We start from the raw sequence: 57671 nt of genomic DNA, 5'->3' as shown, positions 1-57671 counted from the left end.
CCAGAGGTAAAGATTATTTTTCGTGGTGATAGTGGATTTTGTCGTCATCAGATGTTTGATTGGTGTGATATTCATAATATAAAATATATTGTAGGAATGCCCCAAAATAACAGACTAAATGAGTTACTGAAACCTACAATGGAGAAGTCAAAAGCAGCATTTATTATAACCCAAGAAAAGCAACGTCTTTTTAGTGAGTTTCCATATAAGGCTGGTAGTTGGAGTCATGAACGTAGAATAATTGGTAAGGCAGAAATGACAATGCTTGGAGAAAATCCAAGGTATATAGTAACTAATTTATCAGATAAACCTGAAGATTTATACGACAAAGTTTACTGTGGTCGTGGTGATATGGAAAACCGTATAAAAGAGCAACAACTAGAATTATTTGCAGATCGTACTTCTTGTCATAGATGGTGGGCTAATCAGCTCAGAATGATTTTATCGGGTCTTGCATACACTTTAGTAGAATATATCAGAGGTAATTTATTACAAGGTAGTGCATTAGCAAAAGCACAAATAGGTACAATACGTTTAAAATTATTAAAAATTGGGGTAGTAATTATCCGTAATACTAGGCGTATTAAGTTTTTGTTATCTTCATCATATCCTTACCGACAGCTATGGAATCATGTGATGAAGAAATTAGCATTAGAATAACCTAGCCCGGATATTGCATGAGATATAGGAGACAAAATCCTCGTAAAGCTGTATAATACTGGTATTTCATTAGAATAATACAAAGGATTTTGTCATGACAAATTGTATAGCATATAGTTACCAGTTTTCCAAAGTAAAAAATCGGACAATAGAGATAAATTTCACTGGAGGTGATATTAGTAGCGATGGAGGTGTGTTGTTATTAAGAGAAGCAGATAAAAGGCTTGGTATAACAGAGGAGCTTGCTAAAATATTTCCTGATAGACGAGATGGTAGTAAAATTACCCATAATATGGCAACAATGCTGAGGCAACGAATTTATGGTATTGCATTAGGTTATGAAGATTTAAATGACCACAATTATCTACGAAAATGTCCTGCTATGCAAACAGCTATGGAAACAATTGATGATATGGCAAGTAGTTCTACCTTATGTCGTATAGAAAACAATGCTGATAGACACTTTGCAATTAAAGTGCATGAACTAATGCTTGATAAATTTATTAAGTCTCATAAAATAGTACCAAAGCAGCTAATACTTGATTTTGATGCTACGGATGATGAAATTCATGGGCAACAGGAAGGTAAGTTTTATCATGGTTATTACGGTCATAATTGCTTTTTACCTTTGTATGTTTTTTGTGGAAAGCATCTGTTAGTTAGTTATCTTAGGACGTCAAAGCAGGATCAAGCAAAACATTCTTGGGCAATATTATCATTGTTAGTAAAACGTTTTCGCCAAGCTTGGCCAGAGGTAAAGATTATTTTTCGTGGTGATAGTGGATTTTGTCGTCATCAGATGTTTGATTGGTGTGATATTCATAATATAAAATATATTGTAGGAATGCCCCAAAATAACAGACTAAATGAGTTACTGAAACCTACAATGGAGAAGTCAAAAGCAGCATTTATTATAACCCAAGAAAAGCAACGTCTTTTTAGTGAGTTTCCATATAAGGCTGGTAGTTGGAGTCATGAACGTAGAATAATTGGTAAGGCAGAAATGACAATGCTTGGAGAAAATCCAAGGTATATAGTAACTAATTTATCAGATAAACCTGAAGATTTATACGACAAAGTTTACTGTGGTCGTGGTGATATGGAAAACCGTATAAAAGAGCAACAACTAGAATTATTTGCAGATCGTACTTCTTGTCATAGATGGTGGGCTAATCAGCTCAGAATGATTTTATCGGGTCTTGCATACACTTTAGTAGAATATATCAGAGGTAATTTATTACAAGGTAGTGCATTAGCAAAAGCACAAATAGGTACAATACGTTTAAAATTATTAAAAATTGGGGTAGTAATTATCCGTAATACTAGGCGTATTAAGTTTTTGTTATCTTCATCATATCCTTACCGACAGCTATGGAATCATGTGATGAAGAAATTAGCATTAGAATAACCTAGCCCGGATATTGCATGAGATATAGGAGACAAAATCCTCGTAAAGCTGTATAATACTGGTATTTCATTAGAATAATACAAAGGATTTTGTCATGACAAATTGTATAGCATATAGTTACCAGTTTTCCAAAGTAAAAAATCGGACAATAGAGATAAATTTCACTGGAGGTGATATTAGTAGCGATGGAGGTGTGTTGTTATTAAGAGAAGCAGATAAAAGGCTTGGTATAACAGAGGAGCTTGCTAAAATATTTCCTGATAGACGAGATGGTAGTAAAATTACCCATAATATGGCAACAATGCTGAGGCAACGAATTTATGGTATTGCATTAGGTTATGAAGATTTAAATGACCACAATTATCTACGAAAATGTCCTGCTATGCAAACAGCTATGGAAACAATTGATGATATGGCAAGTAGTTCTACCTTATGTCGTATAGAAAACAATGCTGATAGACACTTTGCAATTAAAGTGCATGAACTAATGCTTGATAAATTTATTAAGTCTCATAAAATAGTACCAAAGCAGCTAATACTTGATTTTGATGCTACGGATGATGAAATTCATGGGCAACAGGAAGGTAAGTTTTATCATGGTTATTACGGTCATAATTGCTTTTTACCTTTGTATGTTTTTTGTGGAAAGCATCTGTTAGTTAGTTATCTTAGGACGTCAAAGCAGGATCAAGCAAAACATTCTTGGGCAATATTATCATTGTTAGTAAAACGTTTTCGCCAAGCTTGGCCAGAGGTAAAGATTATTTTTCGTGGTGATAGTGGATTTTGTCGTCATCAGATGTTTGATTGGTGTGATATTCATAATATAAAATATATTGTAGGAATGCCCCAAAATAACAGACTAAATGAGTTACTGAAACCTACAATGGAGAAGTCAAAAGCAGCATTTATTATAACCCAAGAAAAGCAACGTCTTTTTAGTGAGTTTCCATATAAGGCTGGTAGTTGGAGTCATGAACGTAGAATAATTGGTAAGGCAGAAATGACAATGCTTGGAGAAAATCCAAGGTATATAGTAACTAATTTATCAGATAAACCTGAAGATTTATACGACAAAGTTTACTGTGGTCGTGGTGATATGGAAAACCGTATAAAAGAGCAACAACTAGAATTATTTGCAGATCGTACTTCTTGTCATAGATGGTGGGCTAATCAGCTCAGAATGATTTTATCGGGTCTTGCATACACTTTAGTAGAATATATCAGAGGTAATTTATTACAAGGTAGTGCATTAGCAAAAGCACAAATAGGTACAATACGTTTAAAATTATTAAAAATTGGGGTAGTAATTATCCGTAATACTAGGCGTATTAAGTTTTTGTTATCTTCATCATATCCTTACCGACAGCTATGGAATCATGTGATGAAGAAATTAGCATTAGAATAACCTAGATTAGCACTGTTCCCGGTGCTTAGAAAAAATGGGGTAAGGGGCATTACATCTAAAATTTGAAAATAACGGCTTCAAAGCACTTTTTGGCAAAATTTTTACAAAAGTATCATTGCTAATATTATAAATTACTCAATTTCTTACTTTAAATCTCACTTCATGCAATATCCGGGCTAAAGGTTAATGATTATGATCAGTAACAATAAGTTTAGAAGAGTGATCTACATAAAGCATGTGATGTATATTCTCATTATAGTTTTATTGTTACAAGCAACAACTTATGCTTGGGATTTACAGGATGTATTTGAAGGGATGAGCGTTAATGTAACTAAACCTGGTGCATATCAATCTCAAGCTGCCGGCTATTATGCGGCAGGAGGACTATCAATGCGGACAAGTAAAACATCTTTTAATCCCATTTCTATAACTCCTCCCTCATTAAACATGAGCTGTAGTGGTATTGATTCTTATCTTGGTAGCTTTTCTATTATTTCAGGAGATGAGTTAGTACAGCTAATGAAAAATATTGGTACGCAAGCAAAAGCTTATGCATTTTCATTGGGCCTTAAGACCTTTGCTCCACAAATTGAAAATGCCTTAAAAGATTTAAGAAATCTTGCTATGGAAATGAATCAATTTGCTAAGGGAGATTGTGAAATGACTAAGGCTCTTTTTGCTTCCATTTTGCCTAAAGATTCAGCTATGAGAGAATCAGTATGTAGGGATTTACAATCCAGCTCTGGCTTTGATTATTTTGCTGCTGGTAAAAGGTGCCGTAATGATTTAGAGCAGAAACAAGCTTTAGCGAATATCCAAAATAAAGATCCAGAGCTAATGCTAGATAATTATAATATTTTTATCAAGGCAGCAGAAAAAGCAGGGATTCCTGAAAATATGAGAAATGCCATTATGTCAATGACAGGAACTATTATAGTTCGAGATAATAATGTTTATTTCTTTGCATCACTTGCTCAAGATGAAAAGAGCTGGATTGCTCATTTAAAAGGCGGAGAGTCTGCTTCAATTTATACTTGTAACAACAGTAATTGTTTAAACCCAGCCCTAAGACGCAATATTAGTATTGCTCCAGATCAATCATATCAAGGCAAGGCTAAAACAAAACTAGATGAATTAAAGAGTAAACTGGCAAGCAACAATGAGTTTAGTAATGCCGATATTACTTTCCTATCCTCAATAGGGGAAGCATTGCCAATTTATGACTATATTACTTTAGAAGCAATATCAGGAGTAACTATTTTAGATAGCTCTTCAGAGTTAGTTGCCAGCTACAGTTTATTGCAGCATTTAAAGGAGGTAGTCTCTGAGGTCAGAAAAGCAGTAACTATGCTAAAATCCAAGCAAGTAGCAGATCATCATTTAACTGCTTACTTAAAAGCTTTAGATTGAGTGCAACTTTTTGCTCAAGAGAAATGGAGTAATATGCTAACAAGTAGTGATCAGATTGATAGAAGAGCAAGATTAATAGAACAACATTTAATTGCTAAAGAGAGGGCTTAAAAATTAATTATAAATTAAAATTAAATGAGCAAGCAGATAAGCAGTACAAAAATAAGCAAAGCAGATAAAAATTAAAAAGAATATGGCAGATTACGTAATACATACATTTGGTGGAGGAGATATATTATGGCAAATTTTTAATGGTATAGGAAGAGTCTTTGCCTCAAATAGTGAGTATTTTACACCAATAGGTAAATTTGCTTTGACAATTGGTGGAATTTGGGCAGCAACAAGAGCTATTTTTAGAGGCAATATCGGTATTTTTGCCATGGAGTGGTTTTTTCCATCTTTTTTTATTTTTGTCTTTTTATTTGCTCCAAAAGCAAATGTGTGGCTTAAAGATGAAATATCAATGCATGCTCCTGTGAAAATTGATAATATTCCAATAGGTGTTGCTTTTTTTGCCTCTATATCATCAAAAATAAGTTATTCCTTATCAGAAATGCTAGAAAAACATTTACTACCACCTGATGAAGGGTTATCAAGCAGGAAGAATGGGATTATGTTTGGGGCAAAAGCTATTGGTAAAATCAAGGATATTCAAATAGAGGATCCAGTAACTTTAACCAACACAAAAGAATTCTTAAGACAATGTTTTATGAAACCTTACATCATCGGCAATATTTTAGGTAAAAAAGCCGAAGCACAAAGAGCTAGTGACATCATTGCTTTTATTCAGCAAAATATACCCAATAATTTTGGTATATATTATAAAGATCCAAGTAATTCTGCTATTTCTTTTAAAACCTGCAGGCAGGTAACTCCTTTAATTAAGGCAGCTATTAATAAAGAATTAAATGATGGCTTGTTGACTCAATTTGCAAATATCATAGGGATTAGCTCGGGTAAGCAGGAGATGTTAGCAACAAGGCTAAAAGTGATGACTTCTGATACTTTAAAATATCTTAAAAAAGAACAAACAGATATTCATCAGTGGATGAGGCAAGCAATGTTACTTAATGCTAATCGTGAAGCTTATGATGACTTGCGAGAAAAATTCTCACTTGCTAGAATATATCCTCAGTTAGTTAGTATGAATGTGACCCGCGGGTTATTTCAGCAATCATTTTCTTACCTGGCTGCAGGAGAAATGGCAGCAAATATCATGCCCATCTTACAGTCAGTATTTTTTGCCTTGGTGATTTGTCTCATTTTCGTAGTATTTCCAATGTCGATGCTGCCTGGCGGTTATACTATCTTTAAGACCTGGATCACATTAATTATCTGGGTAACTAGCTGGCCAGTATTTTTTACCGTGATTCATTGTTTAGGAATGATTAGCCTAGCCGGTAAAGGCGTGAGTCACCTTACTGGTTTAAATATCTTATCGCAGGGGAGTTTTTCAGAAATTCTGTTGCATGAATTTGCAACGTTTCAGATGCTAGCAGCTTCAGTTCCGATGCTATCCTGGGCAGTATTAAAGGCTTGTGCTCATGCAACTACTACTTTGGCTAATCAATTCTCTCCAGTACCGGTTGCGAGTAGCATTGGGGCTAATATTGCTGATAATAATCTTTCTATAGATAATTACAACATCGGTAATAAAACAATTGCCCAGCAAAATCTTACCCCAACTTTGCAATTAGCAGGAGGAATTATTGATGATGGGGGAATGAGAGTGACCAGTACTGATAGTGGTAGACAAATACTGACTCAAGCAGTAGACTCCTTAGTAAATAACTACCGCTCTTCTAAATTATTGCAGGATAGTTATCAAAGTCAGTTTATGAGTTCACAAAGTTATCTTGACTCATTAAATAACAAATATAGTGATTTAACTACTACAGGCAATTCTATAGCAACTGAAATAGGCAAGAGATTAAGCTATGAAGAGGCAAAGTCCATAGGTATTACTGATAGCCAGTATCTGGCCTTGCAGCAGATGAATTCAGACAGCACATCTGCTACTGATCATACAGGTAGTAGTAATAGAAAAGGCACAGGTACTAGTGCCGATATAGGTTTAAATATTCCTAGTCTGGGAGGAACAAAAGTTATATCAACTAATGATCAAGGAAAAGAACGAGGAAAATCAGTAAATCAACAGCAATCATATAATGAAGCATTATCTAAGATTAAGAGTGCTACTAAGGATGGCAGATTAAGTAATGCAAATAGTAACGTGTAATCGCTTAGTAATAATCTAAATAGTAATTTTTCTGAACAACAATCTGTAGGGCAAGAAATAGCTAGAACTAAACAAAATATCGAGCAATTAAGCTATAATATGAATTACGTGTCTCAAAACTCTGCTGCTATTGATCGTAATTTAAATGAACCAGTATTAAAGGCAATAGTTGAACAAGATATCCCTGGAGTGAACAGTAAAGAGCAAGCAGCGGCGTGGGCCAGTATTCATCAAAAAGAGGCTGAACAAATAGCTTTAAACATAGCTAAAATTAATAATACTATACCTCAAAACTTAAGCTCTGTAAGTAGAGTCAATATTCCACCTAAAGAAAGCTTGCGATCAAGTTTTGATGAAAATAAACAACGATTAAATGATCAAGCTGCTATTAGTAGTATTGATGATAGAAAAAATGATATTTATGATAAAAATGTAGAACAAATGCTGATCCAGAGTGCAGATAATAATGAAATAGAAAAAGTAAAGATTCTTGAGCAGTTATCTGATAAAGTAAAAAATAAGAGGGAACAAATTGAAGATGAATTTAATAAAACTCCTGAATCAACGATTGTCAGAACTGGCCAGCAAATAGCAGATAATATTGGCATTAGCGATAAGGCGATAAAGAAAAGAAATAGAAAATTACTAGATTACAAAAATAAAAATAATTAAGGATAAGTTTATGCAAAATATAAAAAAATTAGCACTCATATCTATCTTATCATTAATGTTTTTTAATAATGCTTTAGCCACTAGTATTGTTAATGAAAAACCACAACCAATAGATCCACAAAGCAAGATTCAAGATCTAAACATTTTAGCAGAAGAATATTTTAATATTGGTAGATCTCTTTATAAATTAGGTAAATATGAAGAAGCAATAAAAAATTTAAATCTAGCAATTAAATATAAACCTAATTATACCGATGCTTATAACTATAAAGGAATGGTTTTAGCTAATTTAGGTAAATATGAAGAAGCAATAAAAAATTATAATTTAGCTATTAAATATGAGTATGATTTTGCAGAAGCCTATAATAATAAAGGCAATTCTTTAAATAAGTTAGGTAGATACCAAGAAGCAATAGAAAATTTTGACCTGGCTCTGAAGTATAATCCATATTTTGCAGTAGCTTATAATAATAAGGGTAGCGTATTAAATAACTTAAGAAAATATCCAGAAGCAATAGAACAGTATAACCTTGCTCTAAAATATTATCCAAAATACCCAGAAGCTTATTATAATAAGGGAATATCTTTAATGTCTTTATGGCAACATCAAGAAGCGATAGAAAACTATGATTTAGCTATTAAGTATAAATCAGATTATGCAGATGCTTATAACAACAAAGGTGCAGCTTTAATAAACTTAGGAAAATATCAAGAAGCAATTGAAACCTGTAATATAGCCATTAAATATCAGCCCAATTGTGTAGAAGCATACTATAATAAGGCAATCTGTTTAACATATCAAAAAAACATCATGAAGCAATAGCAAATTGTGATTTAGCAATCAAATATGATCCTAATTATATTGCAACGTATTTAGAAAAAGGTATAGCTCTTAGAAAATTAGGTAAATATGAAGAAGCAATTAAGAGCTACGACTTAGCTATTAAGTATAAATCTGATTATGCTGAAAGTTACTTAGAAAAAGGCATTACATTGATTAGCATGGGAAAACAAAAAGCAGCTAAAGAAAACTTTAGTTTAGCTCTTAAATACAAACCTAATCTGATAGAAGAATATGAAGCAATAATTAAAGCTTTAAGACAACTAGGTAATGATCTTATGGCTGATGAGTTTGAAGAAAAATTAAAGATAATGCAAGATAATTTATAATTGGATGCAACAAAATCAAAATAATTTTACTCGTGGTTCACAAATTTTTGCTCATCAGATGAGAATGCTTGGGCAAGGCAGTATTAATGCTTTAACAGCTGGATTGGTATTTACTGTATCTTGGCTGATATGGCAAGTATTTCAGAAATTATCTTTAATAAGCCTATATTATTTTATCATAGAGCGATACGTACAATTAAAACTTGTCATAGGACAGTATTTTTATCCTATAGATCAAATAGGTATTCAATTCTATTATTTAGAGCAAAAAGCTTGGGTTTACCGTAATGCTGAAGAATTTGTTCATAAATTTTGGCATATTACACCACATTCGCATAATATCAATCAATTTGGGCAATTCTTATTGCATTCAGCTTGGCAAGAAGGTATTATTACTTTTACTGTCTTCATGTTTACTGCTATCATCTTTTTTATGTATCGAGGTAAAAAAGCTGTTATTCAAGATAAGATTAGGGGAGCAGATTTTGTAGAAGCTAAAACTTTAGCTACAATGCTTTATAAAAACAAGCAAGCTGCTAATATTTGTTTTTCTGGATTGCCATTGGTTAAAGATAGTGAGAGAAGACATATTCTTATTACCGGTACTACAGGTAGCGGTAAAACCAATATGATAAATGAGCTGTTACCTCAGATTAGAAAAGAGTGTGGTAGAGCAATTATTGTTGATTTAACAGGTAGCTTTACTGATCGATTTTTTGATCCAAAATGTGATAAGATACTTAATCCTTTGCAAGAGAATACTTCAGCATGGCTACCGTGGAATGATTGTCATGAAATTTGGGATTATAATGATATAGCCAGTAGTTTTAGTAATTATAATCCAAAATTAGATGATTTTTTTGCTAAAAGTGCTGAGCTAGTATTAGCTGAAGGATTAAGATTATATCAGGATAGCAAAGACATCAAAAAGCTAATAAATACTATTCTTTATGCAAATAATAAAGAATTTGTTAGGATCTTTAAAAACAGTGCAGTGTCCGGTATCATTGGCAGTGGTGCACCTGAGACTTCGTCCGGTATTCAAGCAACTGTTAGTAAAAATATTGAAGCTCTGCAACATTTAAAGCCTGATGGTAGTTTTAGTATTAGAAAGTGGTTTACTGCGGACAAAGGTTGGTTATTTATACTAGTACTCCTAACCAAAGAGTAATGCTACGACCACTTATTGCTGCATGGATTAGCATAGCAATAAAAGCATTAATGAATAGGAACATCAATAATACTCATAGTAATATGTGGTTTGTGATTGATGAGCTGCCAGCTTTACAAAAGATATCTTCACTCCCTATAGCTTTAGCTGAAAGCAGGAAATATGGTGGCTGCGTTGTTGCAGGTATGCAAAATATTCATCAATTAGAGGAAATATATGGTCATGCAGGAGCAGCTTCAATGCTTGATCTATTTGGTAGCAAATTTATTTTTCGGGTAAGTGATCAACAAACAGCACATAAATCAGCTTTAATGCTTGGTGAGCAAGAAATTATTGAAACTCAAGAGAATCTCTCTTATGGTGCTAACTCCATGCGTGATGGAGTAAATATGCATAGCTTAGAGAAAAGAAAATTATTAGTAATGCCATCTGAAATTATGAATCTACCAGATCTTACCTGTTATGTAAAACTTGCGGGTAATTTCCCGATTACTAAATTACAAATGAACTTACAACTTGATTTCAATGCAAAAATATAGAAACCATTTTAATGGCATTTTTAAAAGATTTCAATTGTTTGATAGAAAGGGATACCTTATAAAGAAAAATCCTATTATAATGCCCCTTTAAATCGCTAATTTAGTATTACGAGTTTTAGAGGTAAGCTGTGTATAAAAAACTTTTTTGTTATTTCAGAATTTTTTATAAATGATTTTTCAAACAGCAGAGTAAATTTTACAAGAAATATGTTTACTCTAAAGAACTAATAAAAGCTTCATCAAGACCGGTTACACTAGAAATTAAAGCAATATTGCAACCTTGAGCTAACATTTTCTTTGCTACCTCTACTGCTTTATTATATTCCCCTTCAGCTTTTCCTTCAGCTTTTCCTTCAGCTTTTCCTTCAGCTTTTCCAATTTGGATACCTTTAGCTTCACCAATTTGGATACCTTTAGCTTCACCAACTTGTAAGCCTTCAAGAATACCTATTTCTTTTCCTTCTTGTTGCCAATGCTCTGCTAAACTTCTCATAAGCCTTGTTCCTATTTCTGGATTCAACTTTGTTGATAATAAATTCTTTAGCTTTATTTTATCAGCTTGCTCTATCTTTGTCAAAGTATAATATAATATCATTTCTAGATAATCATAGCCTATCGTTATTTTGGTTAATTCCGGTAATATATCTGATATTTCTTGCCATCTTTTTAATAATTCCCTCTCATGTATATGTTTGAGAAAAAATTCTAATATCCCCGACCATATCCTTTGTTTAAACTCTTCATCTGGTATTTCATGGACATTCACTAACTGGTAATCACTAATCCATAATTCTCTTGCTAATTTGTTATTGGCAAATAAATCCCACAAATTCCTTGCAACATTATATTTCTCCTGACCATTGTAAAATATCATCGGGTATATTAATGGTAAAGTCTTAGCTTTAGGATTTTGTATTAAATATCGCTCACAAATATTAATCATATATTTAAAAAGCCTAAAAGCCATAAAATGATCTGCTTTTGATTGATGTTCTACAAGCAAAAATAAGTATCCGTCTTGTTTATCAAATTTGCATGAGAATAAAACATCAGAGATAGAATCTTTTAAAGAGCTTTCTACAAAAGTGGTATTTTCCATTGCTAAACTAGGAAAATCTATTAAACTTTTAATATTTGGGGGCAAATGTGCATTAAAGAACTCATGGGCGACTAGAGGATTCTCCAGTGCCTTACGAAATATCTTATCATGCTTAGCTTTCTTCGTGCCTTTATCTGGATCACCCAGCAGGTTTCCTTGTTCACTCATATATTTATATTTTTTAACTTGATAAAATATTATTACACTACACTCTAAACTCTTATTCCTTGATTTAGCTTGATCTCAGATACTTGCTTTACTGCACTTCTTATTTCTTTAGCTATTTCTGAGCTTGGACTTATATATTGCATTACTTGTTTATCTCTTCCTATGGCATTTTAAGTAATCTTCAGGGACGAGATGGCTTTTGCCTTGAAAATCATGTACTACTATATCAGAAAATTTTTTATCACCAAGATTATAATTAGGATCAAATTTATTCTGCATAATTTGTAAATCTTTCTGTATCTTCTGCTCTATTGCTGCTATGCAAATCTTGTTACTATAAGCAGTACAAGAATCTATACCTTTTTCTCTGTAGATTTGTAAAGCAGTATCGATATTTTCTGCTGTGCCAAACTTGGCTAGAGCTGTTATTTGCTGTTGTTGCAAATTATTTAGTCCGTTATTATCGTTATTTGCAAATTTTGAAAATAGTAATTCTATAGACTTAATTTGTGATTTGCTATTATCATTTGCTTTTAAGGATGATTTAAGTTCTGTTGCCTTACTAGCTGCTGTTAATTTTATTATTTCAGGCTCTATAAGCTTGTCTATAGATTCTGCTCCTTGGGATTTTAACATATCATTAAAATCGCCTTTTTCTGGTGGTCGTATTATTGCTACCGTCGCTCCTTGCCTAATTAATTCTTCCTGAGCCTTAATTACAGTATTAACTGATACTGCATCTTTGCCATCATTATCAGCAGCAATTATTATTCTCTCACCTTTGATAGGCTCATAGTTCCTGATGTTACTTACACCTAAACTACAAAGCATTTTGCCCTTAATACCAGCTTCTGCAATGCTTAAAGTTGTCTCGAGCCCCTCTGCTATAATCGTTACATTACTTGCTGAATTGTTGCCATCTTTACTGTTTGGTATGTTCTGCTGTTCATTATTTTTACTAATCTCAACAAAAGAACCTCTGATTCTGCCAAAAGAACGTTTATTAACCTCAATATCAGCTTTATTATTTGTTTCTTTGTTTAAATAAATTGATTGTCCACCGGTAATATTACCATCTTTATTTCTAGCAAAAGCAATTAATGCAGGATAATATTGTTTGCTATTACTGTCCCACATCATATTGGTTCTAAGATCATTATTGATATCCTGTTAATATTTTTTTAATTCCACGATGTTCTAATAAATATTTTTTTGCTATATTATTTGGCGTCATATAGATTATAGAATCTGATTTTTCATATAATTCTTCAGCTCTCTTTATCTTAGATATTTCAGCATATTTCGCTTGTTGATCTTGATTCTTAACTTTTTGGTCAAATTGCTCTTTTATCTTATCTTCTAATAACTTGCTATTGTTTGATATACCAACCATATCTTGTAAATATTTCTTAGCTTCTACAAAATCACAATTTTTTTCTCTTTGTACTAAGGTAAATAAATCTCCTCCCTCTCCTTTACTAAAATCATACCATCTGCCAGCTTTACTGCCACCTATCCTCATCACTATTTTGCCATCTTTCTCCCAGCGTAACACTTGACTATTTGATAAATGCTTATTTGGACTACCTAGCAAATTTCTACCTATTTCTTCCGCTTTAAATGATAATCTTTGCTTCAATTCCAATGCTTCTTGTTTATTAATAGCATTATAATCTATTTTATTCTTTGCCATAATATCCTCTTGTAATTTAACACTTATTGTTGTATCTTGTTTATTACAAATTCTTGAGGTTATAAGAAGAGCTTTTTCGCTCTTCTTGGGCTTTATGGCTTGTGGCAAGATTTGTGCTAGTGCTTCTTAGGATTTCTGCTACTTTAGCAGGTGGCTCTAACTTCACTCTTAAGTGGTAATAGTTATCATTACTGTGTAATCTATCCTTAATATCTTCTACTACCCCTTTAAACCAATTACCTACTTTATCTATAATATTAGGACTCTTGCTTTCCTGAACTGCTAGCAACTCTTCTAAAGTTTTAAAATTAATGCTAGATAGCCTATTATCTATTTTGCTAAGTTGCGATATTAAACTGGCCATATTCCTGGTAGCCTTCCTATTATAGTAAAGTTTTACCTCTTCTATATGTCTAGTCATGGCTACATAAGAATTTCTGCTATTTCCTGCTAGATTATGTAATACATAGACATCTTTAATTGATGCTCCTTGTGCTTTATACACTGTAGAAGCATAGCCATGTTTAAAGCTTACATCTTGAGGATTAAATTCTATTTCTTTTCCGCTATCTGTTTTAGCTATCAATCTATCGTTACTTACTGAAGTTATCGTTGCAAATTCACCATTTTCTATTTGTAAATCTTTATTAGTACTTTTAAACAAAATACGATCTCCTGCCATATAATCTTCGTGCTTTTCAGATGATAGATAGTGTCTATATTCTTTACCGGTAAGCAAGCCTTTAGCTTTTAATAACTCCCTGATCCCTTGATTAATACTATCTACTTCAACATTACGCATGGTAATTATTAAACGCTCATTTAGAGCAAATTTGCTGTTACTCCAATCATTAATTAATCTTGCCATTGATTCTTCTAGCGTATGATCAATCTTTAAACATTTATGCTGTTCTAGTAACCGCAGACCACCGGCAATATCTGATTTTGCAAAGCATGAAGCCATTTCTCTTGCCCATACTTTATTTTGTCTTCTAATGCTACTTAACTCATATGAGCCAAATTTACTAGCCAATACTGCAAACATTCCTCCTCGCTCAACGGAAGTGAGTTGTCTCTCATCTCCAGCCAGTATCAAATTACAATTATTACTCCTTGCTACTTTTAATAATTCTAAATAATCACTATTACCTACCATTCCTGCTTCATCTACTACTAGCGTAGTATTTCTTGGTAGATTAGCTTTACCATTATATAATTTAAATAAAAACCCTTTTACTGTATGACATTGCCGGTAGCCTTTACTTTTAAGCTCTGATGCTGCTTTATGAGTAGGAGCGAGTCCTATAATATTTTGCCCATGATTGGTGGCAATTTTATAAGCCTTCGCAAGTACTTGTGACTTACCGGTGCCGGCTCTACCTTGCAAGATCCTAATCCCTTGATTATTAATTAAAATATACTGCAGACTTTCTCTTTGTGCTTCATTAACACTTGTAAGATTATCGATATCACTCTTAAGCTTAATAACGTTATTAAAATGAATCTGACTATTGATCTTATCTGCTATTCTTAGTATCCTTAATTCTTCATCCCTTATGTCTTGAGTAGTATAGTATTTAGTATCAGTGCCATCTTCATTATATAGTTTTACCAGCCTATCTGAATTTAATACCTCCCTTATTAGTTTTTGCTTTTCTGCTTCTTCTTTAATCTCTTTTACTGCTTTTTCTATATCCAATTTAGTAAAAATAGCTTGATGACGAATAATACGATCAAGTACCCCATCCGCTCCTTTGATAATTTCAAGATGGGCTAGCCTGCATATTTTATTTTGCTCTGCTATTTCATTGATAATACTTCGCATTCTAGTAGGACCGACATGCTGCTGTGGCATAAAACTTATTGGGTCTACTCTGATTTCTAAACCTAACTTGGCAAAATATTTATTGATTACTTCTTTAGCTCTTTCATGAATAATTTTATCTTCAGGGATAATGAATGCTTTGCCCTTAACTTTGGCAAATTTAGGATTTAAATCTACTGCCTTAGCTCCTAAAGCTTTACCGTTTTCTGTAAATCTTCTGGTAGTCACAAGCACATGGGCATGCCAATTCTTTTCTCCATCATGTGGTTTATGAATATCAACCTGAACTCCAAGCCCATTCTTTACCCATCCCATCTCTTTGATGATTTCATGAGTAATGGCTATTCTATCATCTAAATCTAATTCCTTATCATCAGGCAGTGCTATAACTATATCTTTTAATAATTGACTGTTTTTTCTTTTCTCTATACGCTCTACCTCATTCATCAAGATCCTTGAGTCTTTGAATCTTTTATCTACATGATCTGGCAATAAAACAGCATGATAAACATTATCGCCTTTTTTGCTAAAATTATAAGTGATGTTAGTTCTCTCATCTTTAATAATCAGCCTGGCATTATAGGCAGCTTTCAAACAAGCATTTTTACCTTCACTCCTACTTACTATTTCTATTCTTGCAAACTGTATCGCCATGGTTTGTTAATTCTAACAATGTTCAATCTATCATTGACATTACCATGCAATCTTAAAATCATCCACTGAAACCAGAACCACTTGAACCAGCAAGCAAAAATAAACCGTAAGGTTTATATATTGCGTGGTGCGACACGATGGCACTAACCCGGATATTGCATGAGATATAGGAGACAAAATCCTCGTAAAGCTGTATAATACTGGTATTTCATTAGAATAATACAAAGGATTTTGTCATGACAAATTGTATAGCATATAGTTACCAGTTTTCCAAAGTAAAAAATCGGACAATAGAGATAAATTTCACTGGAGGTGATATTAGTAGCGATGGAGGTGTGTTGTTATTAAGAGAAGCAGATAAAAGGCTTGGTATAACAGAGGAGCTTGCTAAAATATTTCCTGATAGACGAGATGGTAGTAAAATTACCCATAATATGGCAACAATGCTGAGGCAACGAATTTATGGTATTGCATTAGGTTATGAAGATTTAAATGACCACAATTATCTACGAAAATGTCCTGCTATGCAAACAGCTATGGAAACAATTGATGATATGGCAAGTAGTTCTACCTTATGTCGTATAGAAAACAATGCTGATAGACACTTTGCAATTAAAGTGCATGAACTAATGCTTGATAAATTTATTAAGTCTCATAAAATAGTACCAAAGCAGCTAATACTTGATTTTGATGCTACGGATGATGAAATTCATGGGCAACAGGAAGGTAAGTTTTATCATGGTTATTACGGTCATAATTGCTTTTTACCTTTGTATGTTTTTTGTGGAAAGCATCTGTTAGTTAGTTATCTTAGGACGTCAAAGCAGGATCAAGCAAAACATTCTTGGGCAATATTATCATTGTTAGTAAAACGTTTTCGCCAAGCTTGGCCAGAGGTAAAGATTATTTTTCGTGGTGATAGTGGATTTTGTCGTCATCAGATGTTTGATTGGTGTGATATTCATAATATAAAATATATTGTAGGAATGCCCCAAAATAACAGACTAAATGAGTTACTGAAACCTACAATGGAGAAGTCAAAAGCAGCATTTATTATAACCCAAGAAAAGCAACGTCTTTTTAGTGAGTTTCCATATAAGGCTGGTAGTTGGAGTCATGAACGTAGAATAATTGGTAAGGCAGAAATGACAATGCTTGGAGAAAATCCAAGGTATATAGTAACTAATTTATCAGATAAACCTGAAGATTTATACGACAAAGTTTACTGTGGTCGTGGTGATATGGAAAACCGTATAAAAGAGCAACAACTAGAATTATTTGCAGATCGTACTTCTTGTCATAGATGGTGGGCTAATCAGCTCAGAATGATTTTATCGGGTCTTGCATACACTTTAGCCCGGATATTGCATGAGATATAGGAGACAAAATCCTCGTAAAGCTGTATAATACTGGTATTTCATTAGAATAATACAAAGGATTTTGTCATGACAAATTGTATAGCATATAGTTACCAGTTTTCCAAAGTAAAAAATCGGACAATAGAGATAAATTTCACTGGAGGTGATATTAGTAGCGATGGAGGTGTGTTGTTATTAAGAGAAGCAGATAAAAGGCTTGGTATAACAGAGGAGCTTGCTAAAATATTTCCTGATAGACGAGATGGTAGTAAAATTACCCATAATATGGCAACAATGCTGAGGCAACGAATTTATGGTATTGCATTAGGTTATGAAGATTTAAATGACCACAATTATCTACGAAAATGTCCTGCTATGCAAACAGCTATGGAAACAATTGATGATATGGCAAGTAGTTCTACCTTATGTCGTATAGAAAACAATGCTGATAGACACTTTGCAATTAAAGTGCATGAACTAATGCTTGATAAATTTATTAAGTCTCATAAAATAGTACCAAAGCAGCTAATACTTGATTTTGATGCTACGGATGATGAAATTCATGGGCAACAGGAAGGTAAGTTTTATCATGGTTATTACGGTCATAATTGCTTTTTACCTTTGTATGTTTTTTGTGGAAAGCATCTGTTAGTTAGCCCGGATATTGCATGAAGTGAGATTTAAAGTAAGAAATTGAGTAATTTATAATATTAGCAATGATACTTTTGTAAAAATTTTGCCAAAAAGTGCTTTGAAGCCGTTATTTTCAAATTTTAGATGTAATGCCCCTTACCCCATTTTTTCTAAGCACCGGGAACAGTGCTAATCTAGGTTATTCTAATGCTAATTTCTTCATCACATGATTCCATACCTGTCGGTAAGGATATGATGAAGATAACAAAAACTTAATACGCCTAGTATTACGGATAATTACTACCCCAATTTTTAATAATTTTAAACGTATTGTACCTATTTGTGCTTTTGCTAATGCACTACCTTGTAATAAATTACCTCTGATATATTCTACTAAAGTGTATGCAAGACCCGATAAAATCATTCTGAGCTGATTAGCCCACCATCTATGACAAGAAGTACGATCTGCAAATAATTCTAGTTGTTGCTCTTTTATACGGTTTTCCATATCACCACGACCACAGTAAACTTTGTCGTATAAATCTTCAGGTTTATCTGATAAATTAGTTACTATATACCTTGGATTTTCTCCAAGCATTGTCATTTCTGCCTTACCAATTATTCTACGTTCATGACTCCAACTACCAGCCTTATATGGAAACTCACTAAAAAGACGTTGCTTTTCTTGGGTTATAATAAATGCTGCTTTTGACTTCTCCATTGTAGGTTTCAGTAACTCATTTAGTCTGTTATTTTGGGGCATTCCTACAATATATTTTATATTATGAATATCACACCAATCAAACATCTGATGACGACAAAATCCACTATCACCACGAAAAATAATCTTTACCTCTGGCCAAGCTTGGCGAAAACGTTTTACTAACAATGATAATATTGCCCAAGAATGTTTTGCTTGATCCTGCTTTGACGTCCTAAGATAACTAACTAACAGATGCTTTCCACAAAAAACATACAAAGGTAAAAAGCAATTATGACCGTAATAACCATGATAAAACTTACCTTCCTGTTGCCCATGAATTTCATCATCCGTAGCATCAAAATCAAGTATTAGCTGCTTTGGTACTATTTTATGAGACTTAATAAATTTATCAAGCATTAGTTCATGCACTTTAATTGCAAAGTGTCTATCAGCATTGTTTTCTATACGACATAAGGTAGAACTACTTGCCATATCATCAATTGTTTCCATAGCTGTTTGCATAGCAGGACATTTTCGTAGATAATTGTGGTCATTTAAATCTTCATAACCTAATGCAATACCATAAATTCGTTGCCTCAGCATTGTTGCCATATTATGGGTAATTTTACTACCATCTCGTCTATCAGGAAATATTTTAGCAAGCTCCTCTGTTATACCAAGCCTTTTATCTGCTTCTCTTAATAACAACACACCTCCATCGCTACTAATATCACCTCCAGTGAAATTTATCTCTATTGTCCGATTTTTTACTTTGGAAAACTGGTAACTATATGCTATACAATTTGTCATGACAAAATCCTTTGTATTATTCTAATGAAATACCAGTATTATACAGCTTTACGAGGATTTTGTCTCCTATATCTCATGCAATATCCGGGTTAGTTATCTTAGGACGTCAAAGCAGGATCAAGCAAAACATTCTTGGGCAATATTATCATTGTTAGTAAAACGTTTTCGCCAAGCTTGGCCAGAGGTAAAGATTATTTTTCGTGGTGATAGTGGATTTTGTCGTCATCAGATGTTTGATTGGTGTGATATTCATAATATAAAATATATTGTAGGAATGCCCCAAAATAACAGACTAAATGAGTTACTGAAACCTACAATGGAGAAGTCAAAAGCAGCATTTATTATAACCCAAGAAAAGCAACGTCTTTTTAGTGAGTTTCCATATAAGGCTGGTAGTTGGAGTCATGAACGTAGAATAATTGGTAAGGCAGAAATGACAATGCTTGGAGAAAATCCAAGGTATATAGTAACTAATTTATCAGATAAACCTGAAGATTTATACGACAAAGTTTACTGTGGTCGTGGTGATATGGAAAACCGTATAAAAGAGCAACAACTAGAATTATTTGCAGATCGTACTTCTTGTCATAGATGGTGGGCTAATCAGCTCAGAATGATTTTATCGGGTCTTGCATACACTTTAGTAGAATATATCAGAGGTAATTTATTACAAGGTAGTGCATTAGCAAAAGCACAAATAGGTACAATACGTTTAAAATTATTAAAAATTGGGGTAGTAATTATCCGTAATACTAGGCGTATTAAGTTTTTGTTATCTTCATCATATCCTTACCGACAGGTATGGAATCATGTGATGAAGAAATTAGCATTAGAATAACCTAGATTAGCACTGTTCCCGGTGCTTAGAAAAAATGGGGTAAGGGGCATTACATCTAAAATTTGAAAATAACGGCTTCAAAGCACTTTTTGGCAAAATTTTTACAAAAGTATCATTGCTAATATTATAAATTACTCAATTTCTTACTTTAAATCTCACTTCATGCAATATCCGGGTTAGTAGAATATATCAGAGGTAATTTATTACAAGGTAGTGCATTAGCAAAAGCACAAATAGGTACAATACGTTTAAAATTATTAAAAATTGGGGTAGTAATTATCCGTAATACTAGGCGTATTAAGTTTTTGTTATCTTCATCATATCCTTACCGACAGGTATGGAATCATGTGATGAAGAAATTAGCATTAGAATAACCTAGATTAGCACTGTTCCCGGTGCTTAGAAAAAATGGGGTAAGGGGCATTACATCTAAAATTTGAAAATAACGGCTTCAAAGCACTTTTTGGCAAAATTTTTACAAAAGTATCATTGCTAATATTATAAATTACTCAATTTCTTACTTTAAATCTCACTTCATGCAATATCCGGGCTAAAATAAAGTCTGCAAGTATATTGCGTGGTGCGACACGATGGCACTAAAATAAAGTCTGCAAGTATATTGCGGCTAGGTTGCATTTAGACCTAATTACTATTATTGCGGTGTAAGGTTGGTAACGACCTTGTGCTAAGCGCAATAAGAAGCCTAACTAAAGTACTAATCTGGATAGGAAATAGGGGCAAAGTAAAGTTAAAATTGGTTAAACGAAAGTGAATCTTTGTTTGGAAAATATCGTAAATATAAAAGCAGATACTCCAGATAATATCTGTTATAGGGATAAAGCTGAAAAGCTTAGCTGTAAGAAGGCACACGCGACCTTCTTTAAAAATGCCAGTTCCCCGGTATAAAGAAGGTAACCAACTTAACGCATCTTTAATTAGTGAAACGTGGTAAGCCTATTATTTGGCAACTGATAGTAGGTAAGAGAGGTCTTAAAAAGCTAATGACACTAAGTCGAAAGACTACAGGAATACATAACTGGGTGTATAGGCACTATGTGCTAATCAGAAATGATGCTGACTTAAGACTGGTGATTTACCCTAAATAAGTAAACAAGATTATGAATTATATTGGAAAAGTTAGATGCTAAACGCAAATGTAACAATTAAGACTAATGATAATAATAATTCCGAGCAAATCCATTGGTATGATGTGGCTATAGTATTCCGGACAGTTAGTATGAGACAATATTAACAGAAAGGAAATACAGTATGACAAAACAAAAATGTATTCTATCCCGGATATTGCATGAAGTGAGATTTAAAGTAAGAAATTGAGTAATTTATAATATTAGCAATGATACTTTTGTAAAAATTTTGCCAAAAAGTGCTTTGAAGCCGTTATTTTCAAATTTTAGATGTAATGCCCCTTACCCCATTTTTTCTAAGCACCGGGAACAGTGCTAATCTAGGTTATTCTAATGCTAATTTCTTCATCACATGATTCCATACCTGTCGGTAAGGATATGATGAAGATAACAAAAACTTAATACGCCTAGTATTACGGATAATTACTACCCCAATTTTTAATAATTTTAAACGTATTGTACCTATTTGTGCTTTTGCTAATGCACTACCTTGTAATAAATTACCTCTGATATATTCTACTAAAGTGTATGCAAGACCCGATAAAATCATTCTGAGCTGATTAGCCCACCATCTATGACAAGAAGTACGATCTGCAAATAATTCTAGTTGTTGCTCTTTTATACGGTTTTCCATATCACCACGACCACAGTAAACTTTGTCGTATAAATCTTCAGGTTTATCTGATAAATTAGTTACTATATACCTTGGATTTTCTCCAAGCATTGTCATTTCTGCCTTACCAATTATTCTACGTTCATGACTCCAACTACCAGCCTTATATGGAAACTCACTAAAAAGACGTTGCTTTTCTTGGGTTATAATAAATGCTGCTTTTGACTTCTCCATTGTAGGTTTCAGTAACTCATTTAGTCTGTTATTTTGGGGCATTCCTACAATATATTTTATATTATGAATATCACACCAATCAAACATCTGATGACGACAAAATCCACTATCACCACGAAAAATAATCTTTACCTCTGGCCAAGCTTGGCGAAAACGTTTTACTAACAATGATAATATTGCCCAAGAATGTTTTGCTTGATCCTGCTTTGACGTCCTAAGATAACTAACTAACAGATGCTTTCCACAAAAAACATACAAAGGTAAAAAGCAATTATGACCGTAATAACCATGATAAAACTTACCTTCCTGTTGCCCATGAATTTCATCATCCGTAGCATCAAAATCAAGTATTAGCTGCTTTGGTACTATTTTATGAGACTTAATAAATTTATCAAGCATTAGTTCATGCACTTTAATTGCAAAGTGTCTATCAGCATTGTTTTCTATACGACATAAGGTAGAACTACTTGCCATATCATCAATTGTTTCCATAGCTGTTTGCATAGCAGGACATTTTCGTAGATAATTGTGGTCATTTAAATCTTCATAACCTAATGCAATACCATAAATTCGTTGCCTCAGCATTGTTGCCATATTATGGGTAATTTTACTACCATCTCGTCTATCAGGAAATATTTTAGCAAGCTCCTCTGTTATACCAAGCCTTTTATCTGCTTCTCTTAATAACAACACACCTCCATCGCTACTAATATCACCTCCAGTGAAATTTATCTCTATTGTCCGATTTTTTACTTTGGAAAACTGGTAACTATATGCTATACAATTTGTCATGACAAAATCCTTTGTATTATTCTAATGAAATACCAGTATTATACAGCTTTACGAGGATTTTGTCTCCTATATCTCATGCAATATCCGGGCTAGAGTAAGAGGGGATGACAAGCAAAAAGCAGCTAGATGCATTAATTATCGTCATTTAATTAATAGCTTGGTACGTAAACCCGGAGCTTTTCGCTATTCTATTCTGCGGGATGACATACTACCAACTCCTATATATAAAAAAATTTGGTTGCTAATTGATCAACATTGTACACCACGTCAGGCTAATAAATTGATGGTAGGTATTTTAAAGCTTGCAGCAGATTATAACTGTGAGCAACAATTAGGAGAATTTGTTGTGTCATCCCTAATTAAAGGTAAGGTTCCTTGTTTAGGAACGTTACAAAACCGATATCAACCTTGTATGAAGTTAGTACCTCCTCCTGTAGAAATTAAGCAACATTCACTACAAACATATAATCATCTTTTGCCTTCATTTTTAGTAAGAGAGGTTAGCCATGCATAATGCTACAGCACTACCTATACTTTTAAAAGAGTTACGTCTACCTACTATACTTGAATTATGGCAATCGATTTTACAAAAAGCAGAGCATGAGGGATGGGATTATACTAAGTTTTTATCTATCCTTTTTGAATACGAAGTAGAAGCTCGTCAGAGGAAAAAGATTCAAACTTATTTAAGAAAAGCTCATCTACCGGTAGGTAAATCTTTAGCTACTTTTGATTTTAGTCAGGTTCAAACTTTAAATAAAGCAAAAGTAGATGACCTAGCTTGTAATATTAGTTGGGTTAAGCGAGCCGAAAATTTATTAGTTTTTGGTCCATCCGGGGTAGGAAAAAGTCATTTAGTTGCTGCACTAGGGTATGCATTGGTAGAAAAAAATATCAGAGTACTCTTTACTTCCCCCACTAAGCTTGTTCAAAATCTGCAAGCCTCTCGTCGAGATTGTCGCCTTCCGGCAGAACTTGCTAAACTTGATAAATATGATGTTATTATCCTTGATGATATAGGATATGTACGTAAGGATGAAGCTGAAACGCATGTTTTGTTCGAACTGATTGCTCAGCGATATGAATCAGGGAGTCTTATTGTTACATCTAATCAGCCTTTTAGTGAATGGGATAGTATTTTTGCTACAAACTCTATGACTGTAGCAGCTATCGATAGGCTAATTCATCATTCTACGATTCTAGAAATTAATTCTGAAAGTTATAGGAAAAAACATGCTCTTAAACAAACTTAATACTTACAGAAAAACAATTATAAAATCAAGTATGACACAAATTTAACGTTGTTATATCTAGAATTTAAACTTAAGTAAATATTCCAATATTATAAAGCATTAACAAAAAGGAGGCTTATCCCGGATATTGCATGAGATATAGGAGACAAAATCCTCGTAAAGCTGTATAATACTGGTATTTCATTAGAATAATACAAAGGATTTTGTCATGACAAATTGTATAGCATATAGTTACCAGTTTTCCAAAGTAAAAAATCGGACAATAGAGATAAATTTCACTGGAGGTGATATTAGTGATGGAGGTGTGTTGTTATTAAGAGAAGCAGATAAAAGGCTTGGTATAACAGAGGAGCTTGCTAAAATATTTCCTGATAGACGAGATGGTAGTAAAATTACCCATAATATGGCAACAATGCTGAGGCAACGAATTTATGGTATTGCATTAGGTTATGAAGATTTAAATGACCACAATTATCTACGAAAATGTCCTGCTATGCAAACAGCTATGGAAACAATTGATGATATGGCAAGTAGTTCTACCTTATGTCGTATAGAAAACAATGCTGATAGACACTTTGCAATTAAAGTGCATGAACTAATGCTTGATAAATTTATTAAGTCTCATAAAATAGTACCAAAGCAGCTAATACTTGATTTTGATGCTACGGATGATGAAATTCATGGGCAACAGGAAGGTAAGTTTTATCATGGTTATTACGGTCATAATTGCTTTTTACCTTTGTATGTTTTTTGTGGAAAGCATCTGTTAGTTAGTTATCTTAGGACGTCAAAGCAGGATCAAGCAAAACATTCTTGGGCAATATTATCATTGTTAGTAAAACGTTTTCGCCAAGCTTGGCCAGAGGTAAAGATTATTTTTCGTGGTGATAGTGGATTTTGTCGTCATCAGATGTTTGATTGGTGTGATATTCATAATATAAAATATATTGTAGGAATGCCCCAAAATAACAGACTAAATGAGTTACTGAAACCTACAATGGAGAAGTCAAAAGCAGCATTTATTATAACCCAAGAAAAGCAACGTCTTTTTAGTGAGTTTCCATATAAGGCTGGTAGTTGGAGTCATGAACGTAGAATAATTGGTAAGGCAGAAATGACAATGCTTGGAGAAAATCCAAGGTATATAGTAACTAATTTATCAGATAAACCTGAAGATTTATACGACAAAGTTTACTGTGGTCGTGGTGATATGGAAAACCGTATAAAAGAGCAACAACTAGAATTATTTGCAGATCGTACTTCTTGTCATAGATGGTGGGCTAATCAGCTCAGAATGATTTTATCGGGTCTTGCATACACTTTAGTAGAATATATCAGAGGTAATTTATTACAAGGTAGTGCATTAGCAAAAGCACAAATAGGTACAATACGTTTAAAATTATTAAAAATTGGGGTAGTAATTATCCGTAATACTAGGCGTATTAAGTTTTTGTTATCTTCATCATATCCTTACCGACAGGTATGGAATCATGTGATGAAGAAATTAGCATTAGAATAACCTAGATTAGCACTGTTCCCGGTGCTTAGAAAAAATGGGGTAAGGGGCATTACATCTAAAATTTGAAAATAACGGCTTCAAAGCACTTTTTGGCAAAATTTTTACAAAAGTATCATTGCTAATATTATAAATTACTCAATTTCTTACTTTAAATCTCACTTCATGCAATATCCGGGATAGGTAACTAAAGAAATTACTGGAATTAGAATAAAAGAGGGATGTTTACTTATCTCTCTTTTTTAATATTTATAAGCTTTTTGAAGAGGAGTCTTGATATGCACCAGCTAACCCGGATATTGCATGAGATATAGGAGACAAAATCCTCGTAAAGCTGTATAATACTGGTATTTCATTAGAATAATACAAAGGATTTTGTCATGACAAATTGTATAGCATATAGTTACCAGTTTTCCAAAGTAAAAAATCGGACAATAGAGATAAATTTCACTGGAGGTGATATTAGTAGCGATGGAGGTGTGTTGTTATTAAGAGAAGCAGATAAAAGGCTTGGTATAACAGAGGAGCTTGCTAAAATATTTCCTGATAGACGAGATGGTAGTAAAATTACCCATAATATGGCAACAATGCTGAGGCAACGAATTTATGGTATTGCATTAGGTTATGAAGATTTAAATGACCACAATTATCTACGAAAATGTCCTGCTATGCAAACAGCTATGGAAACAATTGATGATATGGCAAGTAGTTCTACCTTATGTCGTATAGAAAACAATGCTGATAGACACTTTGCAATTAAAGTGCATGAACTAATGCTTGATAAATTTATTAAGTCTCATAAAATAGTACCAAAGCAGCTAATACTTGATTTTGATGCTACGGATGATGAAATTCATGGGCAACAGGAAGGTAAGTTTTATCATGGTTATTACGGTCATAATTGCTTTTTACCTTTGTATGTTTTTTGTGGAAAGCATCTGTTAGTTAGTTATCTTAGGACGTCAAAGCAGGATCAAGCAAAACATTCTTGGGCAATATTATCATTGTTAGTAAAACGTTTTCGCCAAGCTTGGCCAGAGGTAAAGATTATTTTTCGTGGTGATAGTGGATTTTGTCGTCATCAGATGTTTGATTGGTGTGATATTCATAATATAAAATATATTGTAGGAATGCCCCAAAATAACAGACTAAATGAGTTACTGAAACCTACAATGGAGAAGTCAAAAGCAGCATTTATTATAACCCAAGAAAAGCAACGTCTTTTTAGTGAGTTTCCATATAAGGCTGGTAGTTGGAGTCATGAACGTAGAATAATTGGTAAGGCAGAAATGACAATGCTTGGAGAAAATCCAAGGTATATAGTAACTAATTTATCAGATAAACCTGAAGATTTATACGACAAAGTTTACTGTGGTCGTGGTGATATGGAAAACCGTATAAAAGAGCAACAACTAGAATTATTTGCAGATCGTACTTCTTGTCATAGATGGTGGGCTAATCAGCTCAGAATGATTTTATCGGGTCTTGCATACACTTTAGTAGAATATATCAGAGGTAATTTATTACAAGGTAGTGCATTAGCAAAAGCACAAATAGGTACAATACGTTTAAAATTATTAAAAATTGGGGTAGTAATTATCCGTAATACTAGGCGTATTAAGTTTTTGTTATCTTCATCATATCCTTACCGACAGGTATGGAATCATGTGATGAAGAAATTAGCATTAGAATAACCTAGATTAGCACTGTTCCCGGTGCTTAGAAAAAATGGGGTAAGGGGCATTACATCTAAAATTTGAAAATAACGGCTTCAAAGCACTTTTTGGCAAAATTTTTACAAAAGTATCATTGCTAATATTATAAATTACTCAATTTCTTACTTTAAATCTCACTTCATGCAATATCCGGGTTAAAGCCTCTACCTGATTTGCTATATTTTTATCGAAAATTTTTGTAATACAATTTTCCGTAAGTGGTGTATCTTCAATAGTATCATGAAGAAGACTAGTTGTAATCATATAAGGTTTGTAAAGCTTAGGAGTTTCATATGCCATAAACTCGGCTAACATATAAGCCACTTCTATCGGGTGAGAATAATACGGGTCGCCTGATTGCCGCATTTGTGTGCCGTGATACTTTCGAGCGTAGTAAATACCCTTTTTAACTTCTCTAATATCTATCGGGTGTTTTACCAACCTGTTTAAATAGGTAATTTTATCCAATAGCTTTGCGGCATAACCGCACATTTCAAACTTTTCTTCCCAATAATTAATATCTTCCACAAAAATTAACTCAAATTTATTAGATTAATCCTTATAACATTTTCTATTGAAAATTTAACCCGGATATTGCATGAGATATAGGAGACAAAATCCTCGTAAAGCTGTATAATACTGGTATTTCATTAGAATAATACAAAGGATTTTGTCATGACAAATTGTATAGCATATAGTTACCAGTTTTCCAAAGTAAAAAATCGGACAATAGAGATAAATTTCACTGGAGGTGATATTAGTAGCGATGGAGGTGTGTTGTTATTAAGAGAAGCAGATAAAAGGCTTGGTATAACAGAGGAGCTTGCTAAAATATTTCCTGATAGACGAGATGGTAGTAAAATTACCCATAATATGGCAACAATGCTGAGGCAACGAATTTATGGTATTGCATTAGGTTATGAAGATTTAAATGACCACAATTATCTACGAAAATGTCCTGCTATGCAAACAGCTATGGAAACAATTGATGATATGGCAAGTAGTTCTACCTTATGTCGTATAGAAAACAATGCTGATAGACACTTTGCAATTAAAGTGCATGAACTAATGCTTGATAAATTTATTAAGTCTCATAAAATAGTACCAAAGCAGCTAATACTTGATTTTGATGCTACGGATGATGAAATTCATGGGCAACAGGAAGGTAAGTTTTATCATGGTTATTACGGTCATAATTGCTTTTTACCTTTGTATGTTTTTTGTGGAAAGCATCTGTTAGTTAGTTATCTTAGGACGTCAAAGCAGGATCAAGCAAAACATTCTTGGGCAATATTATCATTGTTAGTAAAACGTTTTCGCCAAGCTTGGCCAGAGGTAAAGATTATTTTTCGTGGTGATAGTGGATTTTGTCGTCATCAGATGTTTGATTGGTGTGATATTCATAATATAAAATATATTGTAGGAATGCCCCAAAATAACAGACTAAATGAGTTACTGAAACCTACAATGGAGAAGTCAAAAGCAGCATTTATTATAACCCAAGAAAAGCAACGTCTTTTTAGTGAGTTTCCATATAAGGCTGGTAGTTGGAGTCATGAACGTAGAATAATTGGTAAGGCAGAAATGACAATGCTTGGAGAAAATCCAAGGTATATAGTAACTAATTTATCAGATAAACCTGAAGATTTATACGACAAAGTTTACTGTGGTCGTGGTGATATGGAAAACCGTATAAAAGAGCAACAACTAGAATTATTTGCAGATCGTACTTCTTGTCATAGATGGTGGGCTAATCAGCTCAGAATGATTTTATCGGGTCTTGCATACACTTTAGTAGAATATATCAGAGGTAATTTATTACAAGGTAGTGCATTAGCAAAAGCACAAATAGGTACAATACGTTTAAAATTATTAAAAATTGGGGTAGTAATTATCCGTAATACTAGGCGTATTAAGTTTTTGTTATCTTCATCATATCCTTACCGACAGGTATGGAATCATGTGATGAAGAAATTAGCATTAGAATAACCTAGATTAGCACTGTTCCCGGTGCTTAGAAAAAATGGGGTAAGGGGCATTACATCTAAAATTTGAAAATAACGGCTTCAAAGCACTTTTTGGCAAAATTTTTACAAAAGTATCATTGCTAATATTATAAATTACTCAATTTCTTACTTTAAATCTCACTTCATGCAATATCCGGGTTAAAGTAATAAATTGTAAGAGGGCACATTTTTTTAACCTTATAATATATAATGATTCTTAAATAATTTGAAATAAAACATTAAGCTAATTTAACTTTTTGCATGTCTGATCAGCTTATTAATCAGGTTAATAAGAATGGCGAGACAGCTTTAAGTTTAGCTACAAAAAATGGTTTAAAAAATATATGTGATTTATTAGAAAAAAAATATGAAGAACAGCAAACAAAATTTGAGCAACTAATTTTAGCGATAAAGGGAAACAAGGCAGAAGAGGCAGAGAGGCTAGTTAAGCAAATGGATGCACATATACTTAACAAGGTTACTACTAACGGCGATACGGCTTTAGCTTGGGCTGCTATGAAAAACTTAGAAAAGGTTTGTGAGCTACTTATTTCTAAAATGTCTGATCAGACTATTAATCACGTTGCTAATAGCGGCAATACGGCATTAATTGTGGCTGCTTGGAAAGGCTTAGAAAAGGTTTGTGTGCTGCTTATATCTAGAATGACCGAGGAGGCTATTAACCATATTGACGATGACGGCGATACGGCATTAACTTTGGCTGCGAGTTATGGCTTAGAAAAGATTTGTGAGCTACTAATACTTAAAATGACTGATCAGGCTATTAATCACGTTAATAATTACGGCGAGACAGCTTTAAGTTTAGCTCAACAAAAAGGTTTAAAAAATATATGTGATTTGTTAACTTTAAAATTAAGTGAACAAAATAAAACAAATATAGAAAAGGATTATGAAGAACAGCCAACAAAAATGCTTATAACTTCCGAAGACAATGAACTTAATGAAATAATAAGCCATCAAAATATAAATGATGATGCTACTATACTGGGCGTGGATTAGTGTATTTATGTAAATTGGAGCAATATATTTTTAACTAAGGAGGAAAATATGAAAGAGCTAATAGAGTATTTAGAAAAGAAAGGATTTATAGAGGAAGCTAATAGCTTACGAAACGGCGGCACTTCTCTTAAACTTTCTGAAAAAAATATAAAAGATGAAGAAGTTAAGGAAATTACCGAATTACTAGCCACAAATACTACTGTTACAACACTTAATTTTTTTGGTAACAAAATAGGTAATGCATGAGCTAAGGAAATTGCTAAACTGCTCAAAACTAATAGCACTATTACCTCGCTTGATCTTGGATATAATAATATCACAGGAGCAGGAACGAAAGAAATTGAGCAAGCTTTAAAAGTAAATACCACTCTTATTTTTCTTAATTTAGCATGGAATACTATAGAAGCGGCAGAGTATAAAAATATAAGTAACTAATTTTAGTTGCACATATATTAATAAATATGCTATATTAAGTTTTCAATTAGAAAGAATATTAAGTTGAGTTCAATAGATAAGCTTATAAAAAGATTAAAGTCAAAGCCGAAAGATTTTACATGGGATGAGCTAATTAGATTGCTTGGTAACTTAAACTTTGAAGAAATTTCAAAAGGTAAAACTGGTGGTTCTAGAAGAAAGTTTTATCATAGAAAAACAGGCTTAATTATTAACCTACACAAACCTCACCCTAAGCCAATCATAAAGCTCTATCTAATTGAAGAGATAATTAAAAAATTAGAAGAGGAAAGATTAATATGATAAAAAATGATTTTATAAGTTATAAAGGCTATTTAGGATCAGTACATTTTGATTCTTTAGAAGAGCTATTTTTTGGTAAAATAGAATTTATAAGAGATTTGATAAGTTACGAAGCATCTGATGCCAAATCTTTAATACTGTCATTTCATGAAGCTGTAGACAGTTATTTAGAAGATTGTAATATACTTGGTAAAACGCCTGATAAGCCATTTAAGGGCAGTTTTAACGTTAGAATTGATCCTGAATTACATAAAGAAGCAAGTTTATATGCTTTACAGCATGGGGATACTTTAAATGGAATAATTAAAAAAGCTTTAAATGAATTTATAAAATATAAATTGCAATACTGATTGATTTTATTTAAATTGCTTAAATCGCATTTAAACCCTGAAGTAGGAGAAAAATTTACGGTTAGTTTAGCCCACCATTGGGAGCAACAAGGTATAGAAAAAGGGATGTGAGCGTTCACGGGTTTTTGATTTTTATAATTTTTTATCACCATTAATATAAATTGATGTGAGAAAATCTACTATTACTTGAAAAATATGTAATCAAAAATTTAAAAAGGCATAAGTAATTACACCTGAAAATTTTAAAATCAAGCAAAATTTGAAAACCCGTGAACGCAAAAAGGGGCAAATCGCCACAATCTACTAAATAGAGTTATGCGACTTCCTTATAATTTTGGTCCTTATGCTCTCTTATTTTCTTTATAATGTTTAGCATATTTATCTAATAAAGCTCTAATCATTTTTTGATAAGGCACATGTGAAATAGACGCTTGAGATTTAAAAAATTCTACACTTTCTTTGCTTAAAGAAATCGTTACCTTTACTGAATCATTTTTTAGCAACAAATCCTTAGGAACTGGCAAAAAATCCTTTACTATTTTTACTTGTCCTATTTCACCGTCAGTATATTTTATTTTCTTGCTCATAAATCCTCTTACCTTTACGCCAATATCCTGCTCCAAAAATTCTTATATAATTATTTCTAAATTTTAAAATTATCCTATTTATATCTAAAAATGCTTTTTGAGCTTCATAAAAATTTACTTTATGCTTTTCGATATTAATTTTGTTTTTCTCTTCGTCCCATTCAAAAGAAGAATGCATATTTATAATAACCTGTTTTATACTAGATGTACATATGTTTATATGGGTCACAAAACATTTTTTTAAGAATAAATTTTTAGCAGGAAGCTAAAGCACTGTTTGAGTAAAAAGGCTTAAGCAGAGCCTGAATCAAGGCTATTCTATAGTTATTTAAAGTTTGCATTACGTACCGCGTTCCCCGCCAAAGTCTGCACTCTTCCTAATTTTAGTAAAATATATGTTAGATGACCGATTATTACTACTAATAATATCGCAATATTATGATTATTTCTTTCTCTAGTAGTAAAAAATTGTAATAACTTAATTACTACTTTCTCACTTTCAACAGTTATGCACTACGTCCCTCCTCGCAATGACGAAGCTTGGCAACAATTGATGTTACGTTAAATGTCCGCTCAAAAACTAGTAAAAAAGTTAAATTAACTTAATGTTTTACTTTAAATTATTAATAGAAAATGTTATAAAGATTAATCTAACAATTTAGGTTAATTTTTATGGAAGATATCCATTGCTGGGAAGAAAAGTTTGAGATGTGCGGTTATGCCGCAAGGCTATTGGAGCAAATTACTTCTTTAAACAGCTCAGTACAATATCCGATAGATCTTAGGGAAATTAAAAAGGGTATTTACTATGCTCGGAAATATCACGGCACACAAATGCGACAATCAGGTGACCCGTATTACTCCCATCCGATAGAAGTGGCTTATATGTTAGCCGAGTTTACGGCAGTTGAAGCTCCTAAACTTTTCATACCGAGTATGCTAAATGCCGCTTTATTACACGATACTATAGAAGACACACCCCTTACGGAAGGGGATATAGCCGTTATTTTTGATAAAGATATAGCAAATCATGTAGAAGGCTTAACTCGTATCAAACCCTATGGAAAAATCAGTGCCGAGGAAAGTTTAAATTTATTAATTCAACAAGGAAGGCATGAAACAGCACTTATAAAAATCTTTGATCGAGTACATAACATACAAACTTTAGGAGCTAAATCACCTGAGAAAGCTAGAAAAATAATAGATGAAACATTGATAAATTTCGTTGGGGTTGCTTTATATCTAGAAATTCCACAAATAATGCAATACTTAACTAATTTATGTTATCAAAATTTATCTATTAGCCCTTTACCTGATAAACATCAAATAATCTTTGAGGATAACTACCAGCTGCTTTTTCCAGTTTTTCAAAGTGATATAATCCAAACCAAAAACCTATAGTAACTGGAAGCAAGATAATTAATAATCCCCAATGACTAAAATACTCTATTAGGTAAATGATTCCAAAAGAAGTAATAACGTACATACTAGCACGTGATACTGCAAAGGAAAAACTGACATAGGTAAAACGCCTTAAAATAGGTAAATGTTTATAAAAAATTGGAAAGGCGGGGTTTATAAAACAACCAAATAACATAATAAAGGATTGAATTAAGAACACATGAAGCGGAGTACTAATATTGTAAAATAAATATGGACATGCTACGACAAAAATAGAAAATATTACGAATTTTATTTTGAGTATTTTTAAAGGGTATATTTTACAAGATAAATATATTAATAAAAAAGCACCTAATAATTCTACTATTGCGACAAGAAGGTTTTGATGAATAACTTGCTCAGCTGTATAACCAAATGAGTTTTTTAAAATGCCCCCACAATAAATATATGTTAAATAAAAACCGATAGGCCAGGCACAATCAGCTAGAAAAAAGGCTAAAATAGTTTTTTTATCCCCTTTCTCTTTATACCAAGGAAGGTTCTTTATTTTTTTTTCGTCAATATTAGCTTTTTCTAAAGTCCTTTTTAAGTGACGTTTTGCATCTACAAAATCTGGCGTCTCTCTTAGCCCGGATATTGCATGAGATATAGGAGACAAAATCCTCGTAAAGCTGTATAATACTGGTATTTCATTAGAATAATACAAAGGATTTTGTCATGACAAATTGTATAGCATATAGTTACCAGTTTTCCAAAGTAAAAAATCGGACAATAGAGATAAATTTCACTGGAGGTGATATTAGTAGCGATGGAGGTGTGTTGTTATTAAGAGAAGCAGATAAAAGGCTTGGTATAACAGAGGAGCTTGCTAAAATATTTCCTGATAGACGAGATGGTAGTAAAATTACCCATAATATGGCAACAATGCTGAGGCAACGAATTTATGGTATTGCATTAGGTTATGAAGATTTAAATGACCACAATTATCTACGAAAATGTCCTGCTATGCAAACAGCTATGGAAACAATTGATGATATGGCAAGTAGTTCTACCTTATGTCGTATAGAAAACAATGCTGATAGACACTTTGCAATTAAAGTGCATGAACTAATGCTTGATAAATTTATTAAGTCTCATAAAATAGTACCAAAGCAGCTAATACTTGATTTTGATGCTACGGATGATGAAATTCATGGGCAACAGGAAGGTAAGTTTTATCATGGTTATTACGGTCATAATTGCTTTTTACCTTTGTATGTTTTTTGTGGAAAGCATCTGTTAGTTAGTTATCTTAGGACGTCAAAGCAGGATCAAGCAAAACATTCTTGGGCAATATTATCATTGTTAGTAAAACGTTTTCGCCAAGCTTGGCCAGAGGTAAAGATTATTTTTCGTGGTGATAGTGGATTTTGTCGTCATCAGATGTTTGATTGGTGTGATATTCATAATATAAAATATATTGTAGGAATGCCCCAAAATAACAGACTAAATGAGTTACTGAAACCTACAATGGAGAAGTCAAAAGCAGCATTTATTATAACCCAAGAAAAGCAACGTCTTTTTAGTGAGTTTCCATATAAGGCTGGTAGTTGGAGTCATGAACGTAGAATAATTGGTAAGGCAGAAATGACAATGCTTGGAGAAAATCCAAGGTATATAGTAACTAATTTATCAGATAAACCTGAAGATTTATACGACAAAGTTTACTGTGGTCGTGGTGATATGGAAAACCGTATAAAAGAGCAACAACTAGAATTATTTGCAGATCGTACTTCTTGTCATAGATGGTGGGCTAATCAGCTCAGAATGATTTTATCGGGTCTTGCATACACTTTAGTAGAATATATCAGAGGTAATTTATTACAAGGTAGTGCATTAGCAAAAGCACAAATAGGTACAATACGTTTAAAATTATTAAAAATTGGGGTAGTAATTATCCGTAATACTAGGCGTATTAAGTTTTTGTTATCTTCATCATATCCTTACCGACAGGTATGGAATCATGTGATGAAGAAATTAGCATTAGAATAACCTAGATTAGCACTGTTCCCGGTGCTTAGAAAAAATGGGGTAAGGGGCATTACATCTAAAATTTGAAAATAACGGCTTCAAAGCACTTTTTGGCAAAATTTTTACAAAAGTATCATTGCTAATATTATAAATTACTCAATTTCTTACTTTAAATCTCACTTCATGCAATATCCGGGTTAGTTTAGTTCTTGCAAATCCGCCAACTAATGCAATCCCTCCACCAATCCAAAATGCTATGCGCCAATTAAACCCAAACGAAGTAACAAGAGAAGCCATACCTAAAGCTGCGAACCCTCCTAACACAAAACAACTTTCTAATATTGCTACAGCTGGGTATTGTATAGGTGGTTTGATTGATTCAGTTAGATAAAGGTCAGCACCTATTATTTCCCCCATAGAGGAGATACCTTGAATTACACGGCAAGCTGTCATTACCCACGCAGCTGTAACTCCTATTTCTGCAAAGGTTTGTAAGTTAGCCATAATAAAGCAAGATATAGCCATCATCGTTGTTGTTAATACTACGGTCGATTTACGACCTATATTATCACCAATCCAGCCAAATATTAAAGCTCCAATCGGTCGAAAAACAAATGTAGAACAAAAGGCAGCAGATGCGTAAAGGCTAGCCCGGATATTGCATGAGATATAGGAGACAAAATCCTCGTAAAGCTGTATAATACTGGTATTTCATTAGAATAATACAAAGGATTTTGTCATGACAAATTGTATAGCATATAGTTACCAGTTTTCCAAAGTAAAAAATCGGACAATAGAGATAAATTTCACTGGAGGTGATATTAGTAGCGATGGAGGTGTGTTGTTATTAAGAGAAGCAGATAAAAGGCTTGGTATAACAGAGGAGCTTGCTAAAATATTTCCTGATAGACGAGATGGTAGTAAAATTACCCATAATATGGCAACAATGCTGAGGCAACGAATTTATGGTATTGCATTAGGTTATGAAGATTTAAATGACCACAATTATCTACGAAAATGTCCTGCTATGCAAACAGCTATGGAAACAATTGATGATATGGCAAGTAGTTCTACCTTATGTCGTATAGAAAACAATGCTGATAGACACTTTGCAATTAAAGTGCATGAACTAATGCTTGATAAATTTATTAAGTCTCATAAAATAGTACCAAAGCAGCTAATACTTGATTTTGATGCTACGGATGATGAAATTCATGGGCAACAGGAAGGTAAGTTTTATCATGGTTATTACGGTCATAATTGCTTTTTACCTTTGTATGTTTTTTGTGGAAAGCATCTGTTAGTTAGTTATCTTAGGACGTCAAAGCAGGATCAAGCAAAACATTCTTGGGCAATATTATCATTGTTAGTAAAACGTTTTCGCCAAGCTTGGCCAGAGGTAAAGATTATTTTTCGTGGTGATAGTGGATTTTGTCGTCATCAGATGTTTGATTGGTGTGATATTCATAATATAAAATATATTGTAGGAATGCCCCAAAATAACAGACTAAATGAGTTACTGAAACCTACAATGGAGAAGTCAAAAGCAGCATTTATTATAACCCAAGAAAAGCAACGTCTTTTTAGTGAGTTTCCATATAAGGCTGGTAGTTGGAGTCATGAACGTAGAATAATTGGTAAGGCAGAAATGACAATGCTTGGAGAAAATCCAAGGTATATAGTAACTAATTTATCAGATAAACCTGAAGATTTATACGACAAAGTTTACTGTGGTCGTGGTGATATGGAAAACCGTATAAAAGAGCAACAACTAGAATTATTTGCAGATCGTACTTCTTGTCATAGATGGTGGGCTAATCAGCTCAGAATGATTTTATCGGGTCTTGCATACACTTTAGTAGAATATATCAGAGGTAATTTATTACAAGGTAGTGCATTAGCAAAAGCACAAATAGGTACAATACGTTTAAAATTATTAAAAATTGGGGTAGTAATTATCCGTAATACTAGGCGTATTAAGTTTTTGTTATCTTCATCATATCCTTACCGACAGGTATGGAATCATGTGATGAAGAAATTAGCATTAGAATAACCTAGATTAGCACTGTTCCCGGTGCTTAGAAAAAATGGGGTAAGGGGCATTACATCTAAAATTTGAAAATAACGGCTTCAAAGCACTTTTTGGCAAAATTTTTACAAAAGTATCATTGCTAATATTATAAATTACTCAATTTCTTACTTTAAATCTCACTTCATGCAATATCCGGGCTAGCAGTACGAGTATCCGATTGTGGAAAAAAAAGCTCATTAAGTAATACCGCCATATGGACGTAAAGCATTAGGTCAAAATACTCAAGGAAAGTACCTATAGACAATATACTTACAGCCTGCTTTTGTTCTGTTGTTAAGCTCCTTTGTTCCGCTTGATAACTTAACATCTTCTTAAGATTTTAATTAATTGTAAAGAAATTATATTTTTTTCGTTGAAAGTCAATAAGAAATTTCACGTTGTACGATAAAAAAATGAAGCGTGGCTTAAACGCTTCAAAATTAATACTTATATGCATACTTAAAACTCTTTTGGACCTCTTATTTATTATATCACAAGTCAGGTGGTGGAGGCGGTAGTCCACTAAGGTCAACTTCTACTACAGTATCTGGTTTTACGGCATATAAAACACTACAAGTATCTTCTTCCCGTGTATTATGAGTATCAGGCTTGAAAGTGAACAGTCTTTGATGCTGAGCATTATGGTTAGCAGTAAAATTGGGGTTAATTTCATCGTCAACTGATAGCGAATCTAACGATATAAAACTATCAGTCTCGTCATTCTCTTTAAACGACATAAAACTATAAGTCTCATCATTCTCTTTAGGTTTCTTTTTAAAATAACGATATAACTTATATGCAGCAGCAATAGTAGTGCCAATTAGTGCACCTACACCCACACTACCTATAGCAACATACGCATTTGTACTTATTCCGGTGTTATTATTTTCAGCTGATAATGTAGTGATTGTTATATTAAAAGGATTTGGTATAGGATTACTGCCAATTATACTAGAAGGATTCTGATCAAGGTATATTGTTGGATATTGCCCTTCTGGAGTTATAGCCTCACTTTGTATAGGAAACTTAATACTGTCCTGACTAATTGCTACTCTCTTATAGTCTTGGTAATTATTATTGCTTATATCACTTTCACTTTGCTCAAAAACTCCTACTTTAGTTCCATCTGCAAGGGTTTTATATGTAATCTTTGGAGCATAAGACATCAAAAAGTCTCTATAACTATAATTATAATCAAAAGAGATAAACACCTTCCCTTTAAATTGATGAAAATCATTAGATAATATACCTAATTCTTGCTCGCCGCTTTGATCATATAATTTCACTTTTGTTATATATGTTGTGCTACTACTTGCTCTTAATATGTTACCTTCCTGATCTTTTTTTATATGATAATCATCAGGATCATATTTTATCTTAAAAAGGTCATTAGTTGCATATTGATCAAAATTAATCAACCCTATAGTAACATGTTGATGTGAATGATCTTCTTTTTCATATTTGTGGGCAAATATAGGATCAATCAATCTATATTCATCCGGTATATTAGGCATACCGTCAGGAAACTCTTTACCATCCTGAGTTGTAGGAACCAATCTATTTATTATAGTACCGTCGTTACCTACAAGTTTAATTAGCTTAAGGTGGGTAATCTCCTTTGGCAATTGATACCTCAGCCCCTTGCCATGTTCAGATATAAATAAATCATTAGACTCTGATATTGAAAATCCAATATTCCTAAATGTATCTATTACATTCCCTAAATGTACTGTATTTGCCTCATATACATCATCTATTTCTCGCTCAGTTCCCTTATCATCGAGTAATTTACCTTTCTCTATTATGGGTTTATAAGCTGTATGATTTGAAGAATACTTAGACGTTTCTGAATCTGCATGATCTAAAATCGTAGCATCTCTTAGTAAAATTTCCGTAGTAATTCTACTCGGTTCGATATTATTAATGCTTGGATCAAATAATGGATTTAGATGAATATGCGGTGTATCAAAATATTGATCTGCCTCGACTTTCCTACCATCTATAAAAGATATTTTATATCCCTGATCTTCCTTCCTAACAGCAACATAAGCCTCCTCAAATATTATATGCATATTCATTAAGCGATCATCATGCACAATAAATTCATCATTTCCGATCACTTTCACATAACTAGTATCACCGGATAGTTCTCCTATTTTTACTCCATTACTATATATCGATATTCCACTAATACTCTTTGCTTCATGTGCACTAAGTGCCGTTAGTGGAAATATCGCACCTTCTTTCAAATAACTTAAGAACTCATGCCCCTTTACATTGCGTACAGAATTTAGACCAAAATATGTTAATTTCTCTAGTATATTTTGATAATCTTTCTCACTCCTATAGGGGGGTCTTATGTCATTGACTTGTTTTTCATACTCCGGTGAATCCTTATATTCATGACCATCCCTATCACAATAAGTTAATTTTAGTTCGCCTCCATGTCTTACGACTTTCATAAAGTTATATTGCTGTGATAGGTCAAAATAACTTTGCATATTTGCACTTGTAATACGTACAGTATTTCCTGTAGAACTATGATAAACCGGAGAAAATTTACCGACTATTTCCATTCCATCCATTGTTTTTATATTTGCTTCATAATAAGTAACATTTTCATATTGACTTCCTACAAGCTCTTGTAGTGTAGCTAGTTTCTCTCCACGTTCTACTTTTAAAGCATTAATGTTTTTCATTTCAGTTTCAGTACTATGCTCAAATAAGAAAGTTTTAAACTTTTCATTGTCATAATTTTGATATAAAATCTGATTCGCATGATCTATATCTCCATCTTTACTGTTTCTTACCGCTAGCAAATAACTTTTTAATATTTCCGGATTTTGCCAGTCAAAATACATTGTTAAAGCATGTCCTACCCTATATACTAATGCATTTTGTGCAGGGTCATTGGAATATTCCAAGCTAAGCATTTTATTTAAGTCATAATCCCCTATCAATTGCTTTCTAGTAGCATCTATGCTTACACCTTGAGCAGTAGAACCTTCATCTGAATTATATTGAATTTTCTCTGCAATACCTTCATTTATCACAGTAGGTATTCTTGTATTATGCGTAATATATGCAATAGTAGCATGAACAACCTCATGTACTAAATTATAAACATTCCCATCTTGGTAAACATATATTTGAGAAAGAACGTTATTTTCTCCTACATAATAATGTTTTCCACCTTCATTTCCCAAACCTAGTCCAAATTTACTACCATAATGCTTATAATCATCACTATTATTAAATATATATAACTTTATAGTCTTTGTTTCGGGTGAAATCTCGTCTATTCTTTGACTTATCATTTCTTTGAATGCTTTTGTAATACCTTGTTTAATTTTCAGTAATTTATCAGGATTTAATTTTCCTGAATAGAGCATTACATCAAAATTACAGGAATTAATATTTCGTATAACTGATCTGTCAACAGTTTTCCGGACAGTTTTTTACGCACATTTTTGTATTTTTTCGTATTGTACTGGTGATAGATAATCGTTAGCAGAATGCATTCTTATACGATTATAAAATACCTCTATATATTCAAATATAGCATGTTTTGCTTCCTCCCTAGTTTTAAATTTATGTTGATAAATTAATTCTGTTTTTATAGTATGAAAAAAGCTTTCAGCAACAGCATTATCCCAGCAATTTCCTTTACGACTCATACTCTGTATAATACCATGTTGTTTTATAAGTTTTAAATGACTATCAGAACAATATTGGCTACCTCTATCAGTATGCCAAATAAGCTTTTTAGGTGGTTTACGTTGCCATATTGCCATTAGCAAAGCATTATTAACTAAATCAGCTTTCATATTACTATTCATTGACCAGCCTATTACTTTTCTAGAAAATAGATCAATAACTGTTGCTAAATATAACCATCCTTCTCCAGTTGGGATATAGGTGATATCACCAACCCAATAACAATTAACATTAGAAACTTTAAACTGTCTATCCAATAAATTAGGAGCAACTTGCTTATTATGCTTAGAATCAGTAGTTGCTTTAAATTTATACTTAGTTTTACATACTAAGCCAGCTTCATTCATTAGTCTTGTAATTCTCCTACGACTAACAATTATGCCTTGCCTCAACAAAGCCTTTTTAATGGGTCTAGATCCATAATTTCGTCTACCTTCCTGAAAAATAGCTCTAACCTTACAGGTTAATTCTCTATTTTCTTTATCCCTATTGCATCCAGGGTTATTTAACCACTCATAATAACCGCTACGTGATACCTTCATACATTTGCACATAATTGCAATTGAGAAATCATCTTGATGCTTCTTTATCCATGCATACCTTACAGGGACTCTTTTGCAAAGTACGCTGCAGCCTTTTTTAGTATATCACGCTCCTGTGTTACTATCACCAGCTCTTTCTTTAATCTTTTTAATTCATCATACAGATGTTCATCTGTTCTTGTTATTGATTCTTCAAATTGTTTAGAATATTTATCTATCCAACTATATAAAGTATTCTTACTGATACCTAATTCTTTTGCAGTCTGAATAACAGGTCGCTTCGATTCAGTTGCCAATTTAACTGCTGATTCTTTAAATTCACTAGAATACATTTTTGTTTTTGTCATACTGTATTTCCTTTCTGTTAATATTGTCTCATACTAACTGTCCGGAATACTATAGCCACATCACTTTTATAAAAGGCGTAATTGTTAGCAGTATTTTTATAAAAAAATAAACAGTGGAAAAATAGTTTTGGACTTTTTCAACAGCCCCGAACGTTTCCGTACACCCCTTGTTCCTATGTCCATAAATTATATTGACTTACTTTAGTACAGACCTTATATTCAGGACACCCTTTTTAATACAATTTACACTATCTTCTATGTCTCGTACTTTTGCATATGCCCGCGTTTCTAAACTCGAACAAATACCTGAAAATCAAATCAGGGAAATTGAATCAGCTGGATTTATTATTGCACCACATCGTATAATTACTGAAACGGTTTCTGGTTCTATGCCTATAGCTAAGCGTCAAGGTTTTGCACATCTGTTAAATAAGATGGAAAATGGCGATGTTCTAGTTGTTACCAAGTTAGACCGATTAGGACGTGATGCTATTGATGTCAGCATCACAGTTAACAAATTAGAGAAAATAGGAATTAAAGTTCATTGTCTTGCACTTGGGGGTGTTGATCTTACCAGTTTAGCTGGGAAAATGACTATGGGAGTAATTAATGCTGTTGCTCAATTTGAGCGTGATTTGTTAATAGAGTGTACTCAATCTGGGCTTGCGAGAGCTAAAGCAAATGGTAAAACTCTCGGACGACCACAAATTTTAGCAGAATTACAAAAAAAACAGGTTATACAGCAACTACAAGTTGGCAAAACTATCACATCTATTGCAAGACATTTTAATACAAGCAGGCAAACCATTATGCGTATCAGAGATAATAACCTCTAATACTTGCTTGTACCGCTTTACATTCATTGATGATAATAAACACCCAAGATTATGTAAAACAAATTTATAACTTACTTATCTTCTATTTTGTGCTATAATATGTTAATGTATATACAAATATTAGTAACTAATTATGGCAGTTTCAAAGTTCCTCGATCCTAAAAATGATGTCGCCTTCAAGAAAATCTTTGGTTCTGAAAAGAACAAAGACATTCTTATTCACTTTATTAATGATATCATGGAATTTAAAGATGATGAACAAATAAAGGATGTTACTTTCCTAAGTCCTGTCCAAGACCCTGATATTGCTTATAAAAAACAATCTCTTGTTGATGTTCTATGTAAAGCTCAAAATGGCACACAAGTCATTGTAGAAATGCAAGTCTCCCCTTCTAAAGGCTTTGAGAAAAGAGCTCAATATTATGCTGCTAAAGCCTATTCTCGACAACTATCCCAAGGACAAAAACAAGACGGTCTCTATGCTAACCTCAAGGAAGTCATCTTTATTGCTATTAGTGATTATATTATCTTCCCTGATAAAGCTGATTATATCTCTCATCATGTCATCCTTGATAAAGTTACTTTTGAACATGACTTAAAGGATTTCTCTTTTAGCTTTATTGAACTACCTAAATTTAATATAGATAAAATTGAAGACTTAAAAACTATTACCGAAAAATGGTGCTATTTCTTTAAGTATGCTGCTAACACAAGTGAAGCTGACCTGCAGAAAATTATAGGTAGTGATCTTGTAGTAGGGCGTGCTTATGAAGCATTAAATCAGTTTAACTGGAATGAAGCAGAACTCCTTGCTTATGAGCAGGAAATTAAACGCATCATGGATAACAAAGCAGTAGAACAATATGCTCTAGAACAAGCTGAAGCTAGAGGGGAAGCCAAAGAAAAAATAGCCATAGCAAGAAACTTGAAAAGATCAGGAGTGGCAATTACGATAATATCTGAGTCTACTGGCTTAACTAAAAAGCAAATTGAAGAATTAGATGATTAAATTTAAGTTGAGTTTACTATAAAGTAAGTGCATATTTAAATAACAGACCAGCCATTGGAATTACTAAGAATCAGTTAACTATATTGGTATAGAATACATTGAATGGCATGACCCAATATGGTTTGTAAGCGTCTGGTGAAGGCTTAGCATTACCCATAAGTTTCTATATCTCTATTCCAACTAAAATCTTGTAATCACTAACCATATTCATCAACCTAGTCCACCCACGCCATAAGCTTATAATACCAGGTGGATGATCACGGTTTCTACCAATATACCCACCCAATTTAGCAATCAATTTAATTGCTTCTTTAGCTGATAACTCTTTAGGTGGATTAGCACCATTATTAAACCTTTTAAATAACAACTTCTGTTCTAAAGGAGTGTAGAAGTCAAGATTTAATCTTACAGACACTATAAATTTTATATCTGAATGTCTGATAAGTTATGACTGTCAGACGAGTACTCAAGATATAAGATTTTGTTATTCTTTTCAACAGCTAATTTTTTACTATCCTTGAAAGTTTGCATAGGAGTTTTTCCATAACAATATTTTCCAGCATGTGGTCTTTCATTATTATAATGTTCTAACCAAATGTCAATATCTAGTTGTAGATCGTCAAGATCAGTATAAATCTTTTTCCGCATAGCTGTATCAAAGAATTCTTGTTTTATAGTTTTATTAAAACGCTCACACATACCGTTTGTTTGAGGAGAATATGCTTTAGTAGTAGTATGCTCTATACCTTCGATACTTAGAAACAATTCAAAAGCATGATGCTCTATATTGCCCTTATATTCACTACCTCTATCAGTTAGAATACGAAGTATTGGTATTTGTTGACTCTCATACCATGGTAATACCCGATCATTAAGCATATCAGCAGCGGTAAGTGCTGTTTTATCAGTATATAGTTTAGCATCAGCGACTCTGCTGTAACTATCAATAAATACCTGAGAATAAACCTTACCTATACCTTTAAAATTGCCCACATAATATGTATCCTGACACCCTAAATAACCCGGATGCTGCGTATCAATCTCTCCATGTGCTTCTTTCTCATTACGACGCTTCTCTAGCACTTGTAACTGAGCCTCGGTAAGAACAACACCATCCTGAGCCATCTTAGCTTCTAATGCTTTAAGTCTTTTACTGATATTATTTAAATCATTACGCAACCAAATTGATCTTACTCCTCCAGGCGATACAAGAATACCAGTCTTTTTAAGTTCATTTGATACTCTCATCTGACCATAAGCCGGGTATTCTATTGCCATATCTAGTACTGCTTTCAAGATCAAAACGATAAATCTTCTCTTGTTTCAAAGATCTCCAAAAACGTTCAATAAATACATTATCTAAGGCTCTGCCTTTGCCGTCCATACTAATAGCTATGCCTTGTTGCTCAAGTATTTGAGTAAAATCTTTTGATGTAAATTGTACTCCTTGATCCTATTAAAAATGTCAGGCTTGCCATGTATAGATATTGCTTCATTTAGAGCTTCAATACAAAAATCATTTTCTAAACTAATCGACACCCGCCAACTCAAAATATAACGACTATACCAATCCATTATAGCAACCAAATATACAAAACCTTGCTTTAATCTTATGTAAGTAATATCTGCACAGTAAACTTGATTGGGGCAAACCACCTCTATATTATTTAATAGATATGGGTATACTTTATGAGCCTGATTCCTACGGCTTAAATTAATCTTTGGGTATACTGCTTCAATACCAAGTATTTTATAATATTTTCTTATCATCTTACGACTAACATTTAACCCTTCGGATTTTAGGACATGAGACATTCTTCTAGTACCATAATAGGGATGCTCTGTAAAAATCTCATCAATTCTGTTCAGTACTCTATACTCCTTATCATCTAAGGTATTCCTAGCTCGGTAGTAGTAACTTGAGCGGTTTAAATCTAAAAGTTCGCATTGTCTTGCTATGGTTAATTTTGAAGCATAACTTATCATTTTTTTCCTAACCTCTAAATCCAAAGATACTAGATTTTTTTTTGAGCCAGTCTCTTTCAACTGTTAACTGGCCTATTTGCTCAAATAATGATTTAATTAAATCTTCTTGGCCGGTATCTTGTTGTTTAGATTTCGATTTAAATCCAGAAACCATAAAATCTAAAGCTTCTTTCTTCCATTTATAAATCTGATTAGCGTGAACACCATATTTGCTGGTAATTTGAGCTATAGTCATTTCTCCAGATATTGCTTCAATTGCTATTTTTGCTTTTTCTTCTGCACTATATTTTTTAACTTGTTTTTTCATTTTTTGCTCCTTTTCCTAGGAGATATTATACCTACTTTTCTCTATTTTCTTGTCTAGTTTTTGGGTACCATTATACTTATAGAAATGATGGACTGGTCCATGACCTTTTCCTACGCTTTGATCTTCTGCTGCCTGAATTGCTTCAAATAAATATTGCTTGGCAAGTTTGCAAGCTTCAAGAAGCCCTACGCCTTGAACTAGAAAGCTGCTAATTGCAGCAGATAATGTACACCCTGTACCATGTGTATTTTTTGAAATAATGCGTTTTGAAGATAGGATGTGCAAGCCATCATTACGGTCTAAGAATATATCATCAGATGTTGAACCACTTTCATGCCCACCTTTAAGAAGTACAGCGCTGCATCCTAAGTTTAGTAAATGATTTGCTAACACTTGCTTCTTATGCTCTCCTGCAATTAAAGTTCGAGCTTCGGGTAGGTTTGGTGTAATTATTGTAGCAAGCGGGATGAGTATTGATTTTAAGGCTTCCACTGCATTTTCTTGCAACAATAAATCGCCGCTCTTGGCTATCATGACAGGATCTAAAACAATGGGAATATTCTTAGCTCGCTCACGTAAGCACTTTGCAACAAGCTCAATGATCTCAGACGAAAATAACATACCGATTTTTATTGCATCCGGCACAATATCATCAAAAATAGCTTCTAATTGTTCCTTGATACAGGTTAGTGAAATATTATAGCAGCCTCTAACCCCACATGTATTTTGTACAGGTAAGGCTGTTAGAACGGTCATGCCGTAACAACCAAGAGCAGAGAAGGTTTTAAGATCTGCTTGGATACCAGCACCACCTGATCCGTCAAATCCAGCAATGGATAAGCATTTATATTTCATAATTTTTCTCCGAAATGGATAAATGGCTGGATAAGCCAATTTATAAATTCGTTATTTTCTCTGAAAGATACAGATGTCAACCCCGGTCGAAAAATGATACAGATTTTTAATATGAGCCGACTGAAAATTAATACAGTATCATAAAAAAATTATCCGATATTTAAATCATAAGATTATCCTCCTGTTTGTTAATGATTCCCGTTGGTACAAAACCAGCTTTCTTTTTATCCTTAAGCCTGAAACTATCACCTTTAATATTGAGTATAGTAGAGTGGTGAAGTAGACGATCTAAGATAGCAGCTGTAAGAGCAGCATCCTGAGCAAGACTATTATGCCATTGCCCAAATGGAAGATTGCTTGTTAGGATTATGCTCCCCTTTTCGTAACGCTTTGCTATAACCTGAAATAACAGATTGACCTGTTCCTGTTTTAACGGCAGATACCCAAACTCGTCTATTATAAGTAATTTATATGGTAGTATTACTCTTTTGAATATGGAGTCCAGGGTTCCCTGATTTGTAGAAGTCAAGATTTGATCTTACAGACGCTATAAATTTTGCACCTGATTGTCAGTTAAATTTTGACTGTCAGACGAGTATTCAAGATACAAGATCTCATTATTTTTTTCAATAGCTAATTTCTTACTATCTTGAAAAGTTTTCATAGGAGTTTTACCATAACAATATTTTCCTGAATGTGGTCGCTCATTATTGAAATGCTCTAACCAAATATCAAGATCTAATTGTAAATCATCAAGATATGTATAAATCTTTTTCCGCTTGGTTACGTAATGATTTAAACAATATCAGTAAAAGGCTTAAAGCATTAGAAGCAAAGATGGCTCAAGATGGGATTGTTCTTACTGAAGCTCAGTTACAAGTACTAGAGAAGCGTCGTAATGAAAAAGAAGCACATGGAGAAATTGAGACGCAGCATCCAGGTTATCTAGGATGTCAGGATACGTATTATGTAGGTAATTTTAAAGGTATAGGTAAGGTTTATTCTCAGGTATTTATTGATAGCTATACTAGGGTAGCGGATGCTAAACTATATACTGATAAAACAGCAATTACTGCTGCTGATATGCTTAATGACCGGGTGTTACCATGGTATGAGAGCCAAGGGATACCAATACTGCGTATTCTTACAGATCGTGGGTCAGAATATAAGGGCAATATAGAGCATCATGCTTTTGAGTTATTTCTTAGCATAGAAGGTATAGAACATACTACAACTAAGGCATATTCTCCCCAAACAAATGGTATGTGTGAGCGTTTTAATAAAACCATGAAACAAGAATTCTTTGATACAGCAATGCGGAAAAAGATTTATACATATCTTGATGATTTACAATTAGATCTTGATATTTGGTTAGAGCATTTCAATAATGAGCGACCACATTCAGGAAAATATTGTTATGGTAAAACTCCTATGAAAACTTTTCAAGATAGTAAGAAATTAGCTATTGAAAAAAATAATGAGATCTTGTATCTTGAATACTTGTCTGACAGTCAAAATTTAACTGACAATCAGGTGCAAAATTTATAGCGTCTGTAAGATCAAATCTTGACTTCTACACTCATACTTAACTCTTTTTTGGGCTTGAAGTAGTTATTATGAGCTCGATCTGCTTTAGGTTTATTACTTAGTACAATCTGAATATCAATATCGTTTCCATAGACAGATTTGATAGCATTTTTAAGTATTTCTTCTTTTCTTGTAAAAGGACTATTTTGTTACGGAATTCGATTCTAAAAACACCGTTTAAATAGCTAAAAACACTATTTGGACCAGTGTTAAGGTAGCTGCGATGAGCCGCCACATTTAATGTAAAGTTCCAACATTTTAAGTTCCTAAAAGAATATTGTTGACACTTTTTAGTATTTATATTAAAAGATACAGCTAATAATATTTGATTATAGGTAGTATTGTTCGTAAATAGTACCGACATTAGGTATTCTAGGAACATACAAAATAATATATGTCAAATTTACTATCATTAGAAGATTTTAATCTATGCAACACAAAAACTGGTAAAATCAATCAACTAGCTTTTGGAGTAATGTTAATTTATTTTCGGTCTCACATTAAATTCCCTGCAGCAGAAGAAAAACCAATATCATTAAAATTAATATCAGCCATTGCTTCAGAGTTGGATATTGAAGAGTCTATTCTTTCAAAATTTAATTGGAGCGGTAGAACAGCAGAAAGATATCATCAGGATATTAGAAAATATCTGGGATATCGCCAAGCAAATAATAATGATGTTTTAATATTTACAGAATATCTAACAAATAATATTCTACCTCATTATCCATCTAATGAATTATTAATGGAGCAGACTAGGTTATTTTTTGACCAAAATAAAATTGTACTATTCAAGAAAAAACAGTTGGATCGTTATGTTGCTTCAGCAAAGCATCAATTTGAACAAAAACTTTTTGAAAAGATATTTAACCCGGATATTGCATGAAGTGAGATTTAAAGTAAGAAATTGAGTAATTTATAATATTAGCAATGATACTTTTGTAAAAATTTTGCCAAAAAGTGCTTTGAAGCCGTTATTTTCAAATTTTAGATGTAATGCCCCTTACCCCATTTTTTCTAAGCACCGGGAACAGTGCTAATCTAGGTTATTCTAATGCTAATTTCTTCATCACATGATTCCATACCTGTCGGTAAGGATATGATGAAGATAACAAAAACTTAATACGCCTAGTATTACGGATAATTACTACCCCAATTTTTAATAATTTTAAACGTATTGTACCTATTTGTGCTTTTGCTAATGCACTACCTTGTAATAAATTACCTCTGATATATTCTACTAAAGTGTATGCAAGACCCGATAAAATCATTCTGAGCTGATTAGCCCACCATCTATGACAAGAAGTACGATCTGCAAATAATTCTAGTTGTTGCTCTTTTATACGGTTTTCCATATCACCACGACCACAGTAAACTTTGTCGTATAAATCTTCAGGTTTATCTGATAAATTAGTTACTATATACCTTGGATTTTCTCCAAGCATTGTCATTTCTGCCTTACCAATTATTCTACGTTCATGACTCCAACTACCAGCCTTATATGGAAACTCACTAAAAAGACGTTGCTTTTCTTGGGTTATAATAAATGCTGCTTTTGACTTCTCCATTGTAGGTTTCAGTAACTCATTTAGTCTGTTATTTTGGGGCATTCCTACAATATATTTTATATTATGAATATCACACCAATCAAACATCTGATGACGACAAAATCCACTATCACCACGAAAAATAATCTTTACCTCTGGCCAAGCTTGGCGAAAACGTTTTACTAACAATGATAATATTGCCCAAGAATGTTTTGCTTGATCCTGCTTTGACGTCCTAAGATAACTAACTAACAGATGCTTTCCACAAAAAACATACAAAGGTAAAAAGCAATTATGACCGTAATAACCATGATAAAACTTACCTTCCTGTTGCCCATGAATTTCATCATCCGTAGCATCAAAATCAAGTATTAGCTGCTTTGGTACTATTTTATGAGACTTAATAAATTTATCAAGCATTAGTTCATGCACTTTAATTGCAAAGTGTCTATCAGCATTGTTTTCTATACGACATAAGGTAGAACTACTTGCCATATCATCAATTGTTTCCATAGCTGTTTGCATAGCAGGACATTTTCGTAGATAATTGTGGTCATTTAAATCTTCATAACCTAATGCAATACCATAAATTCGTTGCCTCAGCATTGTTGCCATATTATGGGTAATTTTACTACCATCTCGTCTATCAGGAAATATTTTAGCAAGCTCCTCTGTTATACCAAGCCTTTTATCTGCTTCTCTTAATAACAACACACCTCCATCGCTACTAATATCACCTCCAGTGAAATTTATCTCTATTGTCCGATTTTTTACTTTGGAAAACTGGTAACTATATGCTATACAATTTGTCATGACAAAATCCTTTGTATTATTCTAATGAAATACCAGTATTATACAGCTTTACGAGGATTTTGTCTCCTATATCTCATGCAATATCCGGGTTAAAAGTTTAAGTCAAGATAACTGTTATTTGATTGACCAAATCCTTGAACAAAGCGAACAGTCAAAGAATGGTATTATAGAATTATCAGAGTTAAAAAATGATATACCTGGGGTTAGGCTAAAAAATGTTAATTTTGCTTTGGATAAGATCGCTTTATTAAAAAAAATTACTTTGCCCAAATCGATTGTAGATTTAGTAGATAGAAAATTACTGCTGAAATATTATGATCGTATCATGGTTTTATCGCCTAGTAATATTTTAGAGTTTAGCCCTGTGGCAAAATATGCGACTATGGCAATATTCTGTTATATAAGATTGCAGCTAATATTAGATAGTTTAGCTGATACATTAATTAAGCTTATAAAACGTATACGTTCTAGTTCTGAAAAATACGTAGATAACTATATTGTAAAGGAGGTTAAGCGTGTTGATGGAAAATTTGATATTCTAGAGAAATTAGCATCTTTATCAGTTAACAATCCTAAAAGTACAATTGAAGATAAGATTTACCCTGAAGTTTCTAAAGAAAAACTAGAAGCAATAATTACTGATTTACAGCAACGCGGTAAATGGTATCAACAACAGGTACAAAATAAGATTCATTCAAAGTATGCGTATGGAAGTAGAACCACACTACTACCAATACTACAAACTTTTCAGTTAAAAGAAGATCACTCTAGTTATCAACCGATTTTGAAAGCTGTTGAATTTATTAATAAGTACTGGAATGAATCAGACTCAGAGTATTATGAAACGGAGCCGCCTATTGAAGGTATAATACCTACAAATTGGCATCCAATGGTTGTTCAAGTAGATAAAGATGTGATTAAAGTTAATAAATATAACTATGAGCTTGCCGTTTTAGAAGAATTGAAGCGTTTTTTAAACTTCAAAGCAATATGGATTAAAAGAAGTTATCGATATAGAAATCCTGAAGAAGATATACCAAAAGATTTTGAACAAAAAAAGCAACAATATTATCAAGAACTTGGTCTACCTTTAGATGATAAGGAGTTTATTACAAAGTTACAAAATGCCTTAGAAAGGGGTTTAGAAAATCTAAATAGCAAAATACCTAATAATAATCTTGTTAAAATCAAGACAAGTACTGTTGGGAAGAATATTACTATTACCCCATCAGAAGCACAAAAAGATCCAAATAACATCATTGCACTACAAAAGGAAATTACAGGTAGGTGGTCAAGTATAAACCTTATTGATATTTTAAAAGAAACTGATCTACTTACCAATTTTACACGGCAAATGGAAACTATTGCTAAAAGTAGTAGTATTGAACCGTCAGGCCTTAGAAAAAGACTTTTATTGTGTTTATATGGTATAGGTAGCAATACAGGATTGAAGAGAATAAGTATTGCCAATGGTGATGTTAATTACAGCGATTTACGTTATATTAAGAAGAGGTATATTAATGCTACAAATGTTAGAAACTCTATTCGTCTAATTATTAACAATATTCTCAAAATACGTAATCCAGATATTTGGGGAGAAGCAACAACATCAGTAGCATGCGATTCAACAAAGATAAGTAGTTGGGATCAAAATCTTATTAATGAGTGGCATCACCGTTATCAAGGTCGAGGAGTAATGATTTATTGGCATGTCGATAAGAAATCATTATGTATTTATTCACAATTAAAAAGTTGTTCATCTTCAGAAGTAGGGTCAATGATTAAAGGTATAATTGATCATGATACAGAGATGAACATGAACAGAGTATTTGTTGATACTCATGGTCAAAGTGTGATAGGTTTTGCTATTAGCTACTTACTTGATTTTGATTTACTACCTAGATTAAAAGCAATAAATAAACAAAAACTTTATGGGGTTGCATCTGGAGATAAATGGAAATACCAATATATTTCTGAAATAATTAAAGGTGGTATCAATTGGAAATTAATTGAGGAGAATTACAATGAAGCCGTTAAACATCTTGTAGCATTAAAATTGGGTATTGTAGAACCTGATGTACTAGTAAAACGTTTTAGTAATAATAATTACGAACATCCTGTATATAGAACTTTGTTAGAAATTGGTAAAGCAAATAAAAGTATTTTTCTATGTAAATACCTAGATTCAGAAGATCTTAGAATTGAAATCAATGAAGGGTTGAATGTAGTAGAACGCTTAAATTATATAATGGATTTTATTTTCTATGGGAAACTAGGAGAGCTCACAACAAACAATATTGGTGATCAAGAATTATCAATATTATGTCTACATTTATTACAAGCTTGTATTGTCTATATTAATACTCTTATTATTCAGCAAGTATTATCTGAGCCTCACTGGCAAAACAAACTGACTCCTGAAGATTACAGGGCATTAACACCGTTACTTTCAACGCATATTAATCCATACGGCTTGTTTCCAATTGATTTTAACCAACGTATATTAATATATTCGCAAGCTGGGTCGGGGTATTACCGATGACAATAATAAACCGTACTCCTGTAAGAGAAAAAGCCAGATACTTTTTGAAGGATTTAAAAAAGGAACAACCAGATTATAATTACTTGAGAGAATTATTTAGACATATTCGTAAAGAACTCGATGTAAAAGTAGACAATAGCACCACAAAGAAATTACCTTATGTACCAACAGAAGAGGAAATTAGTAAGTATTATAAGGCTGTATGGAAATCAAGAAATATGAAGCATGTAGTAATTATTAAGACGTTACTTTATACTGGGGTACGAGTATCGGAATTGGTAAAAATAAAAATATCAGATATAGATTTAGATAGTTGTCAAATTAGAATTAACCACGGAAAGGGTAGTAAAGATAGAATAGTTCCGTTTCCTAATGCATTTACAGAAGTATTAGCTGTACACATTGAAAATGCAAAGAAAAATAAGACAGTTTACCTATTTGAATCTAGTTGGAAGAAACCGTATTCTGATCGAGGTATTAGGAAAATATTAATGAATTACACAAAAGAAGCTGGCATTGAGAACTCAATATCACCACATAAATTACGGCATTTTCTTTTTACATGGATGAAGAAAAAAGGCGTGGATGATGCATTAATCCAACCTTATTCGGGGCATGAGAGTCGTCAATCACTTGAAATATATTCAAAATTATCACTCGTAGACTGCCAACCAGAGTATGAAAAAAAGATTAAAGAATTCCCTGTTTAAATATGGCGGCTCATCGCAGCTACCTTAACACTGGTCCAAATACCGGTACTAAATATTCTCCTTCAACCACAGGAAAAGTTTTTTAAGTAGGTTAGTATTTTCGTTTAATTCAATATAAAAAGATTCTTTTTGTTGTTTTAAGGCATGAATTTTTAGCATACCGATAATTGTAGAATAAATAGCCGGGTTATAATCTTCGGCAAAGCCGTCGATAATATCCGGTTTGCCGATTCTAGCTTGTCTCTCAAAAATTCTACTAGCAAGTTCCTTTACTCCTCTAAGCATTGACCCGCCGCCGGTGATAATAGTCCGAGAAACAACCATTTGACCTTTTGTTGCTTTATCATATTCTATTTTTACCATGGTTAATATTTCTTCTACCCTAGGACCGATTACTTCGGTAAGCTTGTAAATAGTGATTGCCGTATTAAGATTATAAGGATTATCAATTTGTAAATCTTCTAAATTGATAATAGAGTCTTTGTCAAATGAAGATAATATTGCATTACCGTAGAGAATTTTTAATTTTTCTGCCGTGATAATATCCACCCCAAAAACTTTGGCGATGTCGGAGCTAATATGAAAACTCCCTAGATCTACGTGAGCCGTATATATTAATTTGCCGGCAAAAAAAATACCGAAGGAAGTGGTTTTATCTCCCATATCTATAATAAGAGAGCCGAGTTTTTTCTCATCTTCCGAAAGACAAGCAATTCCTGAGGCATAAATTGCGAGTATGATGTTAGTAACCTCAACGTGACATTTAGCAAAACAATTAACGATATTTGAAAGCATATTGCTATTTGCGGCTATAACATGCAGTTCGCAAGCTAATTCTTTACCGTACATGCCGATAGGGTTTTCAACCGCATTATTATCAAGGGTGAATTCTATAGGAAAATAATGGATAATTTCTTGATCTTTAATTTTAAATTCTAATAATGCTTTTTGTAGTAATTTTTTAACGTCTTGGTCTGAAACAATTGTATTTGCAAGTTTTATTTTATAATTCACATAATATGATTTAGTAGCGGCTCCCGATAAAGAGACAATTACTTTTTTGATATTTTTACCGCAGTCTTTTTCCAAAGCGTAAATTGCTCCAATAAGGCTGCTCTCTGCGTTTTTTAAATCTAATATAATACCTGACTTAATGCCTCTAGAATGATGTAAATTTTGGCTAACTATCTTAGTTTCGCCTTTTTTACCGATATAAGCGGCAATACAGGCAATTTTACTACTGCCGAAATCCAACGCCACAAAATTCGATATTTTATCTTTCATGTCCTAAACATCTAAATTTACTACATTTAAAGCATTCGCTTGGATAAATTGACGTCTCGGTTCAACTATATCTCCCATTAACGTTGAAAAAATTTCTTCGGCACTGTCAATTTCCGTTACTCTTACCTGTAATAAAGTCCTGGTAGTAGGGTCAAGGGTAGTTTCCCATAATTGTTCGGAATTCATTTCACCAAGACCTTTAAAGCGTTGGACGGTTATACCTTTCTTACCGTATTCCATAATAACATTTAACAGCTGATGGGGAGTTAATATATTAAATTCCTGATTTTTAGTTACAAATTTTAAGGGATTTTTGAAAATATTAGAGAAAGCAAGAGCCATTTTAGATATTTGCCCAAATTCAAAAGACTCTAATTGTTCCCGCAATAATATTTTACTTTCCTTCAAGCCTCGACTAAAACGGAAAAATTCTACACTATTTTCATGAACTAGAACTTCCCAAACAGTTTTATCAAGTGAGATTTGCGTAGCATTTAAGATATCTAAGGCTTTTTTAAGATCAGCTGCCCTTTCTGTATTAAATATTTCGTTATTTAGTAAATTATTAATGGCTAAACTTTCGGCAATCGGGCGATTAAATTTTTTGCTGGCATGATCAAGCAAACCGTTAAATTTAATTACCTTGGCAATAAACTCTTCCAAATCTAGAGCTGTTAGTTGCTCTTGATCAGATAAGATCAGAGAGGCATCGTTAATGGTTGATTTTATTAGATAATCTTGCAGTGCTTGTTCATTTTTTAAATAAAGTTCTTGGCTGCCTTTTTTTACTTTATAAAGCGGTGGCTGTGCTATATACAAATATCCTTTATTAATAAGTTCCGGCATATGACGATAAAAAAATGTTAGCAACAAGGTTCTAACCCGGATATTGCATGAGATATAGGAGACAAAATCCTCGTAAAGCTGTATAATACTGGTATTTCATTAGAATAATACAAAGGATTTTGTCATGACAAATTGTATAGCATATAGTTACCAGTTTTCCAAAGTAAAAAATCGGACAATAGAGATAAATTTCACTGGAGGTGATATTAGTAGCGATGGAGGTGTGTTGTTATTAAGAGAAGCAGATAAAAGGCTTGGTATAACAGAGGAGCTTGCTAAAATATTTCCTGATAGACGAGATGGTAGTAAAATTACCCATAATATGGCAACAATGCTGAGGCAACGAATTTATGGTATTGCATTAGGTTATGAAGATTTAAATGACCACAATTATCTACGAAAATGTCCTGCTATGCAAACAGCTATGGAAACAATTGATGATATGGCAAGTAGTTCTACCTTATGTCGTATAGAAAACAATGCTGATAGACACTTTGCAATTAAAGTGCATGAACTAATGCTTGATAAATTTATTAAGTCTCATAAAATAGTACCAAAGCAGCTAATACTTGATTTTGATGCTACGGATGATGAAATTCATGGGCAACAGGAAGGTAAGTTTTATCATGGTTATTACGGTCATAATTGCTTTTTACCTTTGTATGTTTTTTGTGGAAAGCATCTGTTAGTTAGTTATCTTAGGACGTCAAAGCAGGATCAAGCAAAACATTCTTGGGCAATATTATCATTGTTAGTAAAACGTTTTCGCCAAGCTTGGCCAGAGGTAAAGATTATTTTTCGTGGTGATAGTGGATT

The 57671-nt window shown here is 32.9% G+C and carries 43 protein-coding genes and 12 pseudogenes (2 of these 55 cut by a window edge); 31 read left to right on the top strand and 24 right to left on the bottom strand.

What is annotated here, in order from left to right:
• From AAGD48_RS08885 to AAGD48_RS08855, 7 genes and pseudogenes are all read left to right on the top strand, one after another.
• Positions 1-660 carry the 3' portion of an IS1380 family transposase gene (locus AAGD48_RS08885; RefSeq protein ID WP_341789740.1) on the top strand. 654 nt of this gene lie to the left of the window's left edge, so 660 of the gene's 1314 nt are visible here — the last part of the coding sequence; its start codon lies beyond the left edge, outside the window; it ends in the stop codon at positions 658-660.
• Between the two features lie 94 nt (positions 661-754).
• Positions 755-2068 (top strand): IS1380 family transposase, encoded by a 1314-nt coding sequence (locus AAGD48_RS08880; RefSeq protein ID WP_341789740.1) that lies wholly within the window; start codon positions 755-757, stop codon positions 2066-2068.
• A 94-nt stretch (positions 2069-2162) separates the two neighbouring features.
• On the top strand, positions 2163-3476 hold the full coding sequence (locus tag AAGD48_RS08875; RefSeq protein WP_341789740.1) for an IS1380 family transposase: 1314 nt from the start codon (positions 2163-2165) through the stop codon (positions 3474-3476).
• A gap of 192 nt (positions 3477-3668) precedes the next feature.
• Positions 3669-4997, top strand: a pseudogene (locus AAGD48_RS08870) (conjugal transfer protein TraH).
• A gap of 82 nt (positions 4998-5079) precedes the next feature.
• Positions 5080-7797: pseudogene (locus AAGD48_RS08865) on the top strand (conjugal transfer protein TraG N-terminal domain-containing protein).
• A gap of 10 nt (positions 7798-7807) precedes the next feature.
• Positions 7808-8967, top strand: a pseudogene (locus AAGD48_RS08860) (tetratricopeptide repeat protein).
• Positions 8968-8971: 4 nt separating this feature from the next.
• Positions 8972-10677 (top strand): annotated as a pseudogene (locus AAGD48_RS08855) (type IV secretion system DNA-binding domain-containing protein).
• A gap of 211 nt (positions 10678-10888) precedes the next feature.
• On the opposite strand, the gene AAGD48_RS08850 reads toward AAGD48_RS08855, so the two are convergent.
• From AAGD48_RS08850 to AAGD48_RS08840, 3 genes and pseudogenes are all read right to left on the bottom strand, one after another.
• Positions 10889-11944 carry an Rpn family recombination-promoting nuclease/putative transposase gene (locus AAGD48_RS08850; protein WP_341789739.1) on the bottom strand — a complete coding sequence of 352 codons (1056 nt, stop codon included), beginning with the start codon at positions 11942-11944 and terminating at the stop codon, positions 10889-10891.
• Positions 11945-11988: 44 nt separating this feature from the next.
• Positions 11989-16116: pseudogene (locus AAGD48_RS08845) on the bottom strand (AAA family ATPase).
• Between the two features lie 39 nt (positions 16117-16155).
• Entirely contained in the window at positions 16156-16293 is a 138-nt protein-coding gene (locus AAGD48_RS08840) for a hypothetical protein (RefSeq protein WP_341789738.1), read from the bottom strand.
• A gap of 59 nt (positions 16294-16352) precedes the next feature.
• Between AAGD48_RS08840 and AAGD48_RS08835 the strand changes: the two genes are divergently transcribed.
• Both AAGD48_RS08835 and AAGD48_RS08830 read left to right on the top strand, forming a co-directional pair.
• Positions 16353-17495 carry an IS1380 family transposase gene (locus tag AAGD48_RS08835; RefSeq protein ID WP_341789737.1) on the top strand — a complete coding sequence of 381 codons (1143 nt, stop codon included), beginning with the start codon at positions 16353-16355 and terminating at the stop codon, positions 17493-17495.
• Positions 17496-17561: 66 nt separating this feature from the next.
• Positions 17562-18146 (top strand): transposase, encoded by a 585-nt coding sequence (locus AAGD48_RS08830; RefSeq protein WP_341789736.1) that lies wholly within the window; start codon positions 17562-17564, stop codon positions 18144-18146.
• Positions 18147-18306: 160 nt separating this feature from the next.
• Here AAGD48_RS08830 and AAGD48_RS08825 read toward each other — a convergent pair whose 3' ends face one another.
• Positions 18307-19620, bottom strand: coding sequence for an IS1380 family transposase (locus AAGD48_RS08825; RefSeq protein ID WP_341789277.1), 1314 nt, complete (start codon positions 19618-19620; stop codon positions 18307-18309).
• A gap of 148 nt (positions 19621-19768) precedes the next feature.
• Here AAGD48_RS08825 and AAGD48_RS08820 point away from each other — a divergent pair, with 148 nt between their 5' ends.
• On the top strand, positions 19769-20458 hold the full coding sequence (locus AAGD48_RS08820; protein WP_341789735.1) for an IS1380 family transposase: 690 nt from the start codon (positions 19769-19771) through the stop codon (positions 20456-20458).
• 152 nt (positions 20459-20610) lie between these two features.
• A complete protein-coding gene (locus AAGD48_RS10685; RefSeq protein ID WP_410526039.1) occupies positions 20611-20832 on the top strand; it encodes a transposase in 222 nt (73 codons plus the stop codon).
• A 1096-nt stretch (positions 20833-21928) separates the two neighbouring features.
• Here AAGD48_RS10685 and AAGD48_RS08815 read toward each other — a convergent pair.
• Positions 21929-23242: an IS1380 family transposase gene (locus AAGD48_RS08815; protein WP_341789277.1), complete on the bottom strand. Its 1314-nt coding sequence runs from the start codon at positions 23240-23242 to the stop codon at positions 21929-21931.
• Between the two features lie 157 nt (positions 23243-23399).
• Here AAGD48_RS08815 and AAGD48_RS08810 point away from each other — a divergent pair, with 157 nt between their 5' ends.
• From AAGD48_RS08810 to AAGD48_RS08795, 4 genes are all read left to right on the top strand, one after another.
• Positions 23400-23756: a hypothetical protein gene (locus AAGD48_RS08810; RefSeq protein ID WP_341789734.1), complete on the top strand. Its 357-nt coding sequence runs from the start codon at positions 23400-23402 to the stop codon at positions 23754-23756.
• A complete protein-coding gene (gene istB, locus AAGD48_RS08805; protein ID WP_341789733.1) occupies positions 23749-24495 on the top strand; it encodes an IS21-like element helper ATPase IstB in 747 nt (248 codons plus the stop codon). The genes AAGD48_RS08810 and istB overlap by 8 nt, the downstream gene beginning before the upstream one ends.
• 208 nt (positions 24496-24703) lie before the next feature.
• Positions 24704-26014, top strand: coding sequence for an IS1380 family transposase (locus AAGD48_RS08800; protein ID WP_341789732.1), 1311 nt, complete (start codon positions 24704-24706; stop codon positions 26012-26014).
• Between the two features lie 377 nt (positions 26015-26391).
• A complete protein-coding gene (locus tag AAGD48_RS08795) occupies positions 26392-27705 on the top strand; it encodes an IS1380 family transposase (RefSeq protein ID WP_341789277.1) in 1314 nt (437 codons plus the stop codon).
• Between the two features lie 168 nt (positions 27706-27873).
• Here the strand turns inward: AAGD48_RS08795 and AAGD48_RS08790 are convergent.
• Positions 27874-28254 (bottom strand): annotated as a pseudogene (locus AAGD48_RS08790) (HD domain-containing protein); the annotation flags it as partial.
• A gap of 147 nt (positions 28255-28401) precedes the next feature.
• On the opposite strand from AAGD48_RS08790, the gene AAGD48_RS08785 reads away from it, so the two are divergent.
• The 6 genes from AAGD48_RS08785 to AAGD48_RS08765 all read left to right on the top strand — a co-directional run bounded on the left by AAGD48_RS08785 (position 28402) and on the right by AAGD48_RS08765 (position 31858).
• Positions 28402-29715 (top strand): IS1380 family transposase, encoded by a 1314-nt coding sequence (locus AAGD48_RS08785; protein WP_341789277.1) that lies wholly within the window; start codon positions 28402-28404, stop codon positions 29713-29715.
• A gap of 278 nt (positions 29716-29993) precedes the next feature.
• Complete coding sequence (locus AAGD48_RS08780; RefSeq protein ID WP_341789731.1) at positions 29994-30752, top strand: ankyrin repeat domain-containing protein; 759 nt, start codon at positions 29994-29996, stop codon at positions 30750-30752.
• Between the two features lie 48 nt (positions 30753-30800).
• On the top strand, positions 30801-30998 hold the full coding sequence (locus AAGD48_RS08775) for a hypothetical protein (protein WP_341789730.1): 198 nt from the start codon (positions 30801-30803) through the stop codon (positions 30996-30998).
• A 9-nt stretch (positions 30999-31007) separates the two neighbouring features.
• On the top strand, positions 31008-31187 hold the full coding sequence (locus AAGD48_RS10680) for a hypothetical protein (protein ID WP_410526038.1): 180 nt from the start codon (positions 31008-31010) through the stop codon (positions 31185-31187).
• Positions 31188-31250: 63 nt separating this feature from the next.
• Positions 31251-31508, top strand: coding sequence for a type II toxin-antitoxin system HicA family toxin (locus AAGD48_RS08770; protein WP_341789729.1), 258 nt, complete (start codon positions 31251-31253; stop codon positions 31506-31508).
• A complete protein-coding gene (locus AAGD48_RS08765; RefSeq protein ID WP_341789728.1) occupies positions 31505-31858 on the top strand; it encodes a type II toxin-antitoxin system HicB family antitoxin in 354 nt (117 codons plus the stop codon). The genes AAGD48_RS08770 and AAGD48_RS08765 overlap by 4 nt, the downstream gene beginning before the upstream one ends.
• Positions 31859-32199: 341 nt before the next feature.
• On the opposite strand, the gene AAGD48_RS08760 is transcribed toward AAGD48_RS08765, so the two are convergent.
• Positions 32200-32445, bottom strand: coding sequence for a CopG family transcriptional regulator (locus tag AAGD48_RS08760; protein WP_341789727.1), 246 nt, complete (start codon positions 32443-32445; stop codon positions 32200-32202).
• Positions 32420-32623: a BrnT family toxin gene (locus AAGD48_RS08755; RefSeq protein WP_341789726.1), complete on the bottom strand. Its 204-nt coding sequence runs from the start codon at positions 32621-32623 to the stop codon at positions 32420-32422. The genes AAGD48_RS08760 and AAGD48_RS08755 overlap by 26 nt, the downstream gene beginning before the upstream one ends.
• A gap of 494 nt (positions 32624-33117) precedes the next feature.
• On the opposite strand from AAGD48_RS08755, the gene AAGD48_RS08750 reads away from it, so the two are divergent.
• Positions 33118-33846 carry an HD domain-containing protein gene (locus AAGD48_RS08750; protein ID WP_341789725.1) on the top strand — a complete coding sequence of 243 codons (729 nt, stop codon included), beginning with the start codon at positions 33118-33120 and terminating at the stop codon, positions 33844-33846.
• Here the strand turns inward: AAGD48_RS08750 and AAGD48_RS08745 are convergent.
• Entirely contained in the window at positions 33746-34504 is a 759-nt protein-coding gene (locus tag AAGD48_RS08745) for an MFS transporter (protein ID WP_341789724.1), read from the bottom strand. The genes AAGD48_RS08750 and AAGD48_RS08745 overlap by 101 nt on opposite strands.
• A 59-nt stretch (positions 34505-34563) precedes the next feature.
• On the opposite strand from AAGD48_RS08745, the gene AAGD48_RS08740 reads away from it, so the two are divergent.
• Entirely contained in the window at positions 34564-35877 is a 1314-nt protein-coding gene (locus AAGD48_RS08740; protein WP_341789277.1) for an IS1380 family transposase, read from the top strand.
• A 135-nt stretch (positions 35878-36012) separates the two neighbouring features.
• Here the strand turns inward: AAGD48_RS08740 and AAGD48_RS08735 are convergent, their stop codons facing one another.
• On the bottom strand, positions 36013-36456 hold the full coding sequence (locus AAGD48_RS08735) for an MFS transporter (RefSeq protein WP_341790776.1): 444 nt from the start codon (positions 36454-36456) through the stop codon (positions 36013-36015).
• Between the two features lie 139 nt (positions 36457-36595).
• Here AAGD48_RS08735 and AAGD48_RS08730 point away from each other — a divergent pair, with 139 nt between their 5' ends.
• Positions 36596-37909 carry an IS1380 family transposase gene (locus AAGD48_RS08730; RefSeq protein ID WP_341789277.1) on the top strand — a complete coding sequence of 438 codons (1314 nt, stop codon included), beginning with the start codon at positions 36596-36598 and terminating at the stop codon, positions 37907-37909.
• Between the two features lie 175 nt (positions 37910-38084).
• Here AAGD48_RS08730 and AAGD48_RS08725 read toward each other — a convergent pair.
• The 3 genes and pseudogenes from AAGD48_RS08725 to AAGD48_RS08715 all read right to left on the bottom strand — a co-directional run.
• Positions 38085-38255: pseudogene (locus AAGD48_RS08725) on the bottom strand (MFS transporter); the annotation flags it as partial.
• A gap of 163 nt (positions 38256-38418) precedes the next feature.
• Positions 38419-41319 carry a hypothetical protein gene (locus AAGD48_RS08720; protein WP_341789723.1) on the bottom strand — a complete coding sequence of 967 codons (2901 nt, stop codon included), beginning with the start codon at positions 41317-41319 and terminating at the stop codon, positions 38419-38421.
• Between the two features lie 66 nt (positions 41320-41385).
• A protein-coding gene (locus AAGD48_RS08715; protein ID WP_410526007.1) for an IS3 family transposase occupies positions 41386-42533 on the bottom strand; the annotation gives its coding sequence in 2 pieces (ribosomal slippage) (positions 41386-42287 and positions 42287-42533; 1149 coding nt in all).
• Between the two features lie 257 nt (positions 42534-42790).
• On the opposite strand from AAGD48_RS08715, the gene AAGD48_RS08710 reads away from it, so the two are divergent.
• Positions 42791-43369 (top strand): recombinase family protein, encoded by a 579-nt coding sequence (locus AAGD48_RS08710; RefSeq protein ID WP_341789701.1) that lies wholly within the window; start codon positions 42791-42793, stop codon positions 43367-43369.
• A 133-nt stretch (positions 43370-43502) separates the two neighbouring features.
• On the top strand, positions 43503-44378 hold the full coding sequence (locus AAGD48_RS08705; RefSeq protein WP_341789700.1) for an Rpn family recombination-promoting nuclease/putative transposase: 876 nt from the start codon (positions 43503-43505) through the stop codon (positions 44376-44378).
• Between the two features lie 163 nt (positions 44379-44541).
• Here AAGD48_RS08705 and AAGD48_RS08700 read toward each other — a convergent pair whose 3' ends face one another.
• The 8 genes and pseudogenes from AAGD48_RS08700 to AAGD48_RS08665 form a co-directional block, all read right to left on the bottom strand.
• Positions 44542-44793 (bottom strand): hypothetical protein, encoded by a 252-nt coding sequence (locus AAGD48_RS08700; protein ID WP_341789699.1) that lies wholly within the window; start codon positions 44791-44793, stop codon positions 44542-44544.
• Between the two features lie 8 nt (positions 44794-44801).
• Positions 44802-45677 (bottom strand): annotated as a pseudogene (locus AAGD48_RS08695) (IS481 family transposase); the annotation flags it as partial.
• Entirely contained in the window at positions 45610-45762 is a 153-nt protein-coding gene (locus AAGD48_RS08690; protein WP_341789698.1) for a hypothetical protein, read from the bottom strand. The pseudogene AAGD48_RS08695 and the gene AAGD48_RS08690, both read right to left, overlap by 68 nt.
• Positions 45763-45770: 8 nt before the next feature.
• On the bottom strand, positions 45771-46364 hold the full coding sequence (locus tag AAGD48_RS08685) for an IS3 family transposase (RefSeq protein WP_341789697.1): 594 nt from the start codon (positions 46362-46364) through the stop codon (positions 45771-45773).
• A 7-nt stretch (positions 46365-46371) separates the two neighbouring features.
• Complete coding sequence (locus AAGD48_RS08680) at positions 46372-46671, bottom strand: transposase (protein ID WP_045812944.1); 300 nt, start codon at positions 46669-46671, stop codon at positions 46372-46374.
• 15 nt (positions 46672-46686) lie between these two features.
• On the bottom strand, positions 46687-47526 hold the full coding sequence (gene thiD, locus AAGD48_RS08675; RefSeq protein ID WP_341789696.1) for a bifunctional hydroxymethylpyrimidine kinase/phosphomethylpyrimidine kinase: 840 nt from the start codon (positions 47524-47526) through the stop codon (positions 46687-46689).
• A gap of 160 nt (positions 47527-47686) precedes the next feature.
• A pseudogene (locus tag AAGD48_RS08670) lies at positions 47687-48043 on the bottom strand (ATP-binding protein); the annotation flags it as partial.
• Positions 48044-48073: 30 nt separating this feature from the next.
• Positions 48074-48304 (bottom strand): annotated as a pseudogene (locus AAGD48_RS08665) (IS481 family transposase); the annotation flags it as partial.
• Between AAGD48_RS08665 and AAGD48_RS08660 the strand changes: the two are divergent.
• A pseudogene (locus tag AAGD48_RS08660) lies at positions 48301-49074 on the top strand (integrase core domain-containing protein); the annotation flags it as partial. The pseudogenes AAGD48_RS08665 and AAGD48_RS08660 sit on opposite strands and share 4 nt — an antisense overlap.
• A 433-nt stretch (positions 49075-49507) precedes the next feature.
• A complete protein-coding gene (locus AAGD48_RS08655) occupies positions 49508-49999 on the top strand; it encodes a DUF4158 domain-containing protein (protein ID WP_341789695.1) in 492 nt (163 codons plus the stop codon).
• A gap of 160 nt (positions 50000-50159) precedes the next feature.
• Here AAGD48_RS08655 and AAGD48_RS08650 read toward each other — a convergent pair whose 3' ends face one another.
• On the bottom strand, positions 50160-51473 hold the full coding sequence (locus AAGD48_RS08650) for an IS1380 family transposase (protein ID WP_341789277.1): 1314 nt from the start codon (positions 51471-51473) through the stop codon (positions 50160-50162).
• Between the two features lie 118 nt (positions 51474-51591).
• Here AAGD48_RS08650 and AAGD48_RS08645 point away from each other — a divergent pair, with 118 nt between their 5' ends.
• Both AAGD48_RS08645 and AAGD48_RS08640 read left to right on the top strand, forming a co-directional pair.
• A complete protein-coding gene (locus AAGD48_RS08645) occupies positions 51592-54015 on the top strand; it encodes a Tn3 family transposase (protein ID WP_341789694.1) in 2424 nt (807 codons plus the stop codon).
• A complete protein-coding gene (locus AAGD48_RS08640; RefSeq protein WP_341789693.1) occupies positions 54012-54725 on the top strand; it encodes a tyrosine-type recombinase/integrase in 714 nt (237 codons plus the stop codon). Before AAGD48_RS08645 ends, AAGD48_RS08640 begins: the two co-directional genes overlap by 4 nt.
• A 48-nt stretch (positions 54726-54773) precedes the next feature.
• Here the strand turns inward: AAGD48_RS08640 and ftsA are convergent, their stop codons facing one another.
• Positions 54774-56009 carry a cell division protein FtsA gene (ftsA, locus tag AAGD48_RS08635; protein WP_341789692.1) on the bottom strand — a complete coding sequence of 412 codons (1236 nt, stop codon included), beginning with the start codon at positions 56007-56009 and terminating at the stop codon, positions 54774-54776.
• A 3-nt stretch (positions 56010-56012) separates the two neighbouring features.
• A pseudogene (locus AAGD48_RS08630) lies at positions 56013-56891 on the bottom strand (DNA gyrase subunit B); the annotation flags it as partial.
• A gap of 88 nt (positions 56892-56979) precedes the next feature.
• Here AAGD48_RS08630 and AAGD48_RS08625 point away from each other — a divergent pair.
• Positions 56980-57671, top strand: the 5' portion of a protein-coding gene (locus AAGD48_RS08625; RefSeq protein WP_341789277.1) for an IS1380 family transposase. The gene runs 622 nt beyond the window's last position; the window shows 692 of its 1314 coding nt (coding positions 1-692); the start codon lies at positions 56980-56982; its stop codon lies beyond the right edge, outside the window.

The organism is Rickettsia endosymbiont of Polydrusus tereticollis, from assembly GCF_964026385.1.
GTDB lineage: Bacteria > Pseudomonadota > Alphaproteobacteria > Rickettsiales > Rickettsiaceae > Rickettsia.
The sequence above is the reverse complement of the archived record's forward strand: the minus strand, read 5'-3'. Positions and strand labels throughout refer to the sequence as shown.

Excerpts from the sequence above, each read along its gene's own strand:
- AAGD48_RS08880 (WP_341789740.1), top strand. The coding sequence starts at position 755 with ATGACAAATTGTATAGCATATAGTTACCAGTTTTCCAAAGTAAAAAAT.
- AAGD48_RS08875 (WP_341789740.1), top strand. The coding sequence starts at position 2,163 with ATGACAAATTGTATAGCATATAGTTACCAGTTTTCCAAAGTAAAAAAT.
- AAGD48_RS08850 (WP_341789739.1), bottom strand. The coding sequence starts at position 11,944 with ATGAGTGAACAAGGAAACCTGCTGGGTGATCCAGATAAAGGCACGAAG.
- AAGD48_RS08835 (WP_341789737.1), top strand. The coding sequence starts at position 16,353 with ATGACAAATTGTATAGCATATAGTTACCAGTTTTCCAAAGTAAAAAAT.
- AAGD48_RS08830 (WP_341789736.1), top strand. The coding sequence starts at position 17,562 with ATGACAAATTGTATAGCATATAGTTACCAGTTTTCCAAAGTAAAAAAT.
- AAGD48_RS08825 (WP_341789277.1), bottom strand. The coding sequence starts at position 19,620 with ATGACAAATTGTATAGCATATAGTTACCAGTTTTCCAAAGTAAAAAAT.
- AAGD48_RS08815 (WP_341789277.1), bottom strand. The coding sequence starts at position 23,242 with ATGACAAATTGTATAGCATATAGTTACCAGTTTTCCAAAGTAAAAAAT.
- istB (WP_341789733.1), top strand. The coding sequence starts at position 23,749 with ATGCATAATGCTACAGCACTACCTATACTTTTAAAAGAGTTACGTCTA.
- AAGD48_RS08800 (WP_341789732.1), top strand. The coding sequence starts at position 24,704 with ATGACAAATTGTATAGCATATAGTTACCAGTTTTCCAAAGTAAAAAAT.
- AAGD48_RS08795 (WP_341789277.1), top strand. The coding sequence starts at position 26,392 with ATGACAAATTGTATAGCATATAGTTACCAGTTTTCCAAAGTAAAAAAT.
- AAGD48_RS08785 (WP_341789277.1), top strand. The coding sequence starts at position 28,402 with ATGACAAATTGTATAGCATATAGTTACCAGTTTTCCAAAGTAAAAAAT.
- AAGD48_RS08780 (WP_341789731.1), top strand. The coding sequence starts at position 29,994 with ATGTCTGATCAGCTTATTAATCAGGTTAATAAGAATGGCGAGACAGCT.
- AAGD48_RS08775 (WP_341789730.1), top strand. The coding sequence starts at position 30,801 with ATGAAAGAGCTAATAGAGTATTTAGAAAAGAAAGGATTTATAGAGGAA.
- AAGD48_RS08765 (WP_341789728.1), top strand. The coding sequence starts at position 31,505 with ATGATAAAAAATGATTTTATAAGTTATAAAGGCTATTTAGGATCAGTA.
- AAGD48_RS08760 (WP_341789727.1), bottom strand. The coding sequence starts at position 32,445 with ATGAGCAAGAAAATAAAATATACTGACGGTGAAATAGGACAAGTAAAA.
- AAGD48_RS08755 (WP_341789726.1), bottom strand. The coding sequence starts at position 32,623 with ATGCATTCTTCTTTTGAATGGGACGAAGAGAAAAACAAAATTAATATC.
- AAGD48_RS08750 (WP_341789725.1), top strand. The coding sequence starts at position 33,118 with ATGGAAGATATCCATTGCTGGGAAGAAAAGTTTGAGATGTGCGGTTAT.
- AAGD48_RS08740 (WP_341789277.1), top strand. The coding sequence starts at position 34,564 with ATGACAAATTGTATAGCATATAGTTACCAGTTTTCCAAAGTAAAAAAT.
- AAGD48_RS08730 (WP_341789277.1), top strand. The coding sequence starts at position 36,596 with ATGACAAATTGTATAGCATATAGTTACCAGTTTTCCAAAGTAAAAAAT.
- AAGD48_RS08720 (WP_341789723.1), bottom strand. The coding sequence starts at position 41,319 with ATGCTCTATTCAGGAAAATTAAATCCTGATAAATTACTGAAAATTAAA.
- AAGD48_RS08710 (WP_341789701.1), top strand. The coding sequence starts at position 42,791 with ATGTCTCGTACTTTTGCATATGCCCGCGTTTCTAAACTCGAACAAATA.
- AAGD48_RS08705 (WP_341789700.1), top strand. The coding sequence starts at position 43,503 with ATGGCAGTTTCAAAGTTCCTCGATCCTAAAAATGATGTCGCCTTCAAG.
- AAGD48_RS08690 (WP_341789698.1), bottom strand. The coding sequence starts at position 45,762 with ATGGACGGCAAAGGCAGAGCCTTAGATAATGTATTTATTGAACGTTTT.
- AAGD48_RS08685 (WP_341789697.1), bottom strand. The coding sequence starts at position 46,364 with ATGATAAGTTATGCTTCAAAATTAACCATAGCAAGACAATGCGAACTT.
- AAGD48_RS08680 (WP_045812944.1), bottom strand. The coding sequence starts at position 46,671 with ATGAAAAAACAAGTTAAAAAATATAGTGCAGAAGAAAAAGCAAAAATA.
- thiD (WP_341789696.1), bottom strand. The coding sequence starts at position 47,526 with ATGAAATATAAATGCTTATCCATTGCTGGATTTGACGGATCAGGTGGT.
- AAGD48_RS08655 (WP_341789695.1), top strand. The coding sequence starts at position 49,508 with ATGTCAAATTTACTATCATTAGAAGATTTTAATCTATGCAACACAAAA.
- AAGD48_RS08650 (WP_341789277.1), bottom strand. The coding sequence starts at position 51,473 with ATGACAAATTGTATAGCATATAGTTACCAGTTTTCCAAAGTAAAAAAT.
- AAGD48_RS08640 (WP_341789693.1), top strand. The coding sequence starts at position 54,012 with ATGACAATAATAAACCGTACTCCTGTAAGAGAAAAAGCCAGATACTTT.
- ftsA (WP_341789692.1), bottom strand. The coding sequence starts at position 56,009 with ATGAAAGATAAAATATCGAATTTTGTGGCGTTGGATTTCGGCAGTAGT.